This window comes from Capnocytophaga sp. oral taxon 336 str. F0502, from assembly GCF_000411575.1.
In the GTDB taxonomy this organism is placed as follows: Bacteria; Bacteroidota; Bacteroidia; order Flavobacteriales; family Flavobacteriaceae; genus Capnocytophaga; species Capnocytophaga ochracea.
Map to the genome: position 1 here is coordinate 275,616 of NZ_KE150490.1, position 52,308 is coordinate 327,923.

A 52,308-nucleotide genomic window follows, 5' to 3' on the forward strand; every position below is an offset into this window, starting at 1 on the left:
TCCTCAAGGGAAATGGGGTATAGGTAAACTGATGGACAAAAGTTATCTCAATGCCATTGGGTGGCGAGGCGTACGTATACGCAAAGCACACTTATTGGAGCAAGTAGATAAAGCGATACAAGCTTTGCAAGCCGAAGGGAAGAAAATAAAGATACTTGATATTGCTGGAGGAGTAGGTAATTATTTGTTTGACATCAAAGAAAAGCACCCAGAGGTAGAAATTGTCATCAATGAGTTTTTACCAGCTAATATAGAAAAAGGGGAGCAAACCGTCAGAGAAAGAGGCTTTCAAGATATACGATTCACTAACTACAATTGTTTTAAAGCCAATAACTACACAAGGTTAGACTATAATCCTAATATCACTATCATATCAGGTATTTTTGAACTTTTTGGTGATAATAAATTAGCTAATGAGGCGGTAAAGGGAGTTGTGTCGATTTCAGAAAACGGTTTTTTGATTTATACAGGACAGCCGTGGCACCCACAACTCAAAACGATAGCCTTTGTACTAAAAAGTCATCAAGAGAAAGATTGGGTGATGCGTCGCCGTAGTCAGCGAGAGTTAGACGGGATATTTTCTCTTAATGGAGTGCAAAAGCAGGATATGCTGATAGATGATTTTGGAATCTTTACAGTTTCATTAGGGAAGATAGAAAAATAGGACTTTTCAGTATATCAAATAAATAGCCCTTGTCGTAAAATATTTTATTCTATTTATTTGGTAGTTTCTGTAAAAGGTAGTAGTTTTGCGCTCTAAAATTAAAAATCGGGATGTGGCGCAGTTGGTAGCGTACACGTATGGGGTGCGTGTGGTCGCTGGTTCGAGTCCAGTCATCCCGACTTTTTCTTTAATAGCTATTTGAAATGAATAAGGTATATCTTCCTTTGTTATTATATCTCTATTTTACCCTTCTTTAGCGTCTATTTCTTGAATGTATATCTACGGATATTTATGGTGGAGAACAATATGGATTGTTTTAAATTCAGCATAAAAGTTACGATACCATTTATAAACTGATGATTATTATATAGAAAATATATGAAACTTTCAAACTTTAATTTTGAACTTCCTAAAGAGCTATTAGCTGAGTATCCCAGTGAGAACCGCGACGAAGCACGCCTAATGGTAATACATCGTAAAACAGGAGAAATCGAACACCGACTATTTAAAGATGTAATCGACTATTTTGACGATGGAGATGTGTTTGTACTGAATAATACTAAAGTATTTCCTGCTCGCTTGTATGGGAATAAAGAAAAAACAAAGGCAAAGATAGAAGTATTTTTGTTGCGTGAACTCAGTGCTGAACAACGTTTGTGGGACGTACTTGTAGACCCTGCTCGAAAGATACGGATAGGCAATAAACTCTATTTTGGCAAAAATGCTGAATTGGTAGCCGAGGTAATAGACAATACTACCTCTCGCGGTCGCACCCTTCGTTTTCTATACGATGGTACTTATGAAGAGTTTCGCCAACATCTTACAGAATTAGGGCAAACACCTCTGCCTAAATACATCTCTCGTCCAGTAGAACCTGAAGATGAAGAACGCTACCAAACTATCTATGCTAAATACGAAGGCGCTGTAGCTGCACCCACTGCGGGGTTGCACTTCTCTAAACACTTGATGAAGCGTTTGGAAATAAAAGGTATTACCTTTTCCGAAGTAACTTTGCACGTGGGGTTAGGAACTTTCAATCCTGTAGAGGTAGAAGACCTTTCTAAGCACAAAATGGATAGTGAAGAGATACATATTCCTGAAAGTCAAACAAAAATCATTAATGCAGCTAAGGTGAATAAAAAACGTGTATGTGCGGTAGGAACTACCGTAATGCGCGTGTTGGAAAGCTCAGTTTCATCTGATGGTTTTCTAAATCCATTTGACGGTTGGACAAATAAGTTTATTTTTCCTCCATATGATTTTAGTATAGCCAATGCAATGATTACCAACTTTCACACTCCTAAATCTACCTTGTTAATGATGGTCTCAGCTTTTGCTGGGCACGACCTCATTATGCGTGCTTATAAAGAAGCCGTAGAGCAGAAATATAAATTCTATTCTTACGGCGATGCGATGCTTATTCTATAAGAAGAGTTATATATAAAGAAGATGACGGTAGAGAAAACTCCTTGCCGTCATTTTTTATTTCTGAATAGTTATAGAGAGGAATTTTATTTTGTTCATAGTTAATCGGTAAGATTTTGTAACGCTTACTTATTTCCTAATTTAAAGAGCCAGTGTGGCTCGCACTATTTTCCTGCAAACGCTTTTACATCATCTTCTGAGATTTCTTTGCCTCCTAAGATAATGAGTCGCTCTACTACATTACGCAGTTCGCGAATATTACCCGTCCAATCTTGTTTTTGAAGAAGCTCTATTGCTTTTTTGCTAAATTTCTTTGGACTAATACCTTGTTCCTCGGCTATTTTTGCTGAAAAATAATCAATAAGTAGAGGGATATCGTCTCTGCGTTCGTTAAGTGACGGTACTCTGATGAGAATTACTGCCAAACGGTGGTACAAATCCTCACGGAAACGACCTTCGGCTATTTCTTTTTTTAAATCTTTATTGGTTGCCGCTATTACACGTACATCTACATTGATGTCCTTATCACTTCCCACGCGGGTAATCTTGTTCTCCTGCAAGGCACGCAACACTTTGGCTTGGGCAGAGAGACTCATATCGCCTATCTCATCCAAGAAAATAGTACCATTGTTAGCAGCCTCAAACTTACCTGCACGGTCTTTTACCGCCGAAGTAAACGCCCCTTTGATATGTCCGAAGAGTTCACTTTCTATCAGTTCAGAAGGAATAGCGGCACAGTTTACCTCTACCATCGGAGCTTCACTGCGCTCGCTTTGGTAATGAATAGCGTGAGCTACCAACTCTTTACCTGTACCATTAGAGCCCGTGATGAGCACACGCGCTTCGGTAGGAGCCACCTTTTCTATCATCTGACGGATTTGTTGCAAAGGTGCACTTTCTCCTATCATCTCATAGCTCTTGCTCACCTTCTTTTTGAGATGTTTATTCTCTACCACTAATTTCTTCTTGTCGAGAGCATTGCGCACGGTGTTGAGCAAGCGGTTCAAATCGGGTGGTTTTGAGATATAGTCGTAAGCCCCTAAGCGCATTGCGTTTACTGCTGTCTCGAGGTCGCCGTGACCTGATATCATCACAAAGGGGATTTCGGGTTTGAGTTTCTTGACCTCAGCGAGTACTTCCATACCGTCCATCTTAGGCATTTTGATGTCGCATAGCACTAAGTCGTAGTCCTCTTTTTTGAGTTTCTCAACGCCTTCTACACCATCAGCTGCTTCTTCTACTTCGTACTCTTTGCTTTCTTCTACCAATATTTTGGTAAGTACACGGCGAATTGCCGATTCGTCTTCTATGATGAGTATTTTTGCCATAAATTCAATCTTTCCATTTGCCAATTTGAATAATCTGCTAATTACTCCGCAAAGGTAGTAAAAAAATAAAAAACTCTTGACATTCTGCCAAGAGTTTTTGACGTGTGTTTATGAAAAAGTGTATTTATTAGTTTTTAAATGTAGGTTTGAACTTCGATTGATATACTTGAAACTCTTGTTGAGTAGTGATTTTTTTGTAATCATTGTTGTTAAACATCTTCAAGTAGAGTTCTAATTGAGTAGGCGACATATACCCGGTGATACCTGTTATCAAATCGTTATTTTCGTCTAAGAACACCATTGTTGGGTAAGCCTGTACTTGCATATAGCCAGTAAGTGGGTGTGTGGCGTTACGGCGTTCAGCCAATGCGGGGTCATAGCCTTTGTTCTCAAACTTTTGTCCTTTGTAGTTCGCTACTTCGTTACCTTCACCATTGAACTTTACAGCGTAGTAATTATCGTTCACATACTTTACTAAGTCTTTGTTCTTAAAAGTGTTGTTCGCTAACATTTTGCAAGGTCCACACCAATTAGTGTATACGTCAATAAATATTTTTTTAGGTTTTTTCTTCTGAGCAGCAATAGCTTGATCAAAAGTCATCCATTTAATTTCCTGAGCTTCAAGAGTAGCAGTAGCTACCAAAACAAAAGCTACAATAGCGATGAGTTTTCTTGTCATACTGATAAAAGTTTGTAATTTTTTCGTGTTTATAGATTTTCAAAAACCGTGCCAAATGTATGTTCATCAGTGGGGGTGAGGAATTGCATTGCGATAGGCAGGTAGTACAAGTCTTGCAAATGAGGTTGCAGGCGCACGTAGTCTTTCTCAGTGGTCAAGATTCGCTTGCCTTGCAATTGCTGTATTTCTCTCTCGGTAAAATGATGATGGTCGGCAAAAGCTAAATGCTGAAAATCTGCTCCTTGTTCTTTCAAGAATGTGAGTAGAGGACTCGGATTGGCAATGCCTGTTACCAAAGTAAAAGGTTCTTGAATGAAAGTCGTCAAAGATATGTTTTTCGTCCCTGAAAATACTTGCTTATCGTAGGCAATGGTTGCAAAGACGATAGGACAAAGGCAATGCTTCTGTAAACGCGTTATGAGCTGAGTACGTTCTTTTTCTGACAATGAGGGAGGACATTTAGTTACAACCACTATATCGGCTTGTTGCACTCGGCTTACTACATCGCGGAGTCGCCCCATTGGCAGTAGCCAATCGTCAGTAAACAGATGCCCGTAAGCGGTAAGCACTATGTTGATTTTTGCTTTTACGGGGCGATGTTGGAAAGCGTCGTCTAATATAATGAGTTCAGGAGGCATAGGCAAGGCGAGCATTCGTTCTACACCTTCTACTCGGTTGGCACAAACAGCTAAGATAATATCCTTAAATTTCCACCAAAATTGGAAAGGTTCATCACCTAAATCCAATACCGTAGAAGTCTCGGTAGCTAATATAAAGCCCCTTGTCTTGCGTTTATAACCACGACTGAGCACGCCCACTCTACGCTGTTTATGCCATCGTCTGATGAGGTACTCCACCATTGGGCTCTTACCTGTCCCTCCTACTGCTACATTGCCCACGCAAATAGTAGGTACGGCAAAAGTATGTTCTTTAAAGATACCCACGTTGTAGCACCAATGGCGCAGACGAACTATTGCACCATACAAACACGCCAAAGGGAAAAGAAGTATTTTAAAAAGATATTTAAACCATTTTCTCATAGTGGATATTTTGCACAAATCTCTTGGATTACTTCATCGATATCACTGTACTGAAAATTGATAAACTCTTTTATTTTATTGCCATTATAAGTCCTTATTAAGCCGAGAGCATCGGCTGTTTGGAGAGTGAGGGTTCGTTTTTTGATACCCAAGAAACTCAAAAAGCCGTCTAAACGTGCCAAACGACGCAATACTTTATGAGAAATTTTTTTAGTAGGAGCTTTCACTCCTAATCCTTTGGCTATCTTCTCAAAAAGTGATTGATAAGTAAGGTTAGCCGTATTCAGCACAAAGCGTTCTCCCGTAACTTCGGAGAATTGTAAGGCAATCATTGCGCGTACGACATCGTCTGCCGCCACAAAGCCTGTACCCCCTGTGGGGTAATATTTCTGTCCATCAGCTACTTTTTTAAACCACAAGCCAGAGCCTTGTTCAGAGAAATCAGCACCCAACACCACTGAAGGATTTACAATAACCACTGGCAATCCTTCTTGCGAGCCACGCCATACCTCCATTTCGCCACCGTTCTTACTGATAGCGTAATCAGTGTTATTGTCCTCACTATTCCAGTCGTTTTCCTCATCAATAGGTGTGTGAGGCAAAGCCGAAAGGGTAGCTACAGAGCTCACATAACAGAGTTTTTTTACCTTAAAGTCAATACACAAGTTTACGATATTAGCCGTTCCTTCGACATTCACTTTGATGAGCTGAGCAAAATCTTTAGGTTGGTAAGAGATAAAGCCTGCACAGTGAAAAACAAAAGAAACATTCGCAAACGCTTGTTCCAGCGCAGGAATGTTACTTATATCGGCTTCTACCCACTCAATAGAGCGGAATTGTTCCGCTCCATTGGGGGATTGTTGTATAAAAAGTTGTTCGATTTTTTCTAATGAATGGGCATTGCGATAGATAGCTCTTACTTTATGCGCCTTGTTTTGGGTAAGGTAAAAAAGCAAGCGGCTGCCAATCTGCCCTGTTCCGCCAGTTACTAAAATCATCATTTTTCGTCTAATTGTTGTATAAAAAGTTGTTCGATTTTTTCTAATGAATGGGCATTGCGATAGATAGCCCTTACTTTATGCACCTTGTTTTGAGTAAGGTAAAAAAGCAAGCGACTGCCAATCAGCCCTGTTCCGCCAGTTACTAAAATCATTATTTTTCGTCTAAAAGAATGTGTTCATCAATAAGTTTAAGAGCCATAGGCGAATCTTTTTCGTCGTAGAACTCGAAGGGGTCAAGAATAGAACATACCAATTCTTTACTCACTTGGTCGCTCAGTAGTTCAATAATTTCAGTGGGCAAACTGGTTTGCGTTCTGCCATACTTGTGTTTTATCATTCTTGAACCTTGTTTTTTTAGTTTCTTAGTCGGGGCAAAGATAATAATTATTTGCCAAATATGCCATTTGATGCATAAAAATAACTGAAAAGCATTTAATTAGGAGAGGGATAAGGGTATCTCTTGTATGCTATTACTTTTGCGGTATGGGGGGGTGCTAAAGTTTCAAACTTCGGCAATGTTGAAATCTATTAATAACTCTCTTTTTATGTCTATCTTAGCTTTAACTTACCTTCTACTTAGGTTCGTTCATCTTTTGTCTTTTCTTCGTTCATTGTTCATTTGCCCGTGCGGCTCGCACCGTCATTTGTCCGTCTTTTGTTCGTTCATTGTTCGTCTTTTGTTCGTCTTTTGTTCGTCTTTTCTCTATCTGCCCGTGCGGTTCGCGCCATCTTTTATTTAGCTACTCTTTGTTTAGTTGCCTGTCGTACTACGACCTCGTATCATCATCGATTTAGTATTATTGGCATTATTGGCATTTTTGATATTATTACTTTTTCATTTTTTGCTTTTCACTACTTTACTGAAAATCCCTTTCCATCGGTATTGTCTTACCCATTTACCTTCTTCAGGAGTGAGTAAGTAAGGTTGTTTTTCTTGTTTAGCTTTATAAAATCCTTTGCAATAATCTAAGAAGAGTTTACCATTGCGTTTTCTTATGGCTAATTTTATGGCAGCGAGTAAAGTGAGGAAGAAACCGTATCGCAGACGGTAGAAAACGCTTCCTTGCAGGTAACGGGCATTGCTTTTATAGCCAGCACCTGTCGGGCGTAGGTGTTTTACGTGAAGAGTATCGTCAGTTTGTACTGCCCAACCGTGGTAGCGCGCCAATAGCTCATCGGCGGTGTCCCAGCCCATTGCTATTTTAAGTCCACCTATAGCTTCAAAACACGCCTTCCGATAAGATTTTACAGCACCTCTTAGGTGGTCTTTATTAGTGAGATTCTCAAGTACCCAAGAGCCATTTCTCTCAATATAACAAAAGCCCCCAAACATTCCCAACTGTCGATTTTTACTGTATTGCTGGCACATTGTTTCGAGATAGTTGTTAGGGAAGATGAGGTCGGCATCAAATTTGCAAATAACCTCTACGTCTTCTTTTAGGTAAGGAAGCCCATAGTTAAAAGTCTGCACTATTTTAGCCCCTGGTAGATGTTCACCCTTCTCACTGCGTTGCACCAATTGTACTACGGGATATTGGGTAGCAATTTGGTTCACTACCTCAGCAGTGGTATCGGTAGAACCGTCGTCTACTACTATAATTTGATAGGGAAGAAAGGTCTGATTTAGCAGAGATTGCAAGGTAACACCAATACTTTCAGCTTCGTTATAAGCAGGGATAATAATTCCGATATTCATTTACTTAGCGCTATCAGTTTCTATAAGTCCGTCTTTTAAGCGGACAATCCGTTTGGCATACCGAGCAATGTCTTCTTCGTGGGTTACCAAGATAACGGTATTCCCTTTTTGGTAGATTTCGTCAAAAAGGTTCATTATTTCATAAGAAGTTTTAGAGTCAAGGTTCCCAGTAGGCTCATCGGCTAAGATAATTGAAGGGTGGTTTACCAAAGCTCTTGCTATAGCTACTCTTTGGCGTTGCCCTCCTGATAGTTCATTGGGTTTGTGAAGCATACGGTTTTCTAATCCCACTAATTTCAGTACTTCTTTAGCGCGCTCGTGTCGTTTTTCTTTCTTAACGCCTGCGTATACCATAGGCAAAGCTACATTGTCTAAAGCCGTAGTACGTGGCATTAGGTTGAAGGTTTGAAATACGAAGCCTATCTCTTTATTGCGAATGTCGGCTAATTCCGAGTCGCTCATCTTGCTTACATCTTTACCGTTCAGAATATACTCGCCTGAGGTAGGCGTATCTAAGCACCCTAAGATGTTCATCAAAGTAGATTTACCAGAGCCCGATGGTCCCATAAGGGCAAGGTATTCTCCCTTTTCTATAGATAGGTTGATGCCTTTCAGTACGTGCAGTATTTCAGACCCTAATCTAAAATCTCGTTTGATATTTTTAATCTCTAATAAACTCATTTTTCTTACTGAATATTTTGGTTTAAGAAATGTAATAGCTTTCCAAAGGCTTTTCCACGGTGACTGATACGGTTCTTTTCTTCTTGGGTCAGCTCGGCAAAAGTTTGGTCAGAACCCTCAGGAATAAATATAGGGTCATACCCAAAACCGTTAGTGCCTACAGGGGTAGTGCCTATACGTCCCTTTGCGATACCTTCAAAAGTATATATAGAGCCATCTAAACATAAAGCAATAACCGTTTTAAACTGAGCCTCTCTGTGTGAAATTCCTTCCATATTCTTTAGTAGCAAATACATATTGTCTGTATCGCTTTTGTGCTCACCTGCATACCGTGCCGAATATACCCCAGGAGCATTGTTTAGTGCCTGTGCTTCTAAGCCTGTATCATCGGCAAAAACGTTGCAATGATAATGCTCTTTGATGTATTGAGCTTTCAGCAAAGCGTTGCCCTCAATAGTAGTAGCAGTCTCGGCTATATCGTCATTGCAACCTATGTCGCTCAAACTTAGCAGTTCGATATTTTTAGGTAAAAGGGCTTGTATTTCCTTTAATTTATGCTGATTATGGGTAGCAAACACTAATTTCATACAGATATAAAACTCGAAAAGAGGTTACTTAGCAAGCATAACCTCTTCTCTAAATATGAAAACAATAAAATTATTCTTTTTCTTCTATTTTTTCTTCAGAGGCTTCAGCTAATTGTGTTTTTTGCAAATGCTTTAGCTCACGAAGTTTATTTTCCCACGTTTTAAGAGCTTCTTTTTGGTTGTTGATGTTCTTAATCACATCGCGTACTAATGGGTTCTTCTCGTCGATATTACCAAAGAAAGCTAAGTTGTTTTCTAACTGTAGTATCTCCGATTTGAGTTCATCAATACGACGTCTTACAAAAATCACCTCATTGTTAAGGGAGTTCTCGTTATCATCGTTGATAAGTCGTTCTAACTTGTTGTTATACTTGATAAGCTCAATTTCTTGCTTATCAAAATTAAGTTTCTTGTACAGTGCATCGATAATCTTATGGAATTTGATGTCGATGGTTCTATTAGAATGATGAGTGTTTCCTATAGCATTCCATTCATTCACAAAGTTTTGTAAGGTTGCTATCTCTTTATCTCTATCGGTACCTAATTGATATTCTTTCAGCTTATCCAAAAAGGCTTTCTTTTGTTCAAGCGCATCAGACTCTTTATTTTTAGAATGCTGAATAGTCTCAGCAAATCTACTGAAATACGTATCACAAGCTCTCTTGAATTCCTTCCAAATTTTTTCGGTATTTCTAAGAGGAACGCTTCCTATTTCTTTCCACTCTCTCTGAATGTTCTTCATCAGTTCAGTAGTGGTTTCCCAATCGGTGCTATTTTGGTTAGCTTTTGCTATTTCTAATAAGGCTAATTTCTTAGTGAGGTTCTCTTGTTGCTCTTTTTTGAGTGTTTTGTAAAATTGGTTCTTCTTCTTGTTAAAAGCACGTAAAGCTATATTGAAAGATTTCCATACCTCATCAGCTTGTTGTAAAGGTACTTTTCCTACATTTAGGAACGACTGACGTAAATCTTCTACTTGCTTAGAAAGCTGTTTCCAAGCGCTGTGAGTAGTAGGCTCTTTCTCACCGAGTTTCTTAATCCGCTCAATGATGCCTTGCTTCTTCACTGCATTTTCTTCGTATATCTTATCTAAGTTTTTGAGGTAATATTGGCGTTTGTCGTGTATTTTCTTGGTAAGTTCACTGAAACGTTGCCATATGCTTTCGCGGTGTTCTTTATCTACAGGGCCTATTTCCTCTTTCCAAACACGGTGTAACACTTGTAGCTCACGAGAGGCAATGAGAGCATCTACGTCGTCTTGGGCAAGTGCTTCGGCGCGCTCAATAATTTTTAGTTTTTCTTCTAAATTGCGCTTAAAGTCGATGTCACGCAAGTCTTTGCTGAGGTGGATAAAGTCATAGAAGTTCTCTACGTGGTGATGATAAGTATTCCACAAATCCTCATAATCGGCATTAGAGACGGCTCCTGCTTTGCGCCAACGCTCTTGCAATTGTTGAAACTGCTTGAAGGTAGTACCCAAATGTTCTTCGGCATTGAGAAGGCTTTTGAGTTCTTCGATGATTTCTCGGCGTTTAGCAAGATTTTCTTTATGGGTTTTCTCAATCTCTTTATAGTATTGATTGCGCTTTTCGCGATAATCGTTGAAAGCAGTGTAGAATTCTCTATAAACAGGAATTTCGTAAGAAAAATTATATAATTCTCCTCCGTCGGCTATGAACTCTTCTTTTTTCTCTTCTACAAGAGCGTCGTATTTTTTGTCGAACTCATAACGAATAGCGTCCACTTGCTTTTTGATAGCTTGGGTTTTCTCAGTTTGGAGTAGTTCTTTTAGTTCTTTGGTTAATTCACTAAGAGACATTGCCTCATAGTTTACTAATGACGCATCTTCTAAACGGTTGTCCTCGCGGTTATCCTCTATGGCTAATGTGTTTTTTTCCTCTGACATATCTAAGATTTAAATGCAACTATTGTTTAAAAACGCTACTAAATTACAACAATATTTTGAATTACCTACTATTTTTCTGTAAATATTTTTCTGCTTAATGTGTAGTAGAAATGTAAGTAGTTTATTATCAGTGTTTATTATGGGAGATTTCTTTAAGGCTTTCGATAAGAAAATCGACGTCTTTTACTGTGTTAAAGATGGAAAAAGAGCATCTGAGTGAGGGATATTGTAGAGCTTCCTCAGGTAAAAAAGCCGATAGTACGTGAGAGGTTTGCACGCTTCCACTCTGGCAAGCACTCCCTTTGGAACAAGCTATGCCTTTTAAGTCTAACTGAAAAAGCAGGGTGCTATTTTGGTTTTTCAATAAGGGAAAACCTATGTTCACAATGGTGTAACTGCTTTCGTCTAAAGTATCCGACATTCCGTTAAATACCGCCTCTGGGAAATGATGTTTGAGTTGTTTGATAAAATAACGCTTCAGGTCTTTGAGCTTTTCAGTGTTTCTATCTAAATTAGTGTATGATAGACTAAAAGCAACTTCCATTCCTACTATATTATGAACAGCTTCGGTACCTGCACGCAAGCCTTTTTCTTGTTCGCCCCCTGTGATACTGCTGTGTAGCGCAATACCTTTTCTAATAAAAGCAAATCCTACTCCTTTAGGTCCGTGAAACTTATGAGCTGAAGCCGTAATAAAGTCGGCAGGGATTTCCTCCAAATCGATAGGGTAATGCCCCACAGACTGTACGGTATCTGAATGGAAATAAGCATTGTATTGTTTACAGAGTACAGTTACTTCTTTTAAAGGTAGAATGTTCCCTATTTCGTTGTTTATGTGCATTAGGCTCACCAATACCTTTTTTTCAGTATATTGCTGGAGCAAGTATTCTAAATGAGAGAGGTCTACGACCCCTTTGTTAGTAAGGTTTACGTAAACTATTTTTATAGGATATTCTTTGGCTAATACCTCTAAGGTATGCAAAACAGCGTGATGCTCTATTGGGGAAGAAATGACAACTTGTACACCTAAATCGTGCACACAACTGCGCAAGATAAGGTTATTAGCTTCAGTACCCCCTGAAGTGAAAATAATTTCAGAGGGTGAAGCTTTCAGTTGTTTAGCTATTTGCTTGCGACTATATTCAATAAGCGACTTGGCTTTACGCCCAAAGGCGTGTGTAGAAGAGGGGTTGCCATAAGTATCCCTCAGTACTTCCGTCATCTTCTGTATTACCTCTGGATAGACGGGGGTAGTAGCCGCATTATCGAAATAGACTTTCATAGTTTTGAGAGGAAGAAATAGTTATGCTCTGTTAGAAGTTGTATTATTTCTGCTATTATTGTTCTTGCGATAGTTTTTGTTGTGGTTGTTATTGTTGTTTTTATTCACCGCTCCTTTTTTCTGTTTAGAGAGGAAAAGCCCTACTATAAAAGCTAAAATAGCTACAGTAAAAGCGCACCAATAAGCATCGTTGCACGCGAAAGTTGAGTTGAATAGTGGAGCGATTAATAAGCCCGCAAATACGTATTTAGAAACGTCTAACAAAAAATCTGAAATTCTTTTTTTCATTCTTTACTTTTAAAAATTTCGGCAAAGATACAACTTTTTATTGAAATGGGAATAATAATGGCAATACGAATACCATTACAATCCCCATAATGATTTGCAGAGGTAAGCCCACTTTCACGTAATCCATAAAAGTGTAACGCCCAGCCGACATTACTAATGCATTGGGCGGAGTGGAGAAAGGAGAAGCAAAACACATACTCGCACCTACGGCTACTGCAAACATAAAAGCGTGGGGTTGTAAGCCTAACGATAAGGCGGTTTTAATAGCAATGGGAGCCAAGAGTACGGCTGTAGCGGTATTGCTGATGAACATCGTCATAAGCGAAGTAGTAAAATACACGCCTGCCAAGAGTATGTACGGACTCTTATCGCCTAAACTCCCTACTAATGCATTCGATACTAAGGCTGATACTCCTGTTTTTTCCAAGGCTAATGCCATAGGTAACATACCTGCAATGAGTACAATACTCTCCCAGTTAATCGTCTTATAAGCAGCTTCAATATTGCGCAAAGCTCCTGAAATAACCATCAATAAAGAGGCGATAAGCACAGCAGTAACGGGTGCTATGGGGATAAAATCAAACATCATTGCGACTACCATTCCTACCATTATCAGCGCAGCAATAGGAGCTTTGTGGGTGAGGGTTACCTTAGAAGCCTCGGCAAGAGGTTGCCCTAATACTACCAACTGACTGCGTTCAGCGTCCATTTTAGTAATGTGCTCCCAAGTTCCTTGCACCAATAGTATGTCGCCAGCGTGCATCTTTTCGTCTTTTAAGTTTTGCAAAATATAGTTATCCTTGCGCTGAATACCTAAGATATTGAGCCCAAAGTGTTCGCGCAGTTTGCTATCACTGATGCGAGTGTTTACCAATTTCGAAGCGGGCATTATCAGTACTTCGGCTATGCCTATATCGTGGAAGTGCAACTCGTTAGGCAAGCGTTGTTCGGGATGGTGTGTGTCGAGAAAATTTAAGTGATTTTCGGCGTTCATTTGTTCAATCGACTCAAAGCTACCGCGTAAATAAAGAATATCTCCTTCATAAATTACGGTATCAGCATTTACTACCTCTTGGTTGCCTGTTTTGAAAAAAGGATTGTTAGAAGTAGGTTTGCGCCTGATTTCTAATACCGAAATGTGATAACGTTGCGAAAGGTTGATTTCTTTGAGCGTTTTACCTATAAATAAAGTGTTTCCTTCTACTAATACGCGGTATAAGTTGTTAGAGAGTTGATATTCACGTACCAAATCGGTAAGTGATTTGCCATTTCGGTTTCCTTCTTGCTTAGAATCACCTTTTTTAGAAAGAAAAAACTTACTGGTGGGAATTAAAACTAACAGTCCTATTGCCAAACACACCAATCCCACTGGAGTAAAGGAAAAGAAAGTGAGTTTATCGTAGCCGTTTTTCACTAACTCTCCATCGATTACCAAGTTAGGAGGCGTACCGATGAGCGTCATCATACCGCCCATACTACTGGCAAAAGCCATAGGCATCAGCAGGCGACTACTGTTGATGTTACCACTCATTGCCATACTCACCACTATGGGCATCATCAAGGCTACCGTACCTGTATTGCTTACAAAAGCCCCAATAAAAGCCGTAACGAGCATTACCAAGATAAGGAGTTTTACCTCGCTATCGCCTGCCAAGCGTAAGATTTTACTGCTCATCATCTTTGCTAATCCCGTTTGGAAGATAGCGCCTCCTACCACAAAGAGCCCTATCATCATCACTACTACCTTGTCCGAAAAGCCCGATAAAGCTTGTTCAGGGGTTAATATGCCAAAGAGCACCAAGAGCACTAAGGCACACATAGCTACCAAATCGGAGCGCACCTTCCCGCTCATAAAAAACAAAGCCGATATAAAAAGAATGATAAGAGTGGTATACATAACAAATTAGTTAATTAGCAAATGAACAGATTAGCTTATTAATTTGATAAGTCAACACTATACTTACTTGTGTCGAATGTTACCGAAACGTGCTCTTGCAGTGAAGTAGATAGTGATATGCCTTTAAAATCGGCTTTTACAGGATAGTTCTTGTGATTACGATTAACTAATACAGCGGTAGTAAGTCGTTTTAAGGGGACTTCCAAGAAGTGTTTTACCCCATAGATGAGCGTACGTCCTGAATTGAGCACATCGTCTACCACTATCACTGCTTTATTGGTGTATTGTTCCGCAGGAATAGAAGTAGCAGTGCCTGCCAATGGGTTCTTCTTATCCATTATAATTTGGCATAAAACTACTTTCAGAGGGGCTATACTTGCAAGTGCTACCGCAAGTTTCTCAGCAAACACATAGCCATTGCCATTAATGCCTGCCAGCACAATCTCCTCTTCATTGAGGTGTGTTTCGTAAATTTGATAAGCAATCCGTCTTATCTTGTGTTCAATATCAGTGTGGTTTAATATCTGTGTCATTGTATGCTTTTTTATATAATGTACCAAAGATACAAATTGTATTGCTAAAAAGCAAGAAAAAATAGGTTATCTATCAAATAACTTATTTAATAGCTTGTATTTTATCGGCAAATTTGTTCCAACCATCAGCCTTTTTATAAGTCTCTACGCTATTAGCAGGCACATAAATAGCATTAAGCTCAGTATCGATAAAAGTACCATACCAATCTTTAATGTTTATGGAGGGAGGTGTACCTCCTTTTAAAGTAACCGACTTTAATGCTGAGCATCCAGCTAAAGCACCATCTCCTATACTTTTTACAGTATTAGGAATAGTAATAGAAGTTAAACCTGCTCCTAAAAAAGTATCATTCTCAATGCTAGTAATACTATTATTATCAGGGAAGGTGAACGATTTCAATGCAGAACACGAACTAAAAGCACTTTTTCCTATATTTGTTACAGTATTAGGAATGGCAATAGAAGGTAAGGACTTACAAGAACTGAAGGCACCACTACCTATGCTTGTTACGGTATTAGGGATAGTAACCGAGGTCAAAGCTTCACAATTCATAAAAGTAGAATCTTCAATTTTTGTTATTCCCTTAGGAATTATTATAGAGGTTATAGCCTTACAGTTTGCAAAAGCACCCTCTCCTATGCTTCTTACAGTAGTAGGAATAACTAACGAAGTAAGCTTTTGACAATCAAAAAAAGCCCATTTCTCTATACTTGTTACAGTAGTAGGGATAGTAAACGATTTTAAGGCAGGGCACGAAAAAGCGCGCTCTCCTATGGTTACTAAACCTTTGTCAGGAATAGTAATTTTGGCTAAATTGGTACATTGGGAAAAAGCCGCATATCCTACGCTTGTAACACTGCCCGGGATAGTAACCGAAGTTAAGGCTCCACACCACGCAAAAGAACTCTCTTCTATGCTTGTTATCCCCTCAGGAATAACAATGGAAGTTAATTTTGAACAGCTCTTAAAAGCACATTTCCCCATTTTCTTTAAGCCTTTGGGCAAAGTCACTGAGGTTATTTCTCGGTGTTCTGCAAAAGCATAATCTGAGATAGCAGTTACTTTGCTCAGCATCTCGTCTGCTGCCATATCAATGGTAGTTTCTTCATCAGTAAGCCATTTCACTAATGTCGAGCCATCTTCAGTAATTTCAAAATTCTCATAAATCTTAGTTTTTGGCTCCTTAGGAGCGTCATCGCCCCCTTTCCCACAATTAGTAACAGTCAGTGCTACTAGCACTGCTACTGCTATAAGAATAACTTTTCTCATTTGTTTTTAATTATTAATCTTCTTTCCTACTCTGTTAAAGGCTTTTGGGATATTCTCCACAACTTATAAAGTACCCCACCCCCTTATGTTAAGGGCTCGGAGTACCTTATAATTATTTTTTAATCCTTCGGTTATCTCTTCTGTTGTGCCTTGCGTTGGGCTTCGGCTTGCTCCATCATCTCACGCATCTTGGCTTGGAATTTACTTTCCTTCTTAGGTTTTTTCTTGTTTTCTTGTATCTGTGTGTGAATCTTCTGTTCGTCTATAATCCAATACTTGATAGCCAACATAATGCCTATGGTCAATAGGTTAGATATAAAGTAGTACAAACTCAGTCCGCTGGCGTAGTTGTTAAAGAAGAACAACATCATCACTGGTGATAAGTAGATGAGGAACTTCATATTAGGCATTCCAGGTTGCTGAGGTTGTGCAGTCTGTGCCATTGTCATCATTGAGTATATGAAAATAGCCACAGAAGCCAACAATGGAAACAAACTCACGTGACTTCCGTAGAACGGTATAGAGAAAGGAAGTTCAAAAATAGCATCGTATGACGATAGGTCGTGAGCCCATAAAAAACTCTTTTGTCTCAATCCAAATTCGGTAGGGAAGAAGTTAAAGAGTGCTAAGAACACAGGCAACTGTAACAGAGCAGGAATACAACCGCTGAGCGGGTTCACACCTGCTTTGTTGTAGAGCGCCATAGTTTCTTGTTGGCGTTTCATAGGTTCTTCATATTTCTTGTTGATTTCCTCAATCTCAGGGCGCAATACCTTCATCTTAGCCTGCGATACGTACGATTTGTAAACGATAGGCGACAATAATAAACGCACGATAATGGTCATCAAAATAATCACCAATCCTACCGAGAAATAATCAGTGAGGAAGTTGTAAAGCGGAATGAACAACCATTTGTTGAGCCAACCAAAAATACCCCAGCCTAACGGAATGAGCTCAGTAAGTTCATACTTGTCGTTGTACTGTTTGAGCACGTTGTAATCGCTAGGTCCAAAATAGAAGTGCAACGACTCGCTTAGCTCTCCGCTTTTCGCTTGTATAGGCAAAGAAGTGAGGAAGTTCTTGGTGTATTTTACATCTTTCCCTTCGCTCACAGCGATATTGTGAGAAACGAAATCGCCTTTGGCAAACGGGTTGTCAGAAATGAGCACCGATGTAAACAAGTGCTGTTTGTAAGCCACCCAGTTCACTTTCTCTTCTTTTTGCTCGTCATTACCCCCTTGACTTAAGCGACTAATGCGGTCGCCGTCGTACTGCACGGTCGCTTGCGTATAACGGTTTTCATAGGTGACGCTCTTCTCCATACGGCGTGCCTGTAACTTCCAGTCGATGTTCATAGGCTTAGAAGTATTCACAACACCCGATAAACCTTGTGAGCGCACTGCCACGTCCAACATATACCCCTCTTTTGGTAGGGTGTACACATATTCTAAATAAGCGTTTTCTGAAGTTTTGAGCTTCATCGAAAGCACTTTGTTGCCGTTGTTTTCGCTTAGCGTGGGCTCAAAATACAAGTCTTTAGAACTTAGGGTTTGGTTCTGAGCAGTAGTAAAACTAAGGTTAAAAGTAGCATTCCAATCTTTAATTAAGTAAACAGGCAAAGAATCATAAGTTTTAAATTCTTTGAGCAAAACCTCCTTGGGTTGTCCGCCCCGGTTGCTGATAGTAAGCTTGATGTCTTTGTTTTCCAATACAGTTACTCCGTCTTTTGCCGACGGTAGAGTAGCCGAATAGGCAAAAACACCTAAGCTGGCTTTGTACTTTTCTAAGGCTACCGAATCAGTAGGGATACCTTGGAAGGTAGCGGTATGGGTGTCTTTTTGGGTGTTAGTAGCTTGATTTGCTTGTTGTTCTTGTTGTGCTTTGCGTTTAGCTAATTCTTCTTCACTTGGTTTATTGTTATTCATAAACCATATCAAAAGTATAAAAATCAAGGTAAAACCTATAATACTCTTTAAATCGAATTTTTTTTCTTCCATATAAGTGTTTTTATCCGTGTTTTAGTTCTTTTTTAGTTTATTGTTTAAGGCTGCCCTCACAAAAGCTACAAATAGCGGATGCGGATTGGCAACGGTGCTCTTGTATTCGGGGTGATACTGTACGCCCACAAACCAAGGGTGATTTGGCAATTCTATCACTTCCACCAAACCCGTATCGGGGTTGATACCAGTGCACTGCAAGCCTGCCTTTTCGAGCTGTTCTTTGTAGTCGTTGTTAAACTCATAGCGGTGGCGATGTCGTTCCGAAATCTCTTTTTTACCATAGGCTTCGTATATCTTACTGCCTTTGCTAAGCTCACAAGCCCAAGCCCCAAGACGCATAGTGCCCCCTTTGTGAGTAATTTCCTTCTGACTTTCCATCAAGCTGATTACCGGATAAGGCGTTTGCTCGTTCATCTCGGTAGAATTAGCCCCTTTAAGTCCAGCTATGTGTCGCGCAAATTCAATGACTGCCATTTGCATTCCAAGGCAAATTCCCAAAAACGGAATGCGGTGTTCACGCACGTATTCAATAGCTTTTATCTTGCCTTCAATACCGCGACCGCCAAAACCTGGGGCTACGAGCACAGCGTCCAGATGACCTAATTTGGCTTCTATATTTTCTTCATTGAGGTGTTCTGAGTGAATACTCTCCACATCCACGCGCACTTCGTTCGCCGCTCCGGCGTGTATAAAGGCTTCTAAAATCGACTTATACGCATCTTGTAACTCTACGTATTTGCCTACTAAACCTACTTTTATGCGGTGTTTGGGGTTCTTGTAGCGTTGCAAAAAAGTGTTCCATTGGGTGAGGTCGGGTTCGTTTTTACAAGGGAGGTTCAGCTTCTTGAGTGTCACTTTGTCCAACCCTTCTAAAAGCATCATATTAGGTACATCGTAAATAGTAGGCACATCAATAGACTGGATTACTGCCTCTCGCTTCACATTGCAGAAAAGCGCCAGCTTGTATCGAAGCTCGTCCGAAAGTTCGTGTTCGGTACGGCAAACCAGTATATCGGCTTGAATACCGCTTTCCATCAGGGTTTTCACGCTGTGTTGCGTAGGTTTGGTTTTCAGTTCACCCGCCGCAGCAAGGTAAGGTACTAAGGTAAGATGTATCACGATGCCATTGTGCTCTCCCAAGTCCCACAAAAGCTGTCTTACTGATTCTATATAAGGCAACGATTCGATGTCGCCCACCGTACCACCTATTTCGGTAATCACAATGTCGTATTCGCCTGTTTTGCCAAGTATCTGAATGCGTTCCTTAATTTCGTTGGTAATATGTGGTATTACTTGCACCGTTTTGCCCAAGAACTCGCCACGGCGTTCTTTCTCGATAACGCTTTGGTAAACGCGTCCTGTGGTTACATTATTAGCTTGCGAAGTGTGTACGTTTAGGAAACGTTCATAATGTCCCAAGTCGAGGTCAGTCTCAGCACCGTCTTCTGTCACGAAACATTCGCCGTGTTCATAAGGGTTGAGCGTACCAGGGTCTACATTGATGTAAGGGTCAAATTTTTGTATCGTCACCCTATAGCCACGAGCCTGCAAGAGCTTGGCAAGCGAAGCCGCAATGATGCCCTTCCCCAAAGAAGAAGTTACGCCCCCAGTTACAAATATATATTTGGTATTTGCCATTTCTATTTAATTTGGTGCAAAGGTAGTGAATAATTACCAACTAACAATATTTAAAGCCTAAAATGTTAGTTTAAAGACATAAAAAATAGAAGAAACTTGCCTTACACGTTCAAGTATTCTTCTACTTAGTACTAACTTAGCTACACTCTTCCTTCGTCTTTTGTTCGTCTTTTGTTCGTTGTAGACCCACTGTAGACCCACTGAAAAGCCACTCTTTGTTCGTTTATCCTATTAAGCTTCCTATAAGCTAACTGTATCACAATCCCTTCTCCGGTACTTTTCATCTTTTGGAAGAAAATACAGCGTTTTATTCCTTTTAGCAACTCTTTTATTTTCTTCTTCCGATATTTTCCGAACTCCTCCAAGTCCCCCAAACTCTTCAAGCCTCTCCACTCACACTTTATTATTAATCATTAACCACTAACCATTAATCATTAATCATTTCTATCTTCAATGATTCCCAATTTCTTCATCAAGAAAGTAGCATTTTTGTTTTGGCAAACGCCCTCTCTTAACTTATAGTCGAAAGTGAGTTCTCCATTGGTGATGTCAGACTCAAAGCATTTATTTTGAAGTTGATGAGGATATTGTTCAGTAAGTTTACACACTTCTATATCGTGAGTAGCCAGCACACCCAAAGCTTGTAAGGAAAGCAATCGTTCGATAATCTTAATAGTGCCGTACTGTTTGTCTTCTGAATTAGTACCCCGTAGTACTTCGTCCAAGAGCACAAAGCAACGTTCGTCCTCTAAGGTCTCCATTATCTGCTGTATACGATTGATTTCAGCAAAGAAATACGATTTGCCGTCGTTAAGCGAATCAGCAAGACGCATAGAGACGAGCAAACGCAAAGGGTGTATATTGGCTTTGCGCGCACAAACAGGTAACCCAACAAGGGTAAGCAACATATTAACTCCCAAAGTGCGCAAGAAAGTACTCTTACCCGACATATTAGAGCCTGTAAGCAATACAAAAGCGTGCTCTCCTAGTGTAATATCATTGGTAATCCGATGTTCAGAAGGGATAAGCGGGTGTCCTACGGCTTCAAAAGCTATTTCATAATTATTATTGAGGGTAGGATAAACAAATTCAGGGTTATTATAACTAAAATTAGCAAAACTGCACAACACTTCCGTTTCCCCCACCGACTCTAACCATTCTTCAATACAGCTTGCATATTGCGCCTTCCATTGCAAAAGTTGCTGATAACGATGTACGTGATAAAAAGAGAAAAGGTTTAGAGGTATAGAGACTAATATATTACTCACATTGTCCAAATCGTCTAATAATCGCGAAAGTTGAGCTATTTTAGTGCTTGCTTGTTTGTTTTTCTCAGGGAAACGCGCTTCTACTTGCGCAATACACTCCTTAAAAGCATATAACATCGTATAAGTACGCTCAAAACCGAGTTTTTCTTTCGTCATTTTACCAATAAAAGAGAAAAACAGTAGCAAGTTTACAGTGATTAAGAGCTTTCCGACGCTTTTTAGTAGTTCGTTGTCGTTTCCATATCCTATCAAAAGACTTATGATGAGGAATATAGGTAGAACAATGAGAGTATATTGCATTGTTTTGCTCAATAGTTTCGCAGTACTGCTTGCCCAAGTGCGTAGTTTAATGTAAAAATCTTTGCTGTCATCTATTTGTTGAGCATAAGCAGTAAAGGTTTGTCGCCAGCTTAGGTCGGGAGTAAGTGCTTTTATCTGTTCTTGTGTGTTGATAATGTCCTCAGAAGAAGGAGAGAGAAGTCGTTTGGCTAAAAGTTTTTTGCCTAAGAAAGTATGCGTACGGTTAAGATAATGATAAAGTGAATGTTCACCTAAAATATCCAAATCGTAAGCATAAGGGTGGTTTTCTTCTTGAAAATCTTTGCCGTTATCGGTGAAGAAAGTATGTTGTTCTAAAAATGCAATTTCCTGCTCATTGAGGCGTATTTTAGTTTGGGCAATACTGCGCAACGTACTTATTTTCTTGTGTTTTACTATCAAGAGAAGAAAAACCACAATAGTAAGCATACAAAATAGCCCCATTACTACTGATGGAGCTTTTATAAGTTTGTATACTGACCAAATAATAAGTAGCATTTCAGCTAATCGGAAGAAGCTAATTTGGTTGTATTGTTTAGTAAGTTTTAGGTATTGCTGTGTTGCCTCTGAAAGTTTTTCTTTATATGAATTTGTTGTCATTCGTAATTTCTCATTCGTCATTATTATCGAATCCAATCGTTCAGTCTGTTAGCATCTAATCGTAAGAAGATAAAGAGCAGAATAGTAAACGCCCAAAGCCCAGAACCTCCGTAGCTGAAAAAAGGCAACGGAATCCCGATGGTAGGAATTAAGCTAATCACCATACCGATATTGATACAGAAATGCACAAACAGTATTGATACCACACAATACCCATACACCCTGTTAAACTTAGATTTCTGTCGCTCGGCAAGTACTATAAGTCGCAATAGTAAAAATGAGAAGAGTATGACCACTAAGGCAGTACCCATAAAGCCCCATTCTTCACCTACGGTTGTGAAGATATAGTCGGTATGTTGTTCAGGGATAAAGCTACCTTTGGTACGAGTACCTTCCAAGAAACCTTTCCCAAAAGTACCTCCTGAGGTTATCGCTGATTCAGCCATATTAGTATTATAGGCAAAATCGCGTTTCATTGCAGCTATCTTCTGAGGGTCAGTTTCAAGACGTAGCCATAAGTTCAAACGATTGCGGTGATGTTGTTTGAGTACGTTATCGTATACTGGGTGCGTAACAAACGCCGTAAGCAAGCATATAACCGATAAGATAAATATATTTTGAAACGGAAAGCGTTTTGTTTTTCTCTTATGCCAAAAGCCGTAAAATCCAATACAAGCTACACAAGCAAACAGAGTGAAAGTTGTTCCAAACTTTAGTGAGGAAACAAATACTACTCCTGAAAGAAATAGATAGAAGAGTAGGGCAGAGGGCATACCTTCGCGGAAAAGTACAAAAGCTAATGAAAAGAACACTAATAAGCTCCCTACGTCGGGTTGTAATAAGATGAGTACGGCAGGAATACAAATAATTGCAATAGCCCGTAAGAGGTCAGGAGTACGGCGAATATCGGTGTGGATATCGCTCACATAACGCGAAAAGGCAAGAGCCGTAGCTACTTTAGCAAACTCACTGGGTTGTACCGTAACTGAGCCAAAGGCATACCAAGCTTTAGCTCCATTTGTCTCTTTACCAAAAATAAACAGTCCGGCTAATAGTATAATCGAAATGATGTAGAATATTACTGAAAAGTTGATATAAAACCTGCTATCTATGGCTAAGATAAAGATAATAAGCAAGAAACTAAGCCCAATAAAAAGCAACTGCTTTCCATAAAACTGATTGAGGTCGAAGATAGAAGTAACGTTTAAGTCGCTGTAAGTAGTGGAAAAGATAGCTATCCAGCCACACATTACCAATAGTAAGTATAGTATTACTGAAGTCCAATCGAGGTTCTTTACAAGGCTATGTCTCATTGTAAGTTATAAGTGGGTTATTTGCGTTTTCTTCTGAAAGGGAAAAACATAGCGTATTCAATAGCTAAGTTTAGCCATCTTCTTTCGTTAAACAAAAAAGAAAGCCACGTGTGAGCAAGTAAATTTTTAGGAGTTAAACTCTCTGCCACTGCCGATACTTGATTGGTAAGTGATAGTCGGTCTATTTCCTTTTCTAAACGCAGTATTTTAAGGTCGTTATCAATTTCTTCGAAAGAGCTATAGATTTTATTCTTCGTCATCGGGTTCAGCTTTAAAATAGATTTCAGAGAGTTTTTCTAATAGAGGCTTCTCAATAAGTTTTTTGCGGAAAGCCAATATTATTACCGCAATCAACACATAGAAAGCTCCTACAATAACAAAACCTAAGGCATTGCTACCAAGTGCTTCACCAATAGCATACGCTCCGGCGAAAGACAAAAAGAACAATACCAACAAACTCGTAAAGGCTACTATAAAAAAGGTTATAAGTCCGTAAGACGATTTACCTATAAACCTAAAAAGGAATAATTTATAGTAAGCTATCTGCGAATTGAGAGCGGTACTTGCTTTTGTAGGAACTTCCTCAAAAGTTTCTTTGATAGAGTGGATAGACATATGTGCTTATTTCTGCAATTTAGCGTTAGCTGCTTTTAAGGCGGCTAATTTCTTTTCTAAGAAAGTAATCACATCTTCGGCTTTATAGCTTGATTTGGAAAGCAGGGTGTCTACTTTTTCTTCCAAAGAGCCTTTTAGTTCCGCTGATTTTTCTTTTACATTCTCAGTTAAACGGTCAAGTTGTTCTTTTAGCTTTTCTGCCTTGTCACTTACGCTATCTTTAATCTTTTCGCGGGTGACTTTACCCTTATCAGGGGCAAAGAGAATACCTAAGCCCACTCCAATAGCAGCTCCTGCTACCAATCCTAATAATATGTTTCCTGTTTTTGCCATAATATAATAAATTTTAGTTTTACTTACGATTAGAGTTATTAGTAGTTATACTCTAATAAACGCACAAATATACAAAGTATTTTTGAAAGGTGCAAATTTAAAGAAAAAAATAATTACAAATCAAATACAGAGGTGCGTTTAGCAAAGAACAAATCTTTAATTTTCAAAAGTGATGCTAAAAGCAAATATACACCAAACCAAGCTCCTAAGGTGGCAAAGGTACCGTAAATAAAAACAATACGGACGTCTTTGGCACGCATTCCTAACTTCTCGGCTAAACGCGATGATACTGCAAAGCCGTATTTCTCAAGGAAAAACCTAAATTCAGAAAATATCTTCATAATTATTCATTAGCTACACGACTTACTTTTCGCACTTTAAAAAGCAGTAACATTCCTAAAACAAAGAAAACTATTAGTGAAATAGTAGCATTGCGCATATTATTTGTAAATTGGTCTATCATACCATAAACACCCATTCCTATTACAATACCCAATTTCTCAGTTACATCGTAAAAACTGAAAAAGGAAGTAGTATCTTTAGTTTCAGGTAAGTAAGCAGAATAGGTGGAACGTGATAGCGTTTGTATGCCCCCCATTACAAGCCCTACTAAAATAGCTATTGCATAAAACTCAGTAGGTTTATATACGCAATATGAAAGCAAACAGATGCCTACCCATATAACATTAAGCCCAATGAGCACTGCAATATTACCCCATTTGCGCACTGTTAAAACCGTAAGGTGTGCTCCTAAAATAGCTACTAATTGAATAATGAGTACACTTATAATGAGCCCCATAGTGCTTTCTTCGGAGTTTGCCCATTGTATTTCTTGCTCTCCAAAATAAGTGGCTATCAGCATAACGGTTTGTACACCCATACTGTACACAAAGAAAGCAATAAGATACCACTTCAAACGAGGAGAAGCTGAGAGAGATTGCCATACTTTGCGCAGTTCTTTAAAACCGTTGAAAAGAATGCTTTTGCTGAACTCCCCTCTGCCTTTTTTATAAGAAGGAAGATAATAGAAAGGGATACTACTAAAACCTATCCACCATATTCCTACTGTAATAAACGAGATGCGCATAGTGGTGAGAGTCGTTTCAGCATCAGCAGTAGCAAAGCCTACCCATTGTGGTTTCATTACCATTATGAGGTTAAAAATAAGCAGTAATACACTACCTGTATACCCTAAGCTGTATCCTTTGGCACTTACAGCGTCGTACTGTTCAGGGAGAGCGATATCGGGTAAATAAGAATTATAGAATACGATACTCCCCCAAAAGCCTACTACGCCACAAAAATAGCACAAGAGTCCGAAGTAAATATGTTCTAAGGAAAACCAATATAACCCTACACAAGAGATAGCTCCTAAATAGCAGAAAAAGCGCATAAAGCTCTTTTTATTCCCTAAGTAATCGGCGATACCACTGAGGATAGGGGAGAGTACTACCACTACTGCAAAAGCTAAAGCGGTTACAAAAGCAATCACAGAAGTGCTTTTAATCACCATTCCAAAGAGCTCAATATGAGTGAGCTTTGCAATGCGAAATAACAATCCGTAGAAAATAGGGAAGATAGTAGAGACAATGGTGAGAGAATAGACAGAGTTAGCCCAATCGTAAAAAGCCCACGCATTGAGTAGTTTTTTATGTCCTCGTTCTAATGGTTTCATATTAATTTTGAGTGCGTTTTGCGCCTAACTTTTCAATAGAGTAAATCACACAGAAACCTATAATAGCCAATAAGATAGCGGTTAGGATTTGCGGATTGGTATTGGTGATTGTTTTGAAAGCACAAGGCGATATGCTTTTTTCCCATATCACACTGCCATTAGTAGGGTCTGTTTCGAGAGTTTCTTTCCAAGGCCATACTTTGTTTAGTGACCCAATAATAAAGCCTGTGAGTCCTGCAAAGGTAAGGTTTCGGAATTTAGCAAATAACCATTTTAAGGCTTTTGAAAAGCTAAGAATACCTGTGATAGCCCCAATAGCAAAAACGCCAATCACTTTAAGATTCCAAGAACTAAGCGCATCTAAAACAGTGTGATAAGCCCCCAGAAGCACCAATACAAAAGCTCCTGATATACCTGGGAGTATCATAGCGCAAATGGCTAAGGCACCACAGAAAAAGATAAAGATAATACTTTGGTTACTGCCATTTACCAAAGGAGGAACGACGGTGATAATATAAGCAACAATCCCTCCAACTATCATAGTTAAGACAGCGGCGAGATTCCAACGTTTTATTTCTTTTGTTAGGAAAAAGACACTTGCAATCATTAGTCCGAAGAAGAAAGACCATACCATTATGGGGTGATTTTCTAACAGCCATTTCATACCTTTGGCAAGCGAAAGGATACTGATACCTATCCCTGCAAAGAGAGCTACAAAAAAGTTCCCATTGATGTGTTTCCAGAAAGCAACTATACCTTTTGTAAAAAGGAGTTTGAAGGCTTGTAAGTTTACTTTGCTGATAGAATCGACTAACTCCTCATAGATGCCCGAAATGAAGGCAATAGTTCCCCCTGAGACTCCTGGTACTACATCGGCAGCACCCATAGCGAGCCCTTTGAGGGTGATAAAAAAGTAATCTAAAAATGTGCGTTTCATAAAAAACGGTTTCTGTTTCAATATTGAACTTAACGGGTGCAAAAGTAATAAAATAATATTCATTGACCAAAAAGATAGAAGTTTAAAAATCTTTGTTATTCACTTTGGAAGCAAGGTTAATGGTTAATGATTAATGGTTAGTGGTTAATGATTAATGGAGAAATTGGCAGAGGATTATATAAAGCTTATAAGAAGCTTATAGAATAAACGAACGATGAGTGGCTCTACAGTGGGTCTACAGTGGGTCTACAGTGGGTCTACAACGAACAAAAGACGAACAAATGACGGTGCGAGCCGCACAGGCAGATGAACAAAAGATGAAGGAAAGATGAAGGAAAGACGAACAATGAACGAACGAAAGACGAACAATGAACGAACAAAAGACAAATTTAAATTAAGGATATAATGGAGGTAAGAAAGAGACTATTGGGAGCTTTCAGCTTTGGTAAAGTCTGAAACTTTGGTAAAGTCCATACTGTGAAAAGGGAGTGTAGCGAGGCAAAGACGGTGCGGGCTGTACGGACAGACGGACAAAAGATGAACCTTATGGGATAGTATGCAAAGGGCGTATTAAGAAAATGCTGGTAATCAATAGGTATTTTGGTGAATAGAAATACGGTAAATATGCTTATTTTGCTGTTTTGCTTTTTGCTTTTCAGTTTTTTTAGTAATTTTGCACCCAAAATAACAATGAATGAAAGAAACGGATATCATCATTATAGGGGCCGGACCTACGGGATTGTTTGCTGTGTTTGAGGCAGGATTGCTTAGGTTAAAATGTCATTTGATAGATACGCTCCCTCAGGTGGGCGGTCAGCTTACTGAGTTGTACCCCAAGAAGCCTATTTTTGATATACCAGGATACCCGAGTGTAGGGGCTTCGGAATTAGTGGATAATTTAATGGAGCAAATTAAGCAGTTTCAGCCTGAATTTACGCTTGGCGAAACAGCGATGACTCTTACTAAAAATGATGATGATACTTTTGTGGTTACTACTGATAAAGGCACCCAAATAAAAGGGAAAGCTGTAGCTATTGCAGGAGGATTAGGTACTTTTGAACCTCGCAAGCCTGAACTGCCGAACCTTGAACAATATGAAGATAGGGGAGTGGCTTACTTTGTGAAACACCCCGAGAGTTACGCAGGCAAACACGTGGTGATAGCCGGAGGAGGCGACTCTGCACTCGATTGGAGTATTTACTTAGCCGAGAAAGTAGCAACGGCTTCGGTTACCTTAGTGCACCGACGTAATGAGTTTCGCGGGGCATTGGATTCGGTTGAAAAAGTGAGAGCCCTCAAAGAGGCGGGGAAAATCAACTTAAAAACGCCTTATGAGGTAGTGGGACTAGGTGGAGAAAAGCATTTGGAATCGGTAGTATTGGAGCATGAAGGGGGCGAAAGAGAAACTCTTGTAGCTGATGCTTTTATACCTTTGTTTGGACTTACTCCTAAATTAGGCCCTATTGCTACGTGGGGGGTGGAGATTGAAAGAAATGCTGTGAAGGTGAACAATGCCTTAGACTATCAAACTTGTATAGAGGGAGTATACGCCATAGGCGACGTAAATACTTACCCAGGGAAACTGAAACTAATACTTTGTGGCTTTCACGAAGCGACCTTAATGTGCCAAAGTGTGTACAACCACATTTACCCTAATAAAAAATACGTGTTAAAATACACTACGGTAGTGGGTATAGACGGTTTTGATGGGTCTCGCAAAGAGGCTGAAAAGGCAGTGGTGAAAGCGATTTAGATGAGGTAAGAGATAAGAGGTAAAAGGTAGAAGAAATAAAAAAACTAATGATTAAATAAAAGGATATGCCCATAACACTAACTATTAATGAGACGAGTGCTTCAGCATTGGCTTTTGTGGAATATGCTAAAAAACTTAGTTTTGTACAGTATACAGAAACAAATGATGATGATGCGTTGCCTAAAACTAAACGTTCGCTCACACCTAAAGAACAAAAATTCAAGAAGATGCTTTCGCAAGGAATGAAAGAAGTGAAAGCGGTAAGAGAGGGAAAAATGAAAGCGCGTGATTTAGATGAAGTCCTCAATGAATTGTAAATTTTTATCAGTTGCTACTTTTGATAGAGAGCTTAAAAGGTTGAGCAAAAAGTATAAGAGTCTGAAGAAAGATATAGAAAATCTTAAAGCAGAGATAGAGATAAATCCTCTTTTAGGAACAGATTTAGGAGAAGGATATAAGAAGATGCGTCTTGAAATAGCTTCTAAAAATAAGGGGAAAAGAGGAGGAGGGCGTGTTATCACCCACGAAGTTCTCGTGAATGTAAACGAGGAAGATGAAACAAGAAATATTCTTTTTGCTGTTATTTATGACAAAAGTGAATATGATACAGTGGATATGGATATCGTAAAGGAAATTGTTCAAGAATACTATTCGGAATAATTACTTCTAAAATACTAATAACTAAATATAAAATGAAGAGCATAAATGTACTATTAGCAAGTGTCTTATTGGCAGGTGGTGTTTCGCTACACGCCCAAATAGATACTTTGGGTAGTAAATCCCTACAACTGAAAGGGAAAGTAAAGAAAGTAGAGGATTATTCATTTCTTCTGGAAGCGAGTCCGAAAGGTACTAAAACCTTTGATGGGAACACTTATAACGTTTTTCCTTATTCCGAAGAATGGAAGGTGGAAAAAGACGAAAAGAAGTATTCTAAAACTAATATATCTTATCTGTTCGACAACGGAGGGCGCAATCTTGAAATTAAAACCTATAATGCTGAAAATCGACCTTTTGGAGGAATGCGCTTCTTTTATGACAAGAAGGGAAAAATCAATAAAAGTCAGTCGGTGTTTACCTTGGGAGACGGAGAACTGACGGTAAACCGGCAGTATTTTTACAATGAGAAGAATCAGTTGGTAAAGATTGATGAGAATGATGGGTTGACCAATGAGTGGCTTATCACTATCACGTATAAATACGACGATTTAGGTAACTGCATTGAGAAGAATAAGGTAGCTAGTGTATCGGCATTGGAGAAAGATATTCAACGATATGAGCAGAAGAACCTTGTATTGGAACAGAAAATACGTCCGGAGTACACCAAAGAGAAGTCGTATAAATACAACAATATGAACAAGGTGAGCGAGACAGAGGAAAAAGTGCTTAACAAGAATGTGTTTTTAAAAACAGAGAACCAATACGACAAGGATAAGAATTTAACCAAAGCGACGTATATTAACCAAGCAGGACAAGAGACCGTATGCCAGCACAAATACAACAAAGCAGGGCAACTCATACAGACCATTTGTACGGCTAATGATGACCCTAACTTTTACGTAGAGACGAATTATATGTTTAACAAATTTGGAGAGACGCAGATTATTAAAACACGGAAAGGGGTAGCCTCGACCAAAGTGTATGATGAGCACAATTTGCTTACTGCTTATACTACTCCTGATTTCAATTATAGATACCGTTATACTTTTGATAAAATGGGTAACTGGACACAGATTATAATGTTTGAGAACGACAAGCCCGTTTGCGCTCGCGTTCGCAGAATAGAGTACTTCCCCGCAAAATAAATGAACGAGATACATCTTAAAATAACCGATCGCGAGGGGCTTCTATACGAAATAGAAGCCCCTACTGATATGAATATGAACCTTATGGAGGTAATGCGTGCTTATGAAATTGCCCAAGATGGCGAGATAGGCATCTGTGGTGGTATGGCAATGTGCGCCTCTTGCCAGTGCTATATTCAGAATGCAGAAGAGGTGTCGCTTCCTGAGATGTCAGCAGAAGAAGATGCAATGCTTTCGGAGGCTTTTTACGTGAAACCTAATAGTAGATTAGGTTGCCAAATTCCGATTACACCTGAAATAGATGGTTTGGAAGTGGTATTAGCACCATTTGCATAAGAAAGATAAAAAATATTGAGAAGTATTTTGTAGTTGAGCATTAAATTACTACTTTTGCACAGTTTAAATATTAATTCGCCAAATATGTTAAAAAGGAATCTATTCTTATGGCTCTTCACAGTAGCTATAACATTCGGTGCTTCCGCTCAAAACTATGAGTGGAAAGAAGCTCAAGGAGGCGGTTACACTTATAAATATGTAACACACGACCCCACCAATGCAAGGTTTTATACCTTGAAAAACGGACTTACAGTTATTTTGAGTCCTACGAATAAAGAACCTCGCATTCAGTGCTATGTAGCTGTGAAAGCAGGTAGTAAAACCGACCCTGCAACTAATACAGGGCTTGCACATTATTTAGAGCATTTGCTCTTTAAGGGAACTGATAAATACGGTTCACTTGATTGGGCTAAGGAAAAAGTAGAACTCGACAAAATCGACGCCCTCTACGAAGAGTACAATCACACCAAAGACCCTGCTAAACGCAAAGCTATCTATAAACTGATAGATTCGGTTTCAGGAGTAGCTAGTAAGTATGCTATCGCCAATGAGTACGATAAGATGATGACTGCTATGGGTGCACAAGGTACCAATGCTTTTACTTCGTTTGAAAAAACAGTGTATACTGACGATGTGCCTGCTAATGCTATCAATAAGTACATTACTGTACAAGCTGAACGCTTCCGCAACCCTGTACTTCGTATCTTCCATACTGAATTGGAAGCTGTATACGAAGAGAAAAACCGCTCTTTGGATAGCGATAATAGCGAGGTGTTTGAAACTCTCTTCTCTGAGCTATTCAAAAAGCACAATTATGGCTTGCAAACCACTATCGGTACAGTAGAGCATTTGAAAAATCCTTCACTGAAAGAAATTCGCAAATACTTCCATACTTATTATGTGCCCAACAATATGGCAGTAATATTGGCAGGAGATTTCAACCCTGATACTGTTATTGCTCAAATTGATAAGGCATTTAGCTATATGCAACCCAAAGCAGTGCCTCAATATACTTTTGAGAAAGAAGCTCCTATTACAGCACCTATCATTAAGAAGGTAGTAGGACCTGATGCCGAAAGCGTTTCGATGGCATTCCGCTTGCCTGGTAACCAAGATAAAGATGCTCTCTTAGCCGATTTAGTAGGGGAAATTCTTACTAATGGTAAAGCAGGTCTTATTGACTTGAACCTTGTAAAAAAACAAAAACTCCTTGGGGCAAGTGCCTTTGCTTATACGCTTATAGACTATGGCGTATTATACCTCTCTGGAAGACCTCTACAAGGGCAGTCGTTAGAACAAGTAAAAGACCTTATGTTGGGGGAAATAGAAAACCTCAAAAAAGGTAACTTTGATGATGACCTTATTCCTTCTATCATCAACAACTTGAAAAAGCAAACCATTCAAGGCACTGAGTCTTATGGCAACCGCGCTAATATGCTAATGTCAGCTTTTACTGATAACTTAGACTGGAAAGACCAAGTAGCATATGTGAACAACCTTTCTAAACTCACCAAAGCTGATATCGTAGCTTTTGCCAATAAATACCTCGGCAATAACTACGTAGCTGTGTATAAAGAGAAAGGAACTCGCCCTAATGTAGAGAAGATTGAAAAACCGGCTATTACTCCCGTTGAGACCAATGCCGATAAACAATCAGCTTTTGTGAAAATGGTGAACGAGATGCCAAGTACTCCTGTAAAGCCTGTTTTCTTAGATTATAATAAAGACTTGCAGAAAGGAAAATTAGGCAAAGCAGAAATACTTTACGTGCAAAACAAAGACAATGAATTGTATCGCCTTACTTTCCGTTATAAAGTAGGTACTCTTAATGATTTGAAATTAGCAATAGCTGCTAATTATAGTCAGTTTTTGGGTACTGATAAAAAATCAGCTGAACAGCTTACCAAAGAATTCTATAAAATAGCTTCAAGCTTTAGAATTTCAAATAGTGACGAGTACACTACTGTAAATATAGAAGGGTTACAAGAAAACTTTGAAGCAGCTGTGAAACTTTACGAAGACTTTATTGCCAATATTAAAGTAGATGAAGAAGCCCTTAAAGCCTTGAAAGCTCGTGTAGTTAAATCGCGTATAGATGCCAAAGCTAATAGAAATGCTATTATGCAAGCTTTAACAAATTATGCAATGTATGGGGCTAAAAACAAATATAACTACACCTTCTCTGATGCCGAAATTGAGGCTATTACAGGGAAAGAGTTGGTAGATAAACTCAAAAACCTAAACAATGTAGAGCAAACTGTTATTTATTATGGACCTGCTACCCTTTCAGAACTTACTAATAAACTAAAAACCTTGCATAAAGTGCCTGCTAAGTTTGCCAAGGTAGCTCCTAAAAAAGAGTTTAAACAAGTAGAGCAAACTAAGAACCAAGTGCTCTTTGCCGATTATGAAATGGTACAAGCTGAAACTCGTTGGATACGCAATACCGTTCCTTTTAATCCAGCTGAAAGTACTGTAATTAGTGCGTTCAACAACTACTTCGGTGGCGGTATGGGCTCTTTGGTATTCCAAACCATTCGCGAAAGTAAAGCTTTGGCATATAGCACTTATGGTTTCTACGCTTCCCCAAGAAAGAAAGCTGATAAATATTATATGCTTGCCTATGTAGGTTCACAAGCTGATAAGTTTAAAGAAGCCGTTGAAGCAATGAATGAACTGCTCAATACAATGCCTGAATTGCCTGCTAATCTCCAATTAGCTAAACTACAAATCAAGCAAGAAATAGAAACCGAGCGCATTACACAAGACGGTATTATTTATAGCTATTTAGCCGCACAAGAATTGGGTCTTAAAGACGATATACGCAAGCAAGTATATCAAAATGTAGATGGTATTACAATGAAAGATATCAAAGCTTTCCACGACAAATACCTCTCTAAAAAACCTTATACTTATGTGATTTTAGCTTCAGAAAAGAAACTCTCAAAAGATGACCTCCAAAAAATAGGAGACTTTAAGAAGCTTTCATTAGAGGAGCTCTTCGGATATTAGAATAAGAAATTATTTTTTATTTCTCATAATCAGTGTTAAAGTCGTACGACTTTAACACTGATTATTTATATATAATACACTCATTTACAATACTCATCTAAAATATTTTAAAGATTTGTGATAAAAATATTTGGTAGTTATTATTATTATCCGTTACTTTGCGCCACAAAGTGCTTCATTATGGAAGAGAATAAATACTTAAACGACCTACACGAGATACGCCAGATGATGCGTAAGTCTACCCTTTTTCTTTCGCTTAGCGGACTTTCGGGGGTATTGGCAGGTGTGTATGCCCTGATAGGTGCGGCAGGGGTATATATGTTGTTGGAACATCATTACATCTATTATCCTTATGTGCTTATAGAAAGTCGTACCTTTAAGGCTATTATGGCAATTGCATTAGCGGTGCTTGTAGCCTCATTGGTGACGGCTTACTTGTTTTCGGCACGTAAGGCGAAGCGCAATGGAGAAAGCCTTGTGAATGCTACCGGCAAAAGGGCTTTGTATAACTTTGCTATTCCGCTACTTACGGGTGGGCTACTCAGTGTATTGCTCATCAAAAATGGGTACTACGGACTGCTTGCGCCAATGACGCTTATTTTCTACGGTTTGGCGTGTGTGAATGTGAGTAAATACACCTTTGGAGATGTACATTATTTGGGAATTACCGAGATTGTGTTAGGCTTATTAGCGGTATATTTTCCTGGTTACGGACTCTTGTTTTGGACATTGGGCTTTGGAGTATGCCATATTCTCTATGGTGGCGTAATGCACTTTAAATACGAACGCAATAAAGGAAAAGACCAACAGTGACATAAGTCGGGACGGATAAAGAAAATTGAAGACTTTTTTAGCACATATCAATAAGGCTTTTGACCACCGCATTCGCTTAGCCATAATGTCGGTGTTGATGGTGAATGACAGTGCCGACTTTAATACCCTAAAGGAACTCTTAGGGGTAACCGATGGCAATCTGGCAAGCCATACCCGTGCCTTGGAAGCTGAAGAGTATATCACTATTGAAAAATCGTTTGTGGGACGTAAGACCAATACGAGTTATAAGGTAACTAAAAAGGGAAAAGAGGCGTTTCAAGAACATTTGAATGCACTCGAGAAGATTATTGGGAAATTAGGAAATTAGCAGATTTGTCGATTTGCCCCCGAACCCGCGAAGGAGGACAATCCGTAAAGGAGAAACATTAACTCCTTTCTTTTTTATAGAGATACTTTGAAACGCAAAGTGCTTTAGTGTGAATTATTAATTGTAAATTTAAATATTATGTATCCAGAAAAACCATCAACAACATCTAATGTATGGCAATCAAACACTTTTCGTTTGGTGCTTATTGGGGCACTTACTTTGGTATTGCTCATTCCGCTCTTATTAGTACAAAACTTAGTGAGAGAGCGCAAAGAACGTCAGCAGGAGGTTATCAATGAGATTGATAGCAAGTGGGGGCGCGAGGTCTTTTTCTATGGACCTATCCTCAAAATTCCTTACAAAGTGTACAGCGACAAGAACAAAAACGCTTTTGAGACACAGTACGCTTATTTCTTCCCCGAGGAACTAAAAAATACTTCGAATGTAAAGACTGAGGTGAAGAAGCGCAACAACTACGAATCAGTAGTATTTAATGCGTCTATGGACTTTACGGGTAGTTATGTGGCGCCTAATTTTATAGCCAAAGGAATTCCTAACGAAGATATCAGTTGGGATAAGGCTACGATTCTCATTCGCACTACTAACCTCGCGAGTATTAAGAATGGAGTAAGCATTCAATTAGGTGGCAAGGATTACGCTTTTGAACCTATCTATGAGCAAAAAGACGACGAGGATTATTACTATGAGAATGATAGTAAGGCTAATGAGGTGGCATCGCTCGAAACAGGCTTTATCAACTATCAGGAGTTTTTGGCTAACCCTTCGTTTAGTTTTACGGTGCAGTACGACGGTAGTAAGAAAATAGCTATTGTGCCCATAGGGAAGACTACCGAGAGTACCCTTACCTCTAACTGGGCTAACCCTAGCTTTACAGGTAGCTTTTTGCCTTACACCAAACAGATAAACGGCAATGGGTTTAACGCTTCGTGGAAGGTATTGCACATCAACCGTCCGTTTGCACAACAATCGTTTGGGAGTTTACCGAACATTTCGCAATACACTTACGATGTAGATTTTATCATTCCTGTAGACCAATATCAGCAGAATGAACGCGCTACTAAATACGGTTATTTGGTGATATTCCTCACTTTCTTGATATTCTTCTTGATACAAAGCATTAGCAAGATAAAGATTCACATCTTCCAATACTCAATGATAGGGTTGGCATTGGTGTTGTTCTATACTTTGCTCATATCGATTACAGAACACAGTAGTTTCTCGTTTGCTTACTTTATATCATCGGTAATGACGGTAGGACTTATCAGTTTGTATTCGGTTTCTATACTGAAAAACAAGAAGTTCCCTACTTTTATAGGACTTTCATTAGCAGCACTCTACGGTTTTATTTACGTGATTATTCAGCTGGAAAGTTATGCTTTATTAGTGGGAAGTATAGGTTTATTTACCATTTTGGCTATTGTGATGTATGTGTCGCGGAAGGTGGAATGGTCGGATTCAGGTAAATAGGTAAAAGATAAAAGGTAAAAGGTAAAAGGTAAAAGGTAAAAAGGACTGTTAGAGAATATCTGGCAGTCTTTTTTAATACCATAATGCCAAAAATGCCAATAATACCAAGTTAATGACGTTGTGAGCCACACAGGCAGGTGAGAGCCGCACAGGCAGTCGTAGCACGACAGGCAGTTAGAGAAAAGACGGTGCGAGCCGCACAGGCAGATAAACAAAAGACGAACAATGAACGAATAATGAACGAACAATGAACGAACAAAAGACGAACAAAAGACGAAGGAAGAACGAACAAAAGACGAACAAAAGACGGTGCGAGCCGCACGAGCAGATAGAGAAAAGACGAAGAAAACCTCCTCCTTACGCATACCCAGCTTTCGCTGGCTTCCTCCAAAGGAGGAATTACAGCGACGTAAAGACGAACAATGAACGAAGGAAAGGTGGAGAAATAATGAAGGATAAGGCTTGCAAAATAGTAGAAAAAGTGGAGTTTGTAGAAGGTGATTATGGGTAGTTGTTGAATAATAGAAATAAAAGTATTATCTTTGCACCCTTTTTAACTGATAATTCATAACTAAAAACATAAAACTCAAGTGGCTATAATAATAACTGACGATTGTATCAATTGCGGGGCTTGCGAACCCGAATGTCCTAACAATGCTATTTATGAAGGTGCTGACGATTGGCGTTATAGCGATGGTACGACCTTAAAGGGACGTGTGGTATTACCGAGCGGATTGGAAGTAGATGCGGACGAGCCCCAGAAAGCTATCAGTGATGATATTTACTTTATCGTGGCGGACAAGTGTACTGAATGTATTGGTTTTCACGATGAACCCCAATGTGCTGCTGTATGTCCTGTGGATTGTTGTGTGCCCGATGATGCCTACCAAGAAACAGAAGAAGAACTTTTGGCTAAAAAACGCTTTATTCACGACGAAGAAGCGTAGTTTTACAAAAAAAGTAGTATATTTGTCCCCATACTTTTAAAAAAGAGTATCTATGAAAAAAGAAGTAACAGATGTATTGGTAATTGGCGCAGGTCCTTCGGGTTGTGTATCAGCAGCCTATTTGCACAACAACGGTGTGAAGGTGCGCGTGGTAGAGAAAACTAAATTCCCGCGCTTAGTAGTAGGTGAGAGCCTTATTCCGCGTGTGATGGATCATTTTGAGGAAGCGGGTTTTATGCCAGCCTTGGAAGCCCAAAAGTACGAAGTAAAATGGGGTGCCCGTTTTATTCGCGGGGAACAAGTATGTCAGTTTGATTTTGGCAAGAAGTACGGCAAAGGTTGGGATTGGACGTGGCAAGTGCCTCGTGCCGATTTCGATAATGTTTTAGCACAAGAGGTCATTCGAAAAGGGGTAAATCTCACTTTTGAAACCGAAGTTACCGATGTGCAATTCTTCCCCGACCATCAGGTCACTACGGTGAAAGACGCTAATGGCGAGGTGAGCGAAATTACCTCTAAATTTGTAATTGATGCCAGTGGTTATGGACGTGTGTTGCCTCGCTTGTTAGACCTCAATTCTCCTTCGAAGTTAGACGACCACTCGTCTATTTTTACTCATATCAAAGAGGATAAGGTACGTCCTGCGGGTGAAGAAGGTACGCTTATTTCATTTGATGTATTGGAGCGTGAAGTATGGCTATGGGTAATTCCGTTCTCTAACGGCAATACTAGCGTGGGCATTGTAGGACCTACGCACTATATCAACGCTTTGTCGGCTTCGGGAGATACCGAAGAAGCGCTTCGCAAAGCAATTAAACGTTCTGACTTCTACCGACCACGCTTTGAACATTCGGATTTTCTGTTCAAGCCCAATAAGATACAAAGTTATTCTTGCTCGGTGAAAAAACTCTTTGGCGAAGGGTTTGTGCTCACGGGCAACAGTACCGAGTTCTTAGATCCTGTGTTCTCCTCAGGAGTGGCATTTGCTACCGAATCGGGGATGTTGGCGGCTAAATTGGTAAAACGCGAACTTGCGGGTGAAAAAGTAGATTGGCAAAAGGAATACGCCGAGTATATGCAACGTGGTATAGACGTGTTTACTTCTTATGTAAGAGAATGGTATACAGGCAATTTACAAACGCTCTTCTTTCATCAGCCAGGAAATGAAGAGGTGAAGAAGAAGATATGTTCGGTACTTGCGGGTTACGTGTGGGATACTACCAATCCGTTTGTAACCAAACACAAGCATATCATTGAAAATATGGCGTATGCCATTGATAACGGTTTGGGAATGAAGGAGGCATAAACTTTTTTGGCTGAACGGTAAAAAAGTAGTACTTTTGCAACCACTTAAATACTCTCATAACTCTTAATTTTAAACTTTAAACTAAAAAAGTGCAAACAGAAGAAAAAGAATTGTACCGCTTTGTAGAAGCGGGAGATTGGACAAATTCCCTTTCAGATAGTGAAATGGAAGAACTTTTAGTAGAGACTGACTTTTCTAGAGAGCAAACCGACGAGGGACGTGACTACTGCTATTTCTTACATAAATACAGCAAAATAGACGATAATAGTGCCTCTGACTATACGTTGATGGCTTATACCCTTACCCAACCCGAAAACTTGGAACGTGCTTCGATGTACGATATGATACTCGAAGAAAATGAGTATTTCAGTATACACCGCATCAGTGTGTATCGCAACGGTCAGCTAATTGACAAAACAGCTGATACTACTATAAAAGTATTGGACAACGAAGGACAAAGCGGTCGTGGTATTATCAGCAGTTCTAAAAAACTGAACTTCTCCATCAAAGACCTTCACTTAGATGATATCCTTATTTTGGAAGACACCAAAGAAAAGGTATTTACTGAGAAAGAGTTCTTGCGTCGGGACTTTATGAAATACGTATATGTAACCCCCGATACTTACTGGGCGTACGGTAAATACCACTTCAAACTCATCAACAATCGCGACAAACGCGTGGCTTATAAAGATGTGTTCTTCCGCGACGAGCAAGGCAACGTAATCCCAAGTCAGGTGAAGTACTTAGCACAAGGAGAGGCATTTGAGATAGTACAAGAAAACTACATCAACCCAGTAGACCCTAACCGCGAAATCTTCCCTTTTATAGACTTCGCTACTGATAGTACTTGGAAAGAACTTTCTAACTATATCTATCCGCTTTACGAAGAAGTGTTCAAAGCTCAACCCGCTGATTTCGCCCCCGATTTGGTGGAGAAACTCAACAGTATGGCTACCCTCGACGAGAAATTGCAATACGCTATAGAGTTCGTGCAAAACAACATCTACTACGTGTACAACGCCGATGAGATGAATGGACACAAACCGCAAGCACCTGCACTTACTTACCAAAATAAGCAAGGTGATTGTAAAGCGAAATGCGTATTGTTGAAATCTATCCTCAACTATCTCGGTGTAGAGGCTTCAGTGATATTGGTGAACTACAATTCTGATTATTACTTGCAATTCTATCTCCCTTCGTTGCTTTCGTTCAATCACGTAGTGGTGAAAATCAACTACGAAGGTAAAGAATACTTTGTAGATGCAACTGCTCGTAACGAGTTTGGTAAATTGGAGAAACGCGCAGTGATTTCTTTTTGTCACTTTATGGAGATATTGCCTGACCAAGAGTTACAAGTGCGCAAACCTACCCATTTCGACAATTTTTGTATAGATGAGCACATCACCTTAGAAGCCAAAGGCAATACGGGTAAAATACAACTGCTTACTACCTATCGTTACAATCGTGCAAACTCTATGCGCGGTTACTTTAAGTCGAGCAACAAAAACGAACGTTTGGACAGCTGGAACAACTCCTTATTTTATGCGCTCAACTATGTGAACGACCGCAAAGGCAAAGATTTCCGCGAGATTTTCAAAGATGCTACCTTGCAAATAGTGAAGGACGATAAGGTGGAAAATGAATTTGTAGTGAAGTACGAAGCAACTATTGAACAGCCTTATTTTATAGACAATGAAGGTCGTCGTTTCTTGATGTACTACGATGGTAGTGTGTTGAAAAATAGTATTCGTGAACACCAGCACAGCGATGCGAGCTTTTGGCATAACTTCGATAGCGAGCGTTACGAAATAGAACTCAAAACCGATGAGAATATCGATACTAAGGAAAAATACACCGTACAAGAGTGTGATATCAAAAACGAGTATTTCACTCATAAAACCCAAAAGTTTATCACTAAGAACTCTGGTAAGGTGATTGTAGAGTACAATCCGCTCACGAATATTGAGTTACCATTAGATAAATTGGAGCCTATTCGCGAAGATTATCACACTATGGCTGATAGCAACTTCGGTATCGGTATCGATGTGGTAGAAAAAGGATTCTTAAATTCCTTAAAACGACTTTTTAAATAAAGAAATTTACATACAACTTTGCCAAAGGTGTGAGCCACACGGGCATTAGAACCTTTGGCAAAGTTTTATTAACAAAAATAATGAGTGCACTTATTCCAACCATAGAAACCCAATCGGAAGCCGAGATTATCGCTTTTCAAGAAGAAAAACTGCGAGAGCTATTGCAATATCTCAATGAAAAATCGGTTTTTTATCAAAATCTCTTCCGCAAGCACCATATCCGTATAGAGGATATCCGCACCCTTGCCGATTTACAAAAAATACCCACTACTCATAAAGACGATTTGCAACGTGAGAACGACGCTTTTCTCTGCGTGCCTAAAACTGCTATTGTAGACTATGCTTCAACCTCAGGCACTATGGGAACGCCTGTTACTTTCGGTCTCACCGATAAGGATTTAGACCGTTTGGCATACAACGAAGCTATCTCATTGGCTTGTGCAGGCATTCAAAAAGGTGATGTAGTCCAACTAATGACTACTATCGACCGCCGTTTTATGGCAGGCTTGGCTTATTTCTTAGGCATACGCAAAATGGGGGCAAGCATCATTAGGGTAGGGGCAGGAATACCCGAATTGCAATGGGATTCTATCCGATTGTACGAACCTAAATACCTTATTGCAGTGCCTTCCTTTGTGCTGAAAATGATAGAATATGCCGAAAAGAATGGTATCGATTATCGCGCTTCTTCCGTAAAAGGAGTGGTATGTATAGGTGAGGCATTGCGCAATCAGGATTTTAGCCCTACGCTCTTAGCAAAAAAGATTACCGAAAAATGGCAAGGATTGCAACTTTACTCCACTTATGCTTCTACCGAGATGAGCACTACTTTCACCGAGTGTGAGTACCAACACGGAGGGCATCACCACCCTGAGCTCATCATTACTGAGGTATTAGACGACGAAGGACACCCCGTACCCGATGGTGAGAGTGGCGAGCTCACTATCACTACTTTGGGAGTGGAAGGTATGCCATTGTTGCGTTTTCGCACAGGTGATATAGTAGCGATGCACAGTACCCCTTGTAAGTGTGGGCGACATACGGCACGAGTGAGTCCTGTACTGGGTCGCAAACAGCAGATGATTAAATACAAAGGAACGACCCTCTACCCGCCAGCCCTAATGGATTTGCTTACGGGGTTTGAAGCCATAGAGAATTACATTATAGAAATCAATACCAATGATATCCTCACCGATGAAATTCTCATCAAAATAGGGACAAAAAACCCTACTGAAGCTCTTCGCGAGCAAATAAGTCATCACTTCCGTGCTAAACTCAGGGTAGTACCTAAGATTGAGTTCTGCAACATAGCCCTCATTGAGCAGCAGCTCTATCCGTTGGGCAGTCGCAAACCGATGAAATTTGTAGACAAACGCAAACCATTAAATTAATTATATATGAAGACAAAAAATCTATTAGCTGTCTTATTTTTGTGCGTTACCTTAGCTGTAACAGCGCAAGATTTTCAAGAAGAAAGAGGTAATTTATCTTTTCTAAAAGATCAAAAAGTCGTGAATGTAGAGTTCAAATACGATAATTTGCGACTAATGAAAGACAATGTTACCGAAAAAGAATACGTAGATGAACGTCGTGAGTTTCTTAATAACAGAAATAAAGATGAGGGAGATAATTGGCTGAAGAAATGGGAAGGAGCGAGAGAAACCTTTTGGGAGCCTAAATTTTTAGATTTGATGAGACGTACAGTTACTGAATCTAAAGGAATTGCATTTCAAAAAGATGCTCCTCAAGCAGCCTATACCCTTATTGTAGATGCCCAATGGATATATCCAGGTTGGGATGCTTGGGTAATGAAACAAAAAGCCAAAGTAACTACTGTACTCAGTTTTGTAGAAACAAATAACAGAGAAAATGTACTATACCAAATACGCTCTATCGAAGCCCCAGGCGACCAAATAGGACATAATTACAGTAATGAGTTGCGTATAGGAGAAGGCTTTGAGAAAACCGCTAAATCCTTTGGAAAGCTCATCATCAAACGCCTTAAAAAATAATAATAATTACAACACTTTTAACCTCAATACACTTTGTCAAAGTCTTAGAGACTTTGACAAAGTGTATTGTTACCTGTTACTTGTTATTTGTTTCTCCCATTCTTCAAAAAACTTAGGTTTATACAGCGATAAGCTATTATCTTTTAGAGAAGTAAATACCTGTACAGTTTCTCCCGTGCAAACCAACTCATTGGCTTCATTGTAGATAAAATACTGAAAGATGAGTTTCGCTACATTGGTAGGGATATAGTGAGTATCAATGCGCAAGCGTTCGCCATAACGCACCATCTTCTTGTGTTCACATACACTCTTCACAATAGGAGTTGCATAGCCTTCGCGCTCTACATCAAGGTAAGAAATACCGTACTTTCTCCCAAACGCCTCACGTCCGTCTTCAAAATATTTGATGTAGTTGCCGTGCCATACAATACCAAGTGGGTCGGTTTCGCTAAAGCGTACCGTAATAATAAGACTCTCAGATAAATTCGCAGGTTTATACGTTTCTTTTGGCTTTGTCATAATAAATAGAGATAAGTATACAACTGATGAAAAAGAGCAGTAAAGCTCCTATTTTAGGTAACAAACTACTCGCAGAACCTCCTCTTAGTAATACATCGTAGAAGGCTTGTAATCCCCAGTTCATAGGGGAAATATTAGAAAGTAATTGCATAATGTGGGGCATTGCAAAGGTAGGTATCCATACGCCCCCAATGGCTGCAAAAAGCACCGTGAGGGTAGCTCCCAAGGGCGCTGATTGTTCTTGGGTTTTTGCTAAAGTCCCTAAGAGCACCCCCAATCCTATTGCCGAAAGCCCTGACACTATGGCGACTAATAACAAGGGTAAAAGTTTACCTCCCACTTCTAACATCGGTAAGCCTAAGTAAGGAAATACAAATACGCCCATTACTACCATCAAAGCGAATTGTAGTAAGCTAATCATCAGAAAAACAATGATTTTAGCGGTGAGTAATGCCCAGTAGGGTAGGGGACTCGTGAAGAGTCGGAGTCCTGTGCCTTGTGTTTTTTCCTTGACAATACTCGCCGATAGTGGTATGGTAATGAAGAAGATAGCAAAGAGAGCCCACGCGGGGACGTTGTGTTGGGTAGCGTTGGGGATAGCAACAGTAGCTGTATTAGGATTGATTTCTCTAAAACTCACTAATGCTTCAGTTTTTGGTAAACTCACCCCTTCCTCTAACTGACTCTCAAAAGCTTTATAAATAAACTGATTTTCTATTTGGTATAGCAATTTGTCAATACCACTCTTCACACTCTCCTTAAACGAAGTCTGCAAAGTAGGGTCAAAATAAAGGCGTATTTCTTTGGTAGTATAAGCCGTTTCAGTAGGCGTTACGGTCTCGCCTGCAAAAGTGCTGATAATCGTCTCAACATTCTGTTGCACTTTAGTTTGCAAGCTAGAGGAGAGTTCAGCAGGGATTACAATAGCCAGTAGGTAGTTGCCTTTCAGCACTTGTTCACGCGCCATAGCTTCGCTAATAGGTTTGTCGTCCAGCGTTTTCACCATTTCGAAAGCACTTCCTTCTAAGCTCTTACTGATGTTTTTGGCAATTTCACCGCCATCGTTATCCACTAACAGAACGGCTGTTTTCTGCTCACTGATATTCTTAAAAGCCCCGTCCTGCAAAAGCGTAATGGTTACCACCAATAGCAATGGCATTGCAAAGAGAATGATAAGTGCCCCCACATCGCGCAACAGCAATAAGGCTTCTTTTTTTATAGATTGAAACATAATGGTTTGAATAGGGGGCAAAGATAGTAAATAAAAACTAAATCATTCTAATAATATTAGAAAAGGCAATAACTGTCAATTTACGAATTTGCTAAATTGCTAATTACTTTGTACTTTTGCACCCTCAAATTTTTAAAACACAAATTATATCTATGACCGCTATTAGAAATATAGCTATTATTGCCCACGTAGACCACGGCAAAACTACCTTAGTAGACAAGATTTTACACCACTGCGCTCTCTTCCGCGAAAATCAAGATTCAGGCGAACTGATATTAGATAATAACGACCTCGAACGCGAACGAGGAATTACTATCCTCTCTAAAAATGTTTCAGTAGTTTATAAAGACATCAAAATAAACATTATTGATACACCTGGCCACGCCGACTTTGGTGGGGAGGTGGAACGTGTACTCAATATGGCTGATGGCGTGCTCTTACTTGTTGATGCTTTTGAAGGGCCTATGCCTCAAACACGCTTTGTACTCCAAAAGGCTATAGAGATGAAGTTGAAACCCATTGTGGTAATCAACAAAGTTGATAAAGAAAACTGTACTCCTGATGAGGTACACGAAGCTGTATTCGACCTGATGTTTGAACTCGGTGCTGAAGATTGGCAACTCGATTTTCCTACCGTATATGGTTCAGCTAAACAAAATTGGATGTCAGAAGATTGGCATAAGAAAACCGATAGTATTGCACCCCTACTCGATATGGTGGTAGAGCATATTCCGGCTCCTCAAATTGAAGAGGGTAGCTTACAAATGCTCATTACTTCATTAGATTATTCTACCTTTACAGGACGTATTGCTATTGGTCGCTTACACCGTGGCACCCTAAAATCGGGTATGAATATTTCACTGATGAAACGCGACGGAACTATTGTAAAATCTAAAATTAAAGAGCTACACATTTTTGATGGTTTAGGTCGTAAGAAAGTAGAAGAAGTACAAGCAGGCGACATTTGTGCGATTGCAGGCTTAGAAGGCTTTGAAATTGGTGATACTATCGCCGATTACGAAAACCCAGAAGCGCTCCCTACTATCGCTATCGATGAACCTACTATGAGTATGCTCTTCACTATCAACGATTCTCCTTTTTTTGGTAAAGATGGTAAGTTTGTAACCTCTCGCCATATCAAAGAGCGTTTAGAACGCGAATTAGAGAAAAACCTTGCTTTGCGCGTAGAACCTACTGATAGTGCTGATAAGTTTATCGTTTATGGTCGTGGGGTATTGCACCTCTCTGTACTCATTGAAACAATGCGTCGTGAAGGTTATGAATTGCAAATTGGTCAGCCACAAGTTATCATCAAAGAGATTGACGGCGTAAAATGCGAACCTATAGAAGAACTTACTATTGATTTGCCTGAGAATGTAAGTGGTAAAGCAGTCGATTTAGTTACCCTTCGCAAGGGCGAAATGCTAAGTATGGAACCTAAAGGTGAACGTATGATTATTAAGTTTATCATTCCGTCTCGCGGTATTATAGGGTTGCGAAATCAATTGCTTACAGCTACTGCTGGTGAAGCTATTATCCACCACCGTTTCTTGGAGTTCAAACCTTTTAAAGGTGAAATAGCAGGACGTATTAATGGTTCGCTTATTTCTATGGAACAAGGTACTGCTATTCCTTATTCTCTCGACAAATTGCAAGACCGAGGCAAATTCTTCATCTTCCCTGGTGAAGATATTTATACAGGACAAGTAATCGGTGAAAACTCTCGTAGTGGAGATATCGTAGTAAATGTAACGAAGACTAAAAAACTTACTAACGTACGTGCTGCGGGCTCTGATGAAAAAGTAAAATTGGCACCGCCTATTAAGTTTTCTTTAGAAGAAGCCTTGGAATATATCCAAAAAGATGAGTATGTAGAAGTAACTCCTAAAAATATGCGCTTACGTAAAATCTACTTAGATGAGAATGAACGCAAACGCCACGAAAAGGAGTTTAAGTAATCTCCAATATTTAATAAAAGAAAGCCTCAGTGTTTTTATACACTGAGGCTTTCTTTTATGAATAATAGGTATATGATGAATAATAAAAAAAGTCGTCACTTCCCAGCAACGACTTTTCCTCATTAAAACAAAAAATTATGAAAAAAACTAAATTACTTCTCTTTTTCCATCTTGTCTTTCAACTCTTGTAATGCTTCAAGATCACCAAGTGTTGATTTTTCGACTGTAGATGAGCTGGTATTTACAGCAGCTTCTTTAGCTATTTTCTCTTCTTCTTCTTTGAAGATAGCAGTGTGAGAAGCTACTACACGTTTAAATTCTTTGTTAAATTCAATCACTTTGAAATCAGCAGTGTCTCCTTTGCCTAATTTCTTTCCGTCTTCTTTTTCTAAGTGACGTGAAGGAACAAACGCTAAGATGTCGTCGTTGAAAGGAACAGTAGCACCTTTATCTACCATTTTAGAAATAGTACCTTTGTGAACTGTACCTACCGCAAATTCAGTTTCGTATTTGTCCCAAGGGTTAGGAGTGGTTTGCTTATGTCCTAATGACAATTTGTGTCCTTCGGCATCTAATTCAAGTACTACTACTTCAATCTTATCACCAGAGTTTACAAATTCTGATGGGTGTTTAATTTTCTTAGTCCAAGAAAGGTCGGTGATGTGAATAAGACCATCGATACCTTCTTCGAGTTCTACGAATACACCGAAATTAGTGAAATTGCGAACAGTACCTGTATGTTTAGAACCTACTGGATATTTTTCAGTGATGTTAATCCAAGGGTCTGGGGTAAGTTGTTTAATACCCAAAGACATTTTGCGCTCGTTGCGGTCGAGAGTCAAGATAACAGCTTCTACCTCGTCGCCGAGTTTTACGAAATCTTGAGCAGAACGCAAGTGAGTACTCCAAGACATTTCAGAAACGTGGATAAGACCTTCTACACCATCAGCGATTTCTACGAAAGCACCATAGTCGGCAATTACCACTACTTTACCTTTTACTTTATCGCCTACTTTAAGGTCATCAGCAAGAGCGTCCCAAGGGTGTTTGCTAAGCTGTTTTAAACCTAATTGAATACGTGATTTGTTGTCGTCGAAATCGAGGATTACCACATTGAGCTTTTGGTCTACCGATACCACTTCGCTTGGGTGATTGATACGAGCCCAAGAAAGGTCGGTGATGTGAATCAATCCGTCTACGCCACCAAGGTCTACAAATACACCGTAAGAAGTGATATTTTTCACAACACCTTCGAGTACTTGTCCTTTTTCGAGTTGACTGATGATTTCTTTCTTCTGTTCTTCGATATCTGCTTCGATGAGCGCTTTGTGAGAAACCACTACGTTTTTGAACTCGTGATTTACTTTCACAATCTTGAATTCCATTGTTTTGTTTACGAATTGTTCGTAATCGCGGATAGGTTTCACATCGATTTGAGAACCAGGTAAGAATGCTTCGATGCCAAATACATCTACTATCATACCGCCTTTGGTACGGCTTTTTACAAAACCGTTTACGATTTCGCCGTTTTCGTGTGCCAAGTTAATTCTATCCCAAGCTTTAAGCGTACGTGCTTTGCGGTGTGAAAGTACTAACTGACCGTTTTTATCCTCACGGATATCGATAAGCACTTCTACTTTGTCACCTACTTTAAGGTTCGGGTTGTAGCGGAACTCGTTGAGAGAGATAACGCCTTCTGATTTAGCGTTGATGTCGATAATCGCTTCTCTGTCAGTGATGCGAGTTACTACTCCTTCTACTACTTCATTGTCTTGAGTGTCAACGAAATTGTTTTTAACCAATTCTTCGAAGTTTTTCAATTGGTCTTCTTGTACGCTGTCAATACCTTCTTGGTACTTGTCCCAATCAAAGTTCTGTAAGAACTCTTCTGGATTTTGAGTGTTTTCAGCCATTTGCTGATAATAAAATTTGTATTTCCTAATTAGGAACGAGAGTATTTTAGTAGGGCTATTTCTAATAGGAAAGAATGAAACAATAATGATAAATTAATACTCTATGCCCTTAAAAAATTATGGCAAAATTACAAATAATCTTTGAATTAGCCAAATAATTTTATGATTTTTGAAGATGTTTTTTTATTTGTAACTGTGTATCTGTTTGTTTATTAGCTAATTATATGAATATTGTGTTAAGTAGAAATATTACTAAGAAACAATCAATTCTACTGAAAAGTTTTTGTAATTACATCATTTGTATTTCTTTAAAGAACTGAGTAAATTCTTCTTCATATAATTTTTCATCTCTTTTTAAATCTTCTATGGCATATTGCATTTTCGAAACAAAGCCTGTACGCCTATCCATTCGGTATAATATGGAGGAGATACCTTCAAAGGTTTGATAGCTTTCTAACCAACGTTCGGCAATGATGTATTTACTCAAAGTTTGAGCTTTATTGTTGAGCAATTGTTGATGGCGTTCTAAGGCATCGTAAAAGTGCTGAACATATTGTTCTAAGGATTTATCAGAATATTCTTTCCAATGTTTAGCAAGACAATAATCGTAAAAAATATCTACCAGCACCCCTGCGTAATGGTTGTAAGTAGGCACCAATCGGTGTTTACTTTTCCGGAAAATGGCGTGTGCATCAGTGAAAGTATCTATTCTCCGATGTAATAAAATACCCCGTTGCATTGCTTCGGGGTATTGTAAGTATTCTTTGCCTCGTACGGTATCGGCGATAAAGTTGCCAATAGTGAGCAGTTCATCGCCTTCGCCTGAAAGATAAATATGAGCCAAAAAGTTCATTATAAATAATCTTTTACCTTAGAAAGTGCTTCGGTAATACCACCAGGGTTTTTACCTCCTGCGGTTGCAAAGAATGGCTGTCCGCCACCTCCTCCGTGAATGTATTTGCCCAGTTCTCGTACTATCTTACCAGCATCTAATCCTTTGGCTTGTGCCAATTCTTTATTGATATAGCATAACAAGAGTGCTTTGCCTTCTTCGTGAGCTGATGCAAAGAATACAAAAGCATTTTTTACCTCATTACCTAACTCGAAAGCAAGGTCTTTGAGAGTTGCCACTTCTGCATCTACTTGTTTTACGAGACACTGAACACCATTTACTTCTGTAAATTCAGCTTTGATGCTTGTTTTAAGTTGTTTAGCTTGTTCTTTTCTCAACTGTTCAAGTTCTTTGTGTAAAGCTGCATTTTCTTCTTGCAAGTGCCTAATCGCTTTTACAGGGTCTTGCGCGTTTTTCAGCGTCTCTTTTATTTGTTCTACCAGCTGTTCTTGCTCTGTAAAATACATCATAGCTCCTCCACGGGTAATCGCTTCAATACGGCGAATACCTGCTGCTACAGCACCTTCTGAGATGATTTTGAAATACCAAATATCGCCTGTGTTCTTTACGTGAGTTCCCCCACAAAGCTCTTTGCTATCACCAAACTGAATCATACGCACACGGTCGCCGTACTTTTCACCAAAGAGTGCCATAGCTCCTGATTCCACTGCTTGTTGCATAGGAATATTACGATGCTCTTGCAAAGGAATTTTCTCAAAAATGCGTTTGTTTACCAATTGCTCTACCTTTTTGAGCTCTTCCTCAGTAAGTTTAGCAAAGTGTGAGAAGTCGAAACGCAAAGTTTCAGGAGCTACACGAGAGCCCTTCTGTTCAACGTGTGTACCCAACACTTCGCGTAGAGCTTGGTGTAATAGGTGGGTAGCACTGTGGTTAGCTTCTGCCATTTCACGTGATATTGAATGTACTTCTGCTTTGAAAGGGTCGTTTAAATTAGTAGGCAGGTGTTCTGAAATGTGAATGATAAGGTTATTTTCTTTCTTGGTATCTAAAATATAGATAAGCTCACCGTTAGCACTTTGGAGAGTACCTTTATCACCCACTTGTCCACCTCCTTCCGGATAAAAAGGAGTAGTGTTGAATACCAGCTGAAAATGAGTATCGTCTTTCTGACTTTCCACTCTGCGGTATTTCACCAATCGCACCACAGCCTCTAAGGTATCATAGCCTATAAACTCCTCTTCATCGTCGTCGCGGAGTATTACCCAGTCGTCAGCTTTTATTTGAGCTGCTGCACGTGAACGCTCTTTTTGTTTTTGTAATTGTTCTTCAAAACTGGCTTCGTCCATAGTGAGCCCTTTCTCCGAGAGAATGAGTGCTGTCAAATCTTTGGGGAAGCCGTAAGTGTCGTATAATTCAAAGGCTTTACCGCCCGATAGTTGCTTGCCAGGACTGTTTTGTATCATTACGTCTAGCATCAATAAACCCTGTTCAAGCGTGCGCAAGAAAGAGGCTTCTTCTTCTTTTATGACGCTCATAATCAGGAATTGCTGTTTCTCCAATTCGGGGAAAGTACCTCCCATTTGGTTAGAGAGTGTCTCTACTAATTTGTAGATAAACGGCTCTTTTTGGTTTAAGAAAGTAAAACCATAGCGAATAGCACGACGCAAAATACGGCGTATCACATAACCAGCACCATTGTTAGAGGGCAACTGACCGTCGCTAATAGCAAAAGCCACAGCCCTAATATGGTCTGAAATCACACGAATCGCAATATTTACTTGTTCTTGTTCAGGAGTTACACGGTCGCCTGAGGTATATCTACTTTGGGTAATCTCTTCCACTTTGTGAATGAGTGGGGTAAACACATCGGTATCGTAATTTGATTGTTTCTTCTGCAATACCATACAGAGGCGTTCAAAACCCATACCTGTATCCACGTTGCGAGAAGGTAGTTTTTCGAGACTACCGTCGGCTTTGCGGTTGAACTCCATAAACACATTGTTCCAAATCTCAATTACCTGAGGGTGGTCGTTATTCACAAGGTCGCGACCTGGCACTTTCGCTTTCTCTTCTTCCGAACGAATGTCCACGTGAATTTCGGTACAAGGACCACAAGGACCTTGGTCACCCATTTCCCAAAAGTTATCTTTTTTATTTCCGAGAAGTATATGGTTTTCAGCAATCCGTTCTTTCCATATATCATAGGCTTCTTGGTCAAAAGGCACGCCGTCTTCTTCACTGCCTTCAAAAACGGTTACATAGAGGTTTTCTTTGGGAATTTTGTATATTTCGGTGAGCAATTCCCACGCCCAGCTAATGGCTTCTTTTTTGAAGTAATCGCCAAACGACCAGTTGCCAAGCATCTCAAACATCGTGTGGTGATACGTGTCGCGACCTACCTCTTCCAAATCGTTGTGCTTCCCCGATACGCGCAAACACTTTTGAGTATCGGCTACGCGTTTGTATTTAGGTTTAGCATTACCAAGGAAGAACTCTTTAAATTGGTTCATACCAGCGTTGGTAAACATCAGGGTAGGGTCGTTTTTAACCACCATAGGAGCCGAGGGAACAATAGTGTGCCCTTTGCTTTCAAAGAATTTTAGGAATTGTTCTCTTATTTCTTGCGAAGTCATATATTTTTAACTAACGATTGACAGTTAATAATTAACATTTTCAGGGCGCAAAGGTACGAACTAATTAGCAAATTCACAAATTTGCTAATCTGCTAATTTCCCTTTCTCACATCAAACTCACATCAATTAATTCAACCCTTGATTGATATTAGTAATATTCTAAATTCAATTGCTATTCAGTTAATATTCAATTAATCTTTGGTCAGTCTTCATTGTAGACCCACTGTAGAGCCACTGAAAAGCCACTCATTCTTTAATTATTTTATAAGCTTTGTATACCTCTCTCCCAATTTCACTATTCACCATTAACCATTAATCATTAACCATTAATCATTAA

Annotated in this window: 46 protein-coding genes, 1 tRNA gene and 1 pseudogene (1 of these 48 cut by a window edge); 18 read left to right on the forward strand and 30 right to left on the reverse strand. The window is 39.4% G+C overall.

Going from position 1 to position 52,308, the window contains the following annotated elements; all coding sequences use genetic code 11:
- The 3 genes from HMPREF1528_RS06915 to queA form a co-directional block, all read left to right on the forward strand.
- On the forward strand, nucleotides 1-664 hold the end of the coding sequence (locus HMPREF1528_RS06915; RefSeq protein ID WP_016479181.1) for a bifunctional alpha/beta hydrolase/class I SAM-dependent methyltransferase. It extends 1,037 nt beyond the left edge of the window; only the last 664 of its 1,701 coding nucleotides appear in the window; the start codon falls outside the window, past its left edge; the stop codon is at nucleotides 662-664.
- Nucleotides 665-770: 106 nt separating this feature from the next.
- A tRNA-Pro gene (locus HMPREF1528_RS06920) sits at nucleotides 771-843 on the forward strand.
- 199 nt (nucleotides 844-1,042) lie between these two features.
- A complete protein-coding gene (queA, locus tag HMPREF1528_RS06925; protein ID WP_009421022.1) occupies nucleotides 1,043-2,092 on the forward strand; it encodes a tRNA preQ1(34) S-adenosylmethionine ribosyltransferase-isomerase QueA in 1,050 nt (349 codons plus the stop codon).
- A gap of 161 nt (nucleotides 2,093-2,253) precedes the next feature.
- Here the strand turns inward: queA and HMPREF1528_RS06930 are convergent, their stop codons facing one another.
- From HMPREF1528_RS06930 to HMPREF1528_RS07050, 25 genes and pseudogenes are all read right to left on the reverse strand, one after another.
- Nucleotides 2,254-3,417, reverse strand: a complete 1,164-nt coding sequence (locus HMPREF1528_RS06930; protein WP_002676357.1) for a sigma-54-dependent transcriptional regulator — start codon at nucleotides 3,415-3,417, stop codon at nucleotides 2,254-2,256.
- Between the two features lie 127 nt (nucleotides 3,418-3,544).
- Nucleotides 3,545-4,096 carry a thioredoxin family protein gene (locus HMPREF1528_RS06935; protein ID WP_002673044.1) on the reverse strand — a complete coding sequence of 184 codons (552 nt, stop codon included), beginning with the start codon at nucleotides 4,094-4,096 and terminating at the stop codon, nucleotides 3,545-3,547.
- A 29-nt stretch (nucleotides 4,097-4,125) separates the two neighbouring features.
- Complete coding sequence (lpxK, locus tag HMPREF1528_RS06940; RefSeq protein WP_016479182.1) at nucleotides 4,126-5,136, reverse strand: tetraacyldisaccharide 4'-kinase; 1,011 nt, start codon at nucleotides 5,134-5,136, stop codon at nucleotides 4,126-4,128.
- Nucleotides 5,133-6,134, reverse strand: coding sequence for an NAD-dependent epimerase/dehydratase family protein (locus HMPREF1528_RS06945; RefSeq protein WP_034567940.1), 1,002 nt, complete (start codon nucleotides 6,132-6,134; stop codon nucleotides 5,133-5,135). The genes lpxK and HMPREF1528_RS06945 overlap by 4 nt, the downstream gene beginning before the upstream one ends.
- Before the next feature lie 18 nt (nucleotides 6,135-6,152).
- Nucleotides 6,153-6,289: pseudogene (locus HMPREF1528_RS12615) on the reverse strand (NAD-dependent epimerase/dehydratase family protein); the annotation flags it as partial.
- The gene (locus HMPREF1528_RS06950; protein ID WP_009417906.1) at nucleotides 6,289-6,474 is read right to left on the reverse strand and encodes a hypothetical protein; all 186 of its coding nucleotides are present in this window, start codon (nucleotides 6,472-6,474) and stop codon (nucleotides 6,289-6,291) included. The pseudogene HMPREF1528_RS12615 and the gene HMPREF1528_RS06950, both read right to left, overlap by 1 nt.
- 498 nt (nucleotides 6,475-6,972) lie before the next feature.
- Nucleotides 6,973-7,833, reverse strand: a complete 861-nt coding sequence (locus tag HMPREF1528_RS06955; protein WP_016479185.1) for a glycosyltransferase — start codon at nucleotides 7,831-7,833, stop codon at nucleotides 6,973-6,975.
- Complete coding sequence (locus tag HMPREF1528_RS06960) at nucleotides 7,834-8,514, reverse strand: ABC transporter ATP-binding protein (protein WP_002673035.1); 681 nt, start codon at nucleotides 8,512-8,514, stop codon at nucleotides 7,834-7,836.
- Between the two features lie 5 nt (nucleotides 8,515-8,519).
- Nucleotides 8,520-9,101 (reverse strand): non-canonical purine NTP diphosphatase, encoded by a 582-nt coding sequence (locus tag HMPREF1528_RS06965; RefSeq protein ID WP_016479186.1) that lies wholly within the window; start codon nucleotides 9,099-9,101, stop codon nucleotides 8,520-8,522.
- Between the two features lie 70 nt (nucleotides 9,102-9,171).
- Nucleotides 9,172-11,004 carry a DUF349 domain-containing protein gene (locus HMPREF1528_RS06970; protein WP_016479187.1) on the reverse strand — a complete coding sequence of 611 codons (1,833 nt, stop codon included), beginning with the start codon at nucleotides 11,002-11,004 and terminating at the stop codon, nucleotides 9,172-9,174.
- Between the two features lie 127 nt (nucleotides 11,005-11,131).
- Nucleotides 11,132-12,286 carry a cysteine desulfurase family protein gene (locus HMPREF1528_RS06975; protein ID WP_016479188.1) on the reverse strand — a complete coding sequence of 385 codons (1,155 nt, stop codon included), beginning with the start codon at nucleotides 12,284-12,286 and terminating at the stop codon, nucleotides 11,132-11,134.
- A gap of 21 nt (nucleotides 12,287-12,307) precedes the next feature.
- Nucleotides 12,308-12,574, reverse strand: coding sequence for a DUF6722 family protein (locus HMPREF1528_RS06980; protein ID WP_016479189.1), 267 nt, complete (start codon nucleotides 12,572-12,574; stop codon nucleotides 12,308-12,310).
- A 37-nt stretch (nucleotides 12,575-12,611) separates the two neighbouring features.
- On the reverse strand, nucleotides 12,612-14,471 hold the full coding sequence (locus HMPREF1528_RS06985; RefSeq protein WP_016479190.1) for an SLC13 family permease: 1,860 nt from the start codon (nucleotides 14,469-14,471) through the stop codon (nucleotides 12,612-12,614).
- 38 nt (nucleotides 14,472-14,509) lie between these two features.
- Nucleotides 14,510-15,004, reverse strand: coding sequence for a phosphoribosyltransferase family protein (locus HMPREF1528_RS06990; protein ID WP_016479191.1), 495 nt, complete (start codon nucleotides 15,002-15,004; stop codon nucleotides 14,510-14,512).
- Nucleotides 15,005-15,086: 82 nt separating this feature from the next.
- Nucleotides 15,087-16,274 (reverse strand): leucine-rich repeat domain-containing protein, encoded by a 1,188-nt coding sequence (locus tag HMPREF1528_RS06995; protein WP_016479192.1) that lies wholly within the window; start codon nucleotides 16,272-16,274, stop codon nucleotides 15,087-15,089.
- A 131-nt stretch (nucleotides 16,275-16,405) separates the two neighbouring features.
- On the reverse strand, nucleotides 16,406-18,271 hold the full coding sequence (yidC, locus tag HMPREF1528_RS07000) for a membrane protein insertase YidC (protein WP_016479193.1): 1,866 nt from the start codon (nucleotides 18,269-18,271) through the stop codon (nucleotides 16,406-16,408).
- Between the two features lie 21 nt (nucleotides 18,272-18,292).
- The gene (locus HMPREF1528_RS07005) at nucleotides 18,293-19,912 is read right to left on the reverse strand and encodes a CTP synthase (protein WP_012796935.1); all 1,620 of its coding nucleotides are present in this window, start codon (nucleotides 19,910-19,912) and stop codon (nucleotides 18,293-18,295) included.
- 434 nt (nucleotides 19,913-20,346) lie between these two features.
- On the reverse strand, nucleotides 20,347-22,119 hold the full coding sequence (locus tag HMPREF1528_RS07015) for a MutS-related protein (RefSeq protein WP_016479194.1): 1,773 nt from the start codon (nucleotides 22,117-22,119) through the stop codon (nucleotides 20,347-20,349).
- A gap of 2 nt (nucleotides 22,120-22,121) precedes the next feature.
- A complete protein-coding gene (gene rodA / locus HMPREF1528_RS07020) occupies nucleotides 22,122-23,411 on the reverse strand; it encodes a rod shape-determining protein RodA (protein WP_016479195.1) in 1,290 nt (429 codons plus the stop codon).
- Between the two features lie 17 nt (nucleotides 23,412-23,428).
- Nucleotides 23,429-23,671 (reverse strand): DUF6327 family protein, encoded by a 243-nt coding sequence (locus tag HMPREF1528_RS07025; RefSeq protein ID WP_016479196.1) that lies wholly within the window; start codon nucleotides 23,669-23,671, stop codon nucleotides 23,429-23,431.
- Entirely contained in the window at nucleotides 23,658-24,026 is a 369-nt protein-coding gene (locus HMPREF1528_RS07030) for a phage holin family protein (RefSeq protein WP_009418021.1), read from the reverse strand. The genes HMPREF1528_RS07025 and HMPREF1528_RS07030 overlap by 14 nt, the downstream gene beginning before the upstream one ends.
- A 6-nt stretch (nucleotides 24,027-24,032) precedes the next feature.
- Nucleotides 24,033-24,359: a YtxH domain-containing protein gene (locus HMPREF1528_RS07035; protein ID WP_016479197.1), complete on the reverse strand. Its 327-nt coding sequence runs from the start codon at nucleotides 24,357-24,359 to the stop codon at nucleotides 24,033-24,035.
- A gap of 113 nt (nucleotides 24,360-24,472) precedes the next feature.
- Nucleotides 24,473-24,700 (reverse strand): hypothetical protein, encoded by a 228-nt coding sequence (locus tag HMPREF1528_RS07040; protein ID WP_002672970.1) that lies wholly within the window; start codon nucleotides 24,698-24,700, stop codon nucleotides 24,473-24,475.
- Nucleotides 24,701-24,702: 2 nt separating this feature from the next.
- The gene (locus HMPREF1528_RS07045) at nucleotides 24,703-26,034 is read right to left on the reverse strand and encodes an MFS transporter (protein ID WP_012796931.1); all 1,332 of its coding nucleotides are present in this window, start codon (nucleotides 26,032-26,034) and stop codon (nucleotides 24,703-24,705) included.
- A gap of 1 nt (nucleotide 26,035) precedes the next feature.
- Entirely contained in the window at nucleotides 26,036-26,971 is a 936-nt protein-coding gene (locus HMPREF1528_RS07050) for a DUF368 domain-containing protein (RefSeq protein ID WP_034567963.1), read from the reverse strand.
- A gap of 694 nt (nucleotides 26,972-27,665) precedes the next feature.
- On the opposite strand from HMPREF1528_RS07050, the gene HMPREF1528_RS07055 reads away from it, so the two are divergent.
- The 14 genes from HMPREF1528_RS07055 to HMPREF1528_RS07125 all read left to right on the forward strand — a co-directional run bounded on the left by HMPREF1528_RS07055 (nucleotide 27,666) and on the right by HMPREF1528_RS07125 (nucleotide 42,864).
- Entirely contained in the window at nucleotides 27,666-28,724 is a 1,059-nt protein-coding gene (locus HMPREF1528_RS07055) for an NAD(P)/FAD-dependent oxidoreductase (protein WP_016479199.1), read from the forward strand.
- 65 nt (nucleotides 28,725-28,789) lie between these two features.
- A complete protein-coding gene (locus HMPREF1528_RS07060; protein WP_016479200.1) occupies nucleotides 28,790-29,041 on the forward strand; it encodes a hypothetical protein in 252 nt (83 codons plus the stop codon).
- Nucleotides 29,031-29,384, forward strand: a complete 354-nt coding sequence (locus tag HMPREF1528_RS07065; protein WP_016479201.1) for a hypothetical protein — start codon at nucleotides 29,031-29,033, stop codon at nucleotides 29,382-29,384. Before HMPREF1528_RS07060 ends, HMPREF1528_RS07065 begins: the two co-directional genes overlap by 11 nt.
- 32 nt (nucleotides 29,385-29,416) lie before the next feature.
- Nucleotides 29,417-30,529, forward strand: coding sequence for an RHS repeat protein (locus HMPREF1528_RS07070; RefSeq protein WP_016479202.1), 1,113 nt, complete (start codon nucleotides 29,417-29,419; stop codon nucleotides 30,527-30,529).
- The gene (locus tag HMPREF1528_RS07075; protein ID WP_009410691.1) at nucleotides 30,530-30,865 is read left to right on the forward strand and encodes a 2Fe-2S iron-sulfur cluster-binding protein; all 336 of its coding nucleotides are present in this window, start codon (nucleotides 30,530-30,532) and stop codon (nucleotides 30,863-30,865) included. It abuts the gene before it with no gap.
- A gap of 84 nt (nucleotides 30,866-30,949) precedes the next feature.
- Entirely contained in the window at nucleotides 30,950-33,877 is a 2,928-nt protein-coding gene (locus HMPREF1528_RS07080; protein ID WP_016479203.1) for a M16 family metallopeptidase, read from the forward strand.
- 180 nt (nucleotides 33,878-34,057) lie between these two features.
- A complete protein-coding gene (locus HMPREF1528_RS07085; protein ID WP_016479204.1) occupies nucleotides 34,058-34,690 on the forward strand; it encodes a hypothetical protein in 633 nt (210 codons plus the stop codon).
- A gap of 25 nt (nucleotides 34,691-34,715) precedes the next feature.
- Complete coding sequence (locus tag HMPREF1528_RS07090) at nucleotides 34,716-35,018, forward strand: winged helix-turn-helix domain-containing protein (protein ID WP_009420465.1); 303 nt, start codon at nucleotides 34,716-34,718, stop codon at nucleotides 35,016-35,018.
- A 138-nt stretch (nucleotides 35,019-35,156) separates the two neighbouring features.
- Nucleotides 35,157-36,506, forward strand: a complete 1,350-nt coding sequence (gene creD, locus HMPREF1528_RS07095) for a cell envelope integrity protein CreD (protein WP_016479206.1) — start codon at nucleotides 35,157-35,159, stop codon at nucleotides 36,504-36,506.
- A 590-nt stretch (nucleotides 36,507-37,096) separates the two neighbouring features.
- A complete protein-coding gene (locus HMPREF1528_RS07105) occupies nucleotides 37,097-37,453 on the forward strand; it encodes a 4Fe-4S binding protein (RefSeq protein WP_002672952.1) in 357 nt (118 codons plus the stop codon).
- 52 nt (nucleotides 37,454-37,505) lie between these two features.
- Nucleotides 37,506-38,759, forward strand: coding sequence for an NAD(P)/FAD-dependent oxidoreductase (locus tag HMPREF1528_RS07110; protein ID WP_016479208.1), 1,254 nt, complete (start codon nucleotides 37,506-37,508; stop codon nucleotides 38,757-38,759).
- Between the two features lie 89 nt (nucleotides 38,760-38,848).
- A complete protein-coding gene (locus HMPREF1528_RS07115; protein WP_016479209.1) occupies nucleotides 38,849-40,852 on the forward strand; it encodes a hypothetical protein in 2,004 nt (667 codons plus the stop codon).
- 80 nt (nucleotides 40,853-40,932) lie between these two features.
- Complete coding sequence (locus tag HMPREF1528_RS07120) at nucleotides 40,933-42,243, forward strand: phenylacetate--CoA ligase family protein (RefSeq protein WP_016479210.1); 1,311 nt, start codon at nucleotides 40,933-40,935, stop codon at nucleotides 42,241-42,243.
- 6 nt (nucleotides 42,244-42,249) lie between these two features.
- Nucleotides 42,250-42,864 carry a hypothetical protein gene (locus HMPREF1528_RS07125; RefSeq protein WP_016479211.1) on the forward strand — a complete coding sequence of 205 codons (615 nt, stop codon included), beginning with the start codon at nucleotides 42,250-42,252 and terminating at the stop codon, nucleotides 42,862-42,864.
- A 69-nt stretch (nucleotides 42,865-42,933) separates the two neighbouring features.
- On the opposite strand, the gene HMPREF1528_RS07130 is transcribed toward HMPREF1528_RS07125, so the two are convergent.
- Together HMPREF1528_RS07130 and HMPREF1528_RS07135 are read right to left on the reverse strand one after the other, a co-directional pair.
- Nucleotides 42,934-43,383 (reverse strand): acyl-CoA thioesterase, encoded by a 450-nt coding sequence (locus tag HMPREF1528_RS07130; protein ID WP_016479212.1) that lies wholly within the window; start codon nucleotides 43,381-43,383, stop codon nucleotides 42,934-42,936.
- Complete coding sequence (locus HMPREF1528_RS07135; RefSeq protein ID WP_016479213.1) at nucleotides 43,358-44,614, reverse strand: ABC transporter permease; 1,257 nt, start codon at nucleotides 44,612-44,614, stop codon at nucleotides 43,358-43,360. The genes HMPREF1528_RS07130 and HMPREF1528_RS07135 overlap by 26 nt, the downstream gene beginning before the upstream one ends.
- A 152-nt stretch (nucleotides 44,615-44,766) precedes the next feature.
- Here HMPREF1528_RS07135 and typA point away from each other — a divergent pair, with 152 nt between their 5' ends.
- Nucleotides 44,767-46,572 carry a translational GTPase TypA gene (gene typA, locus HMPREF1528_RS07140; RefSeq protein ID WP_016479214.1) on the forward strand — a complete coding sequence of 602 codons (1,806 nt, stop codon included), beginning with the start codon at nucleotides 44,767-44,769 and terminating at the stop codon, nucleotides 46,570-46,572.
- Nucleotides 46,573-46,724: 152 nt separating this feature from the next.
- Here the strand turns inward: typA and rpsA are convergent, their stop codons facing one another.
- The 3 genes from rpsA to alaS all read right to left on the reverse strand — a co-directional run bounded on the left by rpsA (nucleotide 46,725) and on the right by alaS (nucleotide 51,971).
- On the reverse strand, nucleotides 46,725-48,485 hold the full coding sequence (rpsA, locus tag HMPREF1528_RS07145) for a 30S ribosomal protein S1 (protein ID WP_002672939.1): 1,761 nt from the start codon (nucleotides 48,483-48,485) through the stop codon (nucleotides 46,725-46,727).
- A 289-nt stretch (nucleotides 48,486-48,774) separates the two neighbouring features.
- Entirely contained in the window at nucleotides 48,775-49,338 is a 564-nt protein-coding gene (locus HMPREF1528_RS07150) for an ACP phosphodiesterase (RefSeq protein WP_016479215.1), read from the reverse strand.
- Nucleotides 49,338-51,971 (reverse strand): alanine--tRNA ligase, encoded by a 2,634-nt coding sequence (gene alaS / locus HMPREF1528_RS07155; protein ID WP_016479216.1) that lies wholly within the window; start codon nucleotides 51,969-51,971, stop codon nucleotides 49,338-49,340. Before alaS ends, HMPREF1528_RS07150 begins: the two co-directional genes overlap by 1 nt.
- Between the last annotated feature and the right edge of the window lie 337 nt (nucleotides 51,972-52,308).

Bases quoted from the DNA above. Each gene is read 5' to 3' on its own strand.
- HMPREF1528_RS07075 (WP_009410691.1), top strand. From the start codon at position 30,530: ATGAACGAGATACATCTTAAAATAACCGATCGCGAGGGGCTTCTATAC.
- alaS (WP_016479216.1), bottom strand. From the start codon at position 51,971: ATGACTTCGCAAGAAATAAGAGAACAATTCCTAAAATTCTTTGAAAGC.
- HMPREF1528_RS06950 (WP_009417906.1), bottom strand. From the start codon at position 6,474: ATGATAAAACACAAGTATGGCAGAACGCAAACCAGTTTGCCCACTGAA.
- HMPREF1528_RS07135 (WP_016479213.1), bottom strand. From the start codon at position 44,614: ATGTTTCAATCTATAAAAAAAGAAGCCTTATTGCTGTTGCGCGATGTG.
- HMPREF1528_RS07005 (WP_012796935.1), bottom strand. From the start codon at position 19,912: ATGGCAAATACCAAATATATATTTGTAACTGGGGGCGTAACTTCTTCT.
- HMPREF1528_RS07080 (WP_016479203.1), top strand. From the start codon at position 30,950: ATGTTAAAAAGGAATCTATTCTTATGGCTCTTCACAGTAGCTATAACA.
- HMPREF1528_RS06995 (WP_016479192.1), bottom strand. From the start codon at position 16,274: ATGAGAAAAGTTATTCTTATAGCAGTAGCAGTGCTAGTAGCACTGACT.
- typA (WP_016479214.1), top strand. From the start codon at position 44,767: ATGACCGCTATTAGAAATATAGCTATTATTGCCCACGTAGACCACGGC.
- HMPREF1528_RS06975 (WP_016479188.1), bottom strand. From the start codon at position 12,286: ATGAAAGTCTATTTCGATAATGCGGCTACTACCCCCGTCTATCCAGAG.
- HMPREF1528_RS07150 (WP_016479215.1), bottom strand. From the start codon at position 49,338: ATGAACTTTTTGGCTCATATTTATCTTTCAGGCGAAGGCGATGAACTG.
- HMPREF1528_RS07040 (WP_002672970.1), bottom strand. From the start codon at position 24,700: ATGAAGATATTTTCTGAATTTAGGTTTTTCCTTGAGAAATACGGCTTT.
- creD (WP_016479206.1), top strand. From the start codon at position 35,157: ATGTATCCAGAAAAACCATCAACAACATCTAATGTATGGCAATCAAAC.
- HMPREF1528_RS07035 (WP_016479197.1), bottom strand. From the start codon at position 24,359: ATGGCAAAAACAGGAAACATATTATTAGGATTGGTAGCAGGAGCTGCT.
- HMPREF1528_RS06930 (WP_002676357.1), bottom strand. From the start codon at position 3,417: ATGGCAAAAATACTCATCATAGAAGACGAATCGGCAATTCGCCGTGTA.
- HMPREF1528_RS06960 (WP_002673035.1), bottom strand. From the start codon at position 8,514: ATGAGTTTATTAGAGATTAAAAATATCAAACGAGATTTTAGATTAGGG.
- HMPREF1528_RS06965 (WP_016479186.1), bottom strand. From the start codon at position 9,101: ATGAAATTAGTGTTTGCTACCCATAATCAGCATAAATTAAAGGAAATA.
- HMPREF1528_RS07015 (WP_016479194.1), bottom strand. From the start codon at position 22,119: ATGACGAATGAGAAATTACGAATGACAACAAATTCATATAAAGAAAAA.
- HMPREF1528_RS06970 (WP_016479187.1), bottom strand. From the start codon at position 11,004: ATGTCAGAGGAAAAAAACACATTAGCCATAGAGGATAACCGCGAGGAC.
- HMPREF1528_RS07120 (WP_016479210.1), top strand. From the start codon at position 40,933: ATGAGTGCACTTATTCCAACCATAGAAACCCAATCGGAAGCCGAGATT.
- HMPREF1528_RS06945 (WP_034567940.1), bottom strand. From the start codon at position 6,134: ATGATTTTAGTAACTGGCGGAACAGGGCAGATTGGCAGCCGCTTGCTT.
- rpsA (WP_002672939.1), bottom strand. From the start codon at position 48,485: ATGGCTGAAAACACTCAAAATCCAGAAGAGTTCTTACAGAACTTTGAT.
- HMPREF1528_RS07060 (WP_016479200.1), top strand. From the start codon at position 28,790: ATGCCCATAACACTAACTATTAATGAGACGAGTGCTTCAGCATTGGCT.
- HMPREF1528_RS07050 (WP_034567963.1), bottom strand. From the start codon at position 26,971: ATGAAACGCACATTTTTAGATTACTTTTTTATCACCCTCAAAGGGCTC.
- rodA (WP_016479195.1), bottom strand. From the start codon at position 23,411: ATGAGACATAGCCTTGTAAAGAACCTCGATTGGACTTCAGTAATACTA.
- HMPREF1528_RS07055 (WP_016479199.1), top strand. From the start codon at position 27,666: ATGAAAGAAACGGATATCATCATTATAGGGGCCGGACCTACGGGATTG.
- queA (WP_009421022.1), top strand. From the start codon at position 1,043: ATGAAACTTTCAAACTTTAATTTTGAACTTCCTAAAGAGCTATTAGCT.
- HMPREF1528_RS07065 (WP_016479201.1), top strand. From the start codon at position 29,031: ATGAATTGTAAATTTTTATCAGTTGCTACTTTTGATAGAGAGCTTAAA.
- HMPREF1528_RS06985 (WP_016479190.1), bottom strand. From the start codon at position 14,471: ATGTATACCACTCTTATCATTCTTTTTATATCGGCTTTGTTTTTTATG.
- HMPREF1528_RS07110 (WP_016479208.1), top strand. From the start codon at position 37,506: ATGAAAAAAGAAGTAACAGATGTATTGGTAATTGGCGCAGGTCCTTCG.
- lpxK (WP_016479182.1), bottom strand. From the start codon at position 5,136: ATGAGAAAATGGTTTAAATATCTTTTTAAAATACTTCTTTTCCCTTTG.
- HMPREF1528_RS07025 (WP_016479196.1), bottom strand. From the start codon at position 23,671: ATGACGAAGAATAAAATCTATAGCTCTTTCGAAGAAATTGATAACGAC.
- HMPREF1528_RS06935 (WP_002673044.1), bottom strand. From the start codon at position 4,096: ATGACAAGAAAACTCATCGCTATTGTAGCTTTTGTTTTGGTAGCTACT.
- HMPREF1528_RS07125 (WP_016479211.1), top strand. From the start codon at position 42,250: ATGAAGACAAAAAATCTATTAGCTGTCTTATTTTTGTGCGTTACCTTA.
- HMPREF1528_RS06980 (WP_016479189.1), bottom strand. From the start codon at position 12,574: ATGAAAAAAAGAATTTCAGATTTTTTGTTAGACGTTTCTAAATACGTA.
- HMPREF1528_RS07070 (WP_016479202.1), top strand. From the start codon at position 29,417: ATGAAGAGCATAAATGTACTATTAGCAAGTGTCTTATTGGCAGGTGGT.
- HMPREF1528_RS07030 (WP_009418021.1), bottom strand. From the start codon at position 24,026: ATGTCTATCCACTCTATCAAAGAAACTTTTGAGGAAGTTCCTACAAAA.
- HMPREF1528_RS06955 (WP_016479185.1), bottom strand. From the start codon at position 7,833: ATGAATATCGGAATTATTATCCCTGCTTATAACGAAGCTGAAAGTATT.
- HMPREF1528_RS07130 (WP_016479212.1), bottom strand. From the start codon at position 43,383: ATGACAAAGCCAAAAGAAACGTATAAACCTGCGAATTTATCTGAGAGT.
- HMPREF1528_RS07085 (WP_016479204.1), top strand. From the start codon at position 34,058: ATGGAAGAGAATAAATACTTAAACGACCTACACGAGATACGCCAGATG.
- yidC (WP_016479193.1), bottom strand. From the start codon at position 18,271: ATGGAAGAAAAAAAATTCGATTTAAAGAGTATTATAGGTTTTACCTTG.
- HMPREF1528_RS06990 (WP_016479191.1), bottom strand. From the start codon at position 15,004: ATGACACAGATATTAAACCACACTGATATTGAACACAAGATAAGACGG.
- HMPREF1528_RS07045 (WP_012796931.1), bottom strand. From the start codon at position 26,034: ATGAAACCATTAGAACGAGGACATAAAAAACTACTCAATGCGTGGGCT.